Source organism: Streptomyces sp. NPDC007095 (assembly GCF_040634475.1).
Lineage (GTDB): Bacteria > Actinomycetota > Actinomycetes > Streptomycetales > Streptomycetaceae > Streptomyces.
Genome location: NZ_JBEYFS010000042.1, coordinates 1 through 57,235 on the forward strand (window position 1 = coordinate 1; position 57,235 = coordinate 57,235).

The following is a 57,235-nucleotide window of genomic DNA, read 5'->3' on the forward strand; positions in this document are numbered from 1 at the left end:
CCATCCGAAGCCGCCGCCCCCCCCCCCCAGGCCTCCGGCCGCCCGCCACGCTTCTACGTTTCTTTGGCGTCACGCCGCCGTCGCGTCCCCCGTCACCGCGATCTGGTCGAGCAGGGTCTCGTACGCCAGGTGGTCGAACTCGCCCGCCACCGGCGCCAGTACGGTCGCCGCGGACAGGGCGACGGCCCGGGCGAGGCGCTCCGGCCATGGCAGGTGCTCCACCAGTCCCGACAGCAGGCCCGCGACCGCGGAGTCGCCCGCGCCGGTCGGATTGCCGTGGACGCGGCGCGGTGGGGTGGCGCGCCAGAGGCCGTCCGGAGTGTGGGCGAGCAGGCCCTGGGCGCCCAGTGAGGCCACGACGGCGTGTGCGCCGCGTCTGCGGGCGTCCCGGGTCGCCTGCAACGGCTCGTGGGAGCCGGTGAGTTCGGCCAGTTCGTCGGCGTTCGGCTTGACGATGTCGGGACGGGCGGCGACGCCCCGGCGCAGGGGTTCGCCGCTGGTGTCCAGGAGGACCGGGACGGCCGCCGCGCGGGCCGCGCGGATCAGGCCGGCGTACGCGCCCACCGGCACCCCCGGCGGCAGGCTGCCGCACAGGGCCACCGCCGACGCGGAGCGCAGCAGCACCTCGTAGGCCTCCTGGAAGGCCGCCCACTCGGCAGGGGTGATCTCCGGTCCTGGCTCGTTGAGTTGAGTGGTGTCACCCGTCGTCGTGTCGACCACGGCTATCGTGCGGCGCGTCGGCCCCTCGACCGGGATCAGCGCGTCCACCACCCCGGGTGTGTCCGCGAGTTGGTCCCGCAGGGCGCGGCCTGTCACGCCGCCCGTGAAGCCCGTGACGGTCACCTCGTGGCCGAGGGCGGCGAGCACTCGCGCCACGTTCAGGCCCTTGCCGCCGGGGCGTTCGGTCACCTCGGTCACCCGGTGCGCGGTGTGCGGACGCAGGGACCGTACGCGATAGGTGATGTCGAGAGCGGTGTTCAGTGTGACCGTGAGGATCATCCGGACCGGCCTCCCTCGATGCATGCGCTGGCCGACAGTTTCGAGTTCCGGAGAATCCGGAGGCTTGATCATGCCAAAGACAACGGCGGTCGGCCCAGTCCCGGGACGACCGCCGTACGTCACATCGCGCTCCAACCGGAGCGCGAATCACCCCAGTTGTGGGTCAACCACCCATTCGCCCCGGCGCATCACGCCCTTGAGGGCGAACTCCGCGTCCAGGACCACCAGGTCGGCGTCCTTGCCCGGTTCCAGCGAGCCCACCGTGTCGTACAGGCCGAGCAGACGGGCCGGGTTGGCCGACAGGGCCGCGACGATGTCCTCGACCGGCAGCCGGTCGACGGACACCGCCCGCTGGAAGGCGCGGTCGAGGGTGAGCGTGGAGCCTGCGATCGAGCCGCCCTCCACCAGTCGGGCGACCCCTTCGCTGACCTCGACCTCCAGCGGGCCGAGCCGATAGCGGCCGTCGCCGAAGCCCGCCGCGTCCATGGCGTCCGTGATGAACGCCACCCGGTCCGCGCCCGCGTGATGGAACGCCAGCTGGAGCGCGGCGGGGTGGAGGTGGGTGCCGTCGTTGATCAGCTCGACGGTGATCCGCTCGTCCTCGAGGAGGGCGGCGATCGGGCCGGGCGTGCGGTGTCCGAGCGCGGGCATGGCGTTGAACAGGTGCGTGGCGACGGTCGCGCCCGCGTCGATGGCCTCCACCGTCTGCTCGTACGTCGCGTCCGTGTGCCCGATCGCCGCGATCACCCCGTGCTCGGCCAGCAGGCGTACGGAGTCGATGCCGCCCGGCAGTTCGGTGGCGAGTGTGACCATGCTGGCCCGGCCGCGCGCGGCGTCGATCAGCTTGCGGACCTCGGCAGGGTCCGGGTCGCGCAGCAGTTCCTCGGAGTGCGCGCCCTTGCGGCACGGCGAGATGAACGGGCCCTCGAAGTGGATGCCCGCGATGTCGCCCTGCTCGGCCAGCTCGGAGAGCAGCCCGGCGCGCTGGGCGAGGCCGTCCATGTCACCGGTCACGGTCGAGGCGACGAGGGTGGTGGTGCCGTGCAGCCGGTGGGTGTGGACGCCCTGGAGGACCTCCTCGACGGTCCCGGAGGTGAAGGATGCACCGCCGCCGCCGTGGTTGTGGAGGTCCACGAAGCCGGGGACGAGCCAGTGGCCCGACAGGTCCAGTGTCCGCGTCGGCGAGGGCGCGCTGCCGGCGATGCGTGTGCCGTCGACGATCACACGACCGTCGTCGACGACTCCGGTGGGCAGTACCACCCTGGCACCGGCGAGAACCGTTCTATGGGCCATCAGGTGGTTACCTCCGAAGTCGGTTGGGAAGTGGTCGGCTGATTCAGCAGGTCCCAGGCCAGCAGGCCCGCGCCCAGGCAGCCGGCCGTGTCCCCGAGGGCCGCGGGGACGAGGGACGGCAGTTTCTGGAAGGTGACGCGCCGCTCGACGGCGGCCCGTAGCGGTGCGAACAAGGTTTCCCCGGCCTCGGCGAGACCGCCACCGATGATCAGAGTGCGCGGGTCCAGCAGGGTGAGCGCGGTGACGAGCCCGTCGGCGAGAGCGTCGATGGCGTCCTGCCAGACCTCCCGCGCCCGCGCGTCCCCGGACTCGACGGCCTTCGCGCAGTCGGCGGCGTCCGCCTCCGGGTCCCCGCAGGCCTCGGCCCAGGCCTGGCTGACGGCGGCGGCGGACGCGTACCGCTCCAGACAGCCGTGTTGCCCGCACGGACACGGGGTCCCGCCGGGGCGTACGACGACATGGCCGATCTCGCCCGCGAAACCGTGCGCGCCCGCCTCGACGCCGCCGTCGATACCGATCGCGCCCGCGATGCCGGTGCCGAGGGGGACGAACAGGAAACGGTCGGCCCCCTGCCCCGCGCCGATCCGGCCCTCCGCGAGCCCGCCGGTGCGCACGTCGTGTCCGAGCGCCACCGGCACCCCGCCCAGCCGGTCGCCGAGCAGCCGGCGCATCGGGACGTCGCGCCAGCCCAGGTTGGCCGAGTACACCGCCACGCCCCGGTCGGCGTCGACGATGCCGGGGACGGCGACTCCGGCCGCCGCCGCCGGCTCGCCGAGGTGGTGCTCGCCGTACGCGCGCAGTTCGGCCGCGAAGTCGAGGATCGCGTCGACCACGGCGTCCGGACCGCGCTCGCGGCCGGTGGGCCGGCGGGCCTGGTGGAGGAGCTCGCCCTCCGACCCGACCAGGGCGGCCTTCATCCCGGTGCCGCCCACATCGAGGGCGATGACATGTCTCACGGGGACAGTGTCGCCCCTTACCCCAGGAGAGGTCTAGTCCACTCACGTGGTGTAGACCTTGTATCCGCATTCCGAGACGGATGCAACGGACGCGGAAGCAAAGACGGACGGCCTCCGGACAGGGGCGGCCGGGGGTTGGGAGAAGTGCGGTGCAGCGGCGTAGGGCAGGACGTAGGACAGTACTGATCGCGGCGGCGTCCGCGCTGGGCATGACGGCCACCCTCGCGGGCTGCGGCGGCTCGGCCGGTTCCGGGGACGTGACCCTCAGGCTCGTGGCCGCCGACTACGGGGACTCCAAGGCCAACAGCTCCCAGAAGTACTGGGACAAGCTCGTCAAGGCGTACGAGGCCGAACACCCCGGGACCAAGGTCGAGGTCAGCGTCTACCCGTGGACGGACGTCGACCGCAAGGTCAAGGAGATGGTCGCGCGGGGCGACGCTCCCGACATGGCGCAGATCGGCGCGTACGCCGACTACGCCGACAAGGGCGAGCTGTACAAGGCCGAAGAGGTGCTCTCCATACCCGTCCAGGCCGACTTCGTCGCGCAGCTCACCGATGCGGGGAAGATGAACCGGGTGCAGTACGGCATGCCGTTCGCCGCCTCCACCCGGCTGCTCTTCTACAACAAGAAGCTGTTCTCCGCCGCGGGTCTCAGCGCGCCGACGACCTGGAGCGAACTGGCCGCCGACGCGCAGGCGCTGAAGGCCCGGGGCGTGAAGATCCCGTACGCGCTGCCCCTCGGTCCCGAGGAGGCGCAGGCCGAGACCATGCAGTGGCTGCTGAGCGGCGGCGACGGCTACACCGACGACGTCGGCACCTACAGCCTCGACTCCGCCCGGAACGTCGCCACCCTCACCTGGCTCAAGGACGACCTGGTCGGCAAGGGGCTGACCGGACCGGTCGCGCCCGCGAAGCTCAATCGCGCGGACGCCTTCGCGGCGTTCGCGCGCGGCGAGGTCGGGATGCTCAACGGGCACCCCACGCTGATGAAGATGGCCGCCGACAAGGGCGTGAAGTTCGGGATGGTGCCGATGCCCGGCGTCAGCGGGAAGAGCCGGGCCACGATGGGTGTCGCCGACTGGATGATGGCCTTCAAGAAGAACGGCCACCGGGATCAGATCGGTACGTTCCTCGACTACGTCTACAGCGAGAAGAACGTGCTCGCCTTCTCGCACGAGTACGACCTGCTGCCGGTCACGACGTCCGCGTCCGAGGCGATGGCGGCGGACAGCGACGACGCGGACCTCACCCCGTTCCTGGACGAGCTCCCCTCCTCCCAGCTCTATCCGGTCGGCAAGACGTCCTGGGCCGCCGTCAGCGCCGACATCAAGAAGCAGATCGGCAAGGCGGTCTCCCCGGACGGCAGCCCGGCCGGGATCCTCGGCTCGCTCCAGCAGGCGGCGACCACGACGGACTCCGCGGGGTAGCCCCGCTGTCGGTGGCGGGAGCTACGGTGCGGTCATGGACGAACTGAGCGGGAGGGAGCGGGGGATCCTCGCCATGGAGCGCCGTTCCTTCGCGGGACCCGGCGCGAAGGAACGAGCGATACGCGAGCAACTCGGCCTCGCTCCCGTCCGCTACTACCAACTCCTCAACGCACTCCTCGACGACCCCCGCGCCCTCGCGCACGACCCGATCACGGTGAACCGCCTTCGCCGCATCCGGGACAGCCGCCGCGCGGACCGCTGACACCGGCACAGGCCGGGGGTGGCCGTCCGGCGTTCGAGGACTGTGACCCGGTGAGCCGTGGGTGCGCCCGGGGGTGCGCGGATAGGGTCGGAGCATGGGCAGCCACTCGGAAATCCCGGAATCCCCGGACGTCATGGAACCCTTGCCGACCCCCGTGACCCCCGCCGGACGCGACGGCCTCGACGCCATCCTCACCCGGCCCGACCGGGCCGTCATCGCGCTCGACTTCGACGGAACACTCGCCCCCATCGTCGCCGACCCGGAGCAGGCCCGCGCCCACCCCGACGCGGTCCCCGCCCTCGCGGCCCTCGCCCCGAAGGTCGCCTCCGTGGCCGTCGTCACCGGCCGCCCGGCCGGCGTAGCGGTCCGCCACGGCGGCTTCGCGGGCGTCCCGGGCCTCGACCACCTCGTCGTCCTCGGCCACTACGGCGCCGAACGCTGGGACGCCCGCACCGGCACCGTCAACGCCCCCGCCCCGCACCCCGGCGTCGCCGCCGTCCGTGCCGAACTGCCCGGGGTCCTCGACAGGATCGGCGCCTGGCACGGCACCTGGATCGAGGAGAAGGGCCGCGCGGTCGCCGTCCACACCCGCCGCGCCGAGGACCCCCAGGCCGCGTTCGAGGCACTGCGCGAACCCCTCACCGACCTCGCCACCCGCCATGGCCTGATCGTCGAACCCGGTCGGATGGTCCTCGAACTCCGTCCCCCGGGCACGGACAAGGGCGTCGCCCTCCTGGAGTACGTCCGTGAGGTCCGCGCCGAAGCCGTCATGTACGCCGGCGACGACCTGGGGGACCTCCCCGCCTTCGCCGCCGTCGACAAACTCCGCTCGGACGGCGTCCCGGGCCTGCTGGTGTGCAGCGGCAGTACGGAAGTCACCGAACTGGCCGAACGCGCGGACCTCGTCGTCGACGGCCCGGCGGGAGTCGTACGCCTGCTGAGGGGACTGGCGGCGCACTGCAGCGCCCCGTAAGGGGCGCGGGGCCGTGACATGTGCGGCTCCGCCGCGTGGGCGCGACCAGCCACAGCGCACCCGCAGCCGACAGACTCCCGACTCAGCCCTCCAACTCCCGCAACTGCTCAAGAAACCACTGCGCCGGAGGCAACGCCGTCCCGGCGGCAGCCAACCGCTTCGTACGTTCCGCCCGCTCGCCCGGCGGCATGGTCAGCGCCGCGTCCAGCGCCCGCGCGGTGCCGACCACGTCGTACGGATTCACCACCACCGCGTCCTCGCCCAGTTCCTCGTACGCCCCCGCCTCCCGTGAGAGCACCAGCACGCATCCCTCGTCGGAGACGACCGGCACCTCCTTGGCGACGAGGTTCATGCCGTCGCGGATGGGGTTGACGAGGGCGACGTCGGCGAGCCGGTACGCGGCCAGGGAGCGGGCGAAGTCGTCCTTGACATGGAGGACGACCGGGGTCCATCCCGGTGTGCCGTAGCGGGCGTTGATCTCGGTCGCCACGCGCTGCACCTCGGCCGTGTATTCCCGGTAGACGGCCAGGTCCTGGCGGGAGGGGTAGGCGAAGGCCACGTGGACGACGCGCTCGCGCCACTCCGGGTGGTCCTCCAGCAGCTGCCGGTACGCCAGCAGGCCCCGCACGATGTTCTTCGACAGCTCGGTCCGGTCGACCCGCACGATCGTCCTGCGGCCCTCGCCGATCTCTTCGCGCAGCGCGGCCATGCGGTCCGCGACGTCCGCCTCGTGCGAGCGCCTGCGCAGGAAGTCCGCGTCCGCGCCGAGCCCGTGCACACCGATCCGGGTGTCGCCGAGCCCGCCGACGAGCGCGTCGCAGCAGGCGGTGAACGCGTCCGCCCAGCGCTGGGTGAGGAAGCCGAGCCGGTCCGCGCCGAGCATGCCGCGCAGCACCTGTTCGGCGATGTCGTCGGGCAGCATCCGGAAGTAGTCGACCGGCGCCCAGGGGGTGTGCGAGAAGTGGCCGATCCGCAGGTCGGGGCGGAGCTCGCGCAGCATCCCGGGGACGAGGGTCAGGTGGTAGTCCTGGACGTTCACCACCGCGCCCTGCGCCGCCTCCGCGGCCAGAGCTTCGGCGAAAGCGCGGTTGTACGCCTCGTACGACGCCCACTGGCGCCGGAACTCCGCGTCGAAGACCGGCTCCAGCGGGGTCTGGTACAGCATGTGGTGGACGAACCACAGCACGGAGTTCGCGATGCCGTTGTACGCGTCCGCGTGCACGTCGGCGTCGATGTCCAGCATCCGTACGCCGTCCTCGGCGACCCCGCGCCGGACCGCCTCGCGGTCGCCGTCGCCGAGCGCCGAGCACACCCACAGGGCCCCCGCGTCCGGCCCGATCGCGGAGAGGCCCGAGACCAGCCCGCCGCCACCGCGCCTGGCGCGCAGCGAGCCGTCCTCCTGGACCTCGTAGGTGACCGGGCCGCGGTTGGATGCGACGAGGATGTTGTGGGCGCCTTGCGTTGAAGCCATGCCTCGAAACTTAGCCCCGCGTGGAAACGCTCAAACGTTCCCGTTGGCCATATGAGGGGTCGTATGTGATCTTCCGGCCGGTGGGGGCTGAGCGCGCAGTTCCCGCGCCCCTCGCAGGGGCGCTGCTACGCCGCCCTTCGTTTCTGGTACTCGGAGATTTCGACCATCGGCGGACGTTCCTCCGTGTCCACCGAGTACGTCCGCGGCTCGAAACCGTCCCTGCTCCGTTCGAACTGGGTGAGGGCCGGGCGGATCAGGTGGCCGCGGGCCAGCCGGAGCTGGGCCGTGCGGTAGATCGCGGCGGACATCCGGCCCAGCGCCTGCCCGTCCTGGTGGCGGTGCTTGCGCACGCCCACGTCGACCTGGGCGAGCGCGTCCAGGCCCACCAGGTGCAGGGCGTCGACCAGCATGCCCAGCTCGATCCCGTACCCGACGGGGAAGGGGAGCTGTTCGAGCAGCGAACGGCGGGCCGCGTACTCCCCGCCGAGCGGCTGCACGAAGCCGGCCAGCTGCGGCCAGTGCATGTTGAGGAGGGGGCGGGCCATGAGTTCGGTGACCCGGCCGCCCTGCCCCGCCGCACCGCCGAGCGGACGGTCGTACATCGCCTTGACGAGGTCCACACCGGGCTCGGTGAGCAGCGGCCCCACGATCCCGGAGACGAAGTCCGAGGAGAACTCCTTCAGATCCGCGTCGATGAAACAGATGATGTCCCCGCTCGTCACGAGGAGGGAACGCCACAGCACCTCGCCCTTGCCGGGCACGGTCGGGATGCGCGGCAGGATCTCGTCCCGGTGCACCACGCGCGCGCCCGCCGCGGCGGCCACCTCCGAGGTGCGGTCGGTCGAACCCGAGTCGATGACGACGATCTCGTCGACGAGGGGGACCTGCTGCATCAGGTCGTGGCGGATGATGGCGACGATCTCGCCGACCGTCTCCTCCTCGTTCAGCGCCGGCAGGACGACGCTCACCGAGGAGCCCGTGGCCCGTTTGGCGGACATGAGTCTGTGGAGCGGGCGATCGGTCACGGACCAGGAGCGATTGCTCAGCCAGCGCTCAGTTTCCTTCAGCACAGTCTGCGGCTCCTCACTGTCTGATCACCCGGTGTCTCACGGTGTGATCCATCTCGCGGTTCGGACGACTATCTCAACTGTCCTGGCCTTCGGTTACAGTCTTGAACAACGCGGATGACCATCGCATGTCGTAGATCATTTGCGGACCACCGCACCACCCGCACGACACAACCGAATACCGCTCATCCAGAGGGGCAGAGGGATACGGCCCGATGAAGCCCCGGCAACCCTCCAGCTGGTTCCTGTCACATTGATGTGGCGAGGCTCCCGGCTAGGGAAGGTGCCAAATCCGTCTCACGGCGAAGTGCGTCGTGAGGAAGATGAGGAGAAAGGGCCTCGCCTCCATGGCTGCGCAGACTGTTGCAAGCACCACGAACCCTGTCGCGGGCGACACCACCACCGTAGTCGGTGTGGATCTCGGACCCGCCGCCGCGCTTTCCTGCCGCGAGTGCGGGCACCGCGTGCCGCTCGGCCCGGTCTTCGCCTGCGAGGAGTGTTTCGGCCCGCTGGAGATCGCGTACGACTTCTCGGCCTACGAAACCGAAGAGCTCCGGGCGCGCATCGAAGCGGGCCCCGCGAACATCTGGCGCTACGCGCCGCTGCTGCCCGTCCCGGCCGACGTCGCCGACAAGCCGAACATCAACCCCGGCTGGACCAAGCTCGTCAAGGCCGACAACCTCGCCCGCGAGCTGGGTGTCGAGGCCGGCAAGCTCTTCGTCAAGGACGACTCCGGCAACCCGACGCACTCCTTCAAGGACCGCGTCGTGGCGCAGGCCATCGAGGCGGCGCGTGCCTTCAACTTCACCACTCTCTCCTGCTCCTCCACCGGCAACCTCGCCGGCGCCGTGGGTGCCGCCGCCGCCCGCGCCGGCTTCCGCTCCTGCGTGTTCATCCCGCACGACCTGGAGCAGGGCAAGGTCGTCATGGCCGCGATCTACGGCGGCGAGCTCGTCGGCATCGAGGGCAACTACGACGACGTGAACCGCTTCTGCTCCGAGCTGATCGGCGACCCGGCCGGCGAGGGCTGGGGCTTCGTCAACGTCAACCTGCGGCCGTACTACGCGGAGGGTTCCAAGACCCTGGCGTACGAGATCTGCGAGCAGCTGGGGTGGAAGCTCCCCGACCAGCTCGTGGTGCCCATCGCCTCCGGCTCCCAGCTCACGAAGATCGACAAGGGTCTTCAGGAGCTGATCAAGCTCGGGCTGGTCGAGGACAAGCCGTACAAGATCTTCGGCGCCCAGGCCGAGGGCTGCTCGCCGGTGTCCGTCGCCTACAAGGCCGGCCACGACGTCGTACGGCCCCAGAAGCCGAACACCATCGCCAAGTCGCTGGCGATCGGCAACCCGGCGGACGGGCCGTACGTGCTGGACATCGCGCGGCGCACGGGCGGGGCCGTGGAGGACGTGAACGACGAGCAGGTCGTGGACGCGATCAAGCTGCTCGCTCGCACGGAGGGCATCTTCGCGGAGACCGCCGGCGGTGTGACGGTGGGCGTGACGAAGAAGCTGATCGAGAACGGGCTGCTGGACCCGACGCTGACCACCGTCGTTCTGAACACCGGTGATGGTCTGAAGACGCTGGATGCGGTGGCCGGTACCGGGCTCACCGCGACGATTCGCCCCAGCCTCGAGTCCTTCCGGGAAGCCGGGCTCGCGTAAGCGTCGTTGTTCGTCTGCGGGCCGGCGGGGGCTGGTCGCGCCCATGTGGCGGAGCAGCGTATTCAGCAACGCCCCGCGCCCCTGAAAGCCCTTACCCGACCGGAGGTCACAAGAATGAGCGTTTCCGTCCGCATCCCCACCATCCTGCGCACCTACACCGGTGGTCAGGCCGAGGTGACGGCCGAGGGTGGGACCCTCGGCGAGGTCATCGCCGATCTGGAGAAGAACCACGCCGGCATCTCCGCCCGCGTTCTCGACGACCAGGGCAAGCTGCGCCGGTTCGTCAACGTCTACGTGAACGATGACGACGTCCGCTTCGAGCAGGGGCTGGAGACGGCGACGCCGGACGGCGCGGGCGTCTCGATCATTCCTGCCGTCGCCGGTGGCTGACCACCTCGAAGGCCGTTACCCAGGGTGAGATTGTTACCCTTGGTAATGCCAATTACCGAGAGTTCATCGAATTGCCCCCTCCGTGAGAGAAGCGGAGGGGGCAATTCTGTATGGTTGAGCGCGGTACAGTTGGGGAAGCCGCTCCACTTTGCATGCCGGGTGCATATGAGTTCGCGCCCGAAGTCCGGCAAGAAGTAGCCAAAGTGTCCCGCACTTTTGAGCCTTATACGGCATTTATGGGGCCCGACTTGCCCTGAATCTTCGCAAATTCTCCCCATATTCCCGATCGGTCATGCCCGGAATTCTCGTCCGATTGACCTGTTGCAGACGGCAGTTGGACAGATACATTCAGCCGCGGTCGACGCGTTCCGGCGCACACCCCCAACCGTTGGGGGGTGAGGTCTGACCCGGGTCCGCGAAGTGCGGTCCTGTGCAAGGGCCAGTAATAGGGGAGTTAGGCATGGCTCAGGGCACCGTCAAGTGGTTCAACGCGGAGAAGGGGTACGGCTTCATCGCGGTCGACGGTGGTGCGGATGTATTCGTCCACTACAGCGCGATTCAGATGGACGGCTACCGCACCCTGGAAGAGGGGCAGCGGGTCGATTTCGAGATCTCGCAGGGCCAGAAAGGGCCGCAGGCGGACATGGTCCGGCTCGCGACCGGCTGAAGCACGCGCCGACTGACTGTTCGACGTGACGAAGGGCTCGTATCCCATGGGGTGCGAGCCCTTCGGTCTGTCTGTCCGTAGATGTGACTGTCTGTCCGCCGGCGTGGCTGTCCGTCCGTCGCCGCGGGCCCGCTCGCGCACCGGCGCGACGCGCGGGTTGCGCGCCCCTTCTCACCTGCGGATCAAGGGAAGTCGCTTGCACTCGGCAGGGGCGAGTGCTAATCATTGGCGTTAGCACTCTGAAGGTGAGAGTGATAACGAAGGACCGGGTCGGTGAGGCCCGCAGGCCAGGTGGTGCAAGGAACCACGGGGCAGGCAGGCCGTCCGTCGCGGGCGCCAGCGCGGTCCGGAGCAATCCACCCCAGTCCGGGAGGACCACTTCACATGGCCAAGATCATCGCGTTCGACGAGGAGGCACGGCGCGGTCTCGAGCGCGGGATGAACCAGCTCGCCGACGCCGTCAAGGTCACCCTTGGCCCCAAGGGCCGCAACGTCGTCCTCGAGAAGAAGTGGGGCGCCCCCACGATCACCAACGATGGTGTTTCCATCGCCAAGGAGATCGAGCTCGAGGACCCGTACGAGAAGATCGGCGCCGAGCTGGTCAAGGAAGTCGCCAAGAAGACGGACGACGTCGCCGGTGACGGTACGACCACCGCGACCGTTCTCGCCCAGGCTCTCGTCCGTGAGGGCCTGCGCAACGTAGCCGCCGGCGCCAACCCGATGGCTCTCAAGCGCGGTATCGAGAAGGCCGTCGAGGCCGTCTCCGGTGCCCTCCTTGAGCAGGCCAAGGATGTCGAGACCAAGGAGCAGATCGCCTCCACGGCCTCCATCTCCGCCGCCGACACCCAGATCGGCGAGCTCATCGCCGAGGCGATGGACAAGGTCGGCAAGGAAGGCGTCATCACCGTCGAGGAGTCCCAGACCTTCGGTCTGGAGCTTGAGCTCACCGAGGGTATGCGCTTCGACAAGGGCTACATCTCGGCGTACTTCGCCACCGACATGGAGCGTATGGAGGCCGTCCTCGACGACCCGTACATCCTGATCGCCAACTCGAAGATCAGCAACGTCAAGGACCTGCTGCCGCTCCTCGAGAAGGTCATGCAGTCCGGCAAGCCGCTGCTGATCATCGCCGAGGACGTCGAGGGCGAGGCCCTGTCGACCCTGGTCGTCAACAAGATCCGTGGCACCTTCAAGTCCGTCGCCGTCAAGGCTCCGGGCTTCGGTGACCGCCGCAAGGCCATGCTCGGCGACATCGCCATCCTCACGGGCGGCGAGGTCATCTCCGAGGAGGTCGGCCTCAAGCTGGAGAACGCGGGTCTGGACCTGCTGGGCCGTGCCCGCAAGGTCGTCATCACCAAGGACGAGACCACGATCGTGGACGGCTCCGGCTCCGCCGACCAGGTCCAGGGCCGGGTCAACCAGATCCGTGCCGAGATCGAGAACTCCGACTCGGACTACGACCGCGAGAAGCTCCAGGAGCGCCTGGCGAAGCTGGCCGGCGGCGTGGCCGTCATCAAGGCCGGTGCCGCCACCGAGGTCGAGCTCAAGGAGCGCAAGCACCGCATCGAGGACGCCGTTCGCAACGCGAAGGCGGCCGTCGAGGAGGGCATCGTCGCCGGTGGCGGCGTGGCCCTCATCCAGGCCTCCTCGGTCTTCGAGAAGCTCGAGCTCTCGGGTGACGAGGCGACCGGCGCCAACGCCGTGCGACTCGCCCTGGAGGCCCCGCTCAAGCAGATCGCCGTCAACGGTGGTCTCGAGGGTGGCGTCATCGTCGAGAAGGTGCGCAACCTGCCCGTCGGCCACGGCCTGAACGCCGCGACCGGTGAGTACGTCGACATGATCGCCGAAGGCATCATCGACCCGGCGAAGGTGACCCGCTCTGCTCTGCAGAACGCCGCCTCCATCGCCGCGCTGTTCCTGACCACCGAGGCCGTCATCGCCGACAAGCCGGAGAAGGCCGCCGCGCCGGCCGGCGGCGGCATGCCGGGCGGTGACATGGACTTCTGATCCCTTCGAGGATCGGTTTTCCTGCCGAGGGCGGTACTCCCTGGAAACAGGGGGTGCCGCCCTCGGGCGTGTCCGGGGTCACAGGGCGAGGTGCCGGGCGGCCGGAATGACACGACCGACCGGGGAGTTGTGGTTGACGCACCATCAATGCATACGCACATACCATCCGGTACCCGAGGAGCCCCCACACGTGTCTACGACTGCCCCCGCCTCCCGCGCGGCCGAGATCCTGTCCCGCCCCGTCTCGCTGAACGGCCTGACCGTCCCGAACCGGATCGCGATGGCACCGATGACCCGGCAGTTCTCCCCGGGCGGCGTCCCCGGTGAGGACGTGGCCGAGTACTACGCCCGCCGCGCCGCCGCGGGCGTGGGCCTCATCGTCACCGAGGGCACGTACGTCGGCCACGACTCGGCAGGCGAGAGCGACCGTGTCCCGCGCTTCCACGGCACGGAGCAGCTCGCGGGCTGGACGAAGGTCGCCGACGCGGTGCACGCGGCGGGCGGCACGATCGTTCCGCAGCTGTGGCACATCGGCATGGTGCGCAAGGCAGGACGGCCGCCGTACGCCGACGCCCCTGCGGTCGGCCCCTCCGGCATCCGTCTCGACGGCACCGAGGGCACCGGCAAGGCCATGACCCAGGCCGACCTGGACGAGGTCATCGCCGCGTTCGCCGAGGCCGCCGCCACCGCCGAACGCATCGGCTTCGACGGCGTCGAACTGCACGGCGCGCACGGCTATCTGCTCGACCAGTTCCTGTGGGCGGGCACCAACCGCCGTACGGACGCGTACGGCGGTGACCCCGTCGCCCGTACGAAGTTCGCGGCGGAGATCGTCGCCGCGGTCCGTGACTCGGTCTCGGCCGACTTCCCCGTCCTCTTCCGCTACTCGCAGTGGAAGTCGGACAACTACGACGCCCGGCTCGCCGAGACCCCGGAGGAGCTGGAGGCCATCCTGACCCCGCTCGCCGCCGCCGGCGTCGACGCCTTCCACGCCTCCACCCGCCGCTACTGGCTCCCCGAGTTCGACGGTTCCGACCTGAACCTCGCGGGCTGGACCAAGAAGCTCACGGGCAGGCCCACCATCACCGTCGGCTCGGTCGGCCTCGACGGCGACTTCATCAAGGCCTTCATGGGCGAGGGCTCCAAGGTGGCCTCCCTCGACAACCTCCTCGACCGTCTGGAGCGTGACGAGTTCGACCTCGTCGCCGTGGGCCGCGCCCTCCTCCAGGACCCGGAGTGGGCGGCGAAGGTACTGGACGGACGGCTCGGGGAGCTGGCGTCGTACGACCCGAAGGCGCTGAGCACGCTCAGCTGAACCTCGGGCCGGTCGGACCGGACGTGACCCGACCTGTCCGAAATCGCATCCAGGCGATCACCTCCCCATCCCCGGGGGGTGATCGCCTGGCTGTTTCGTAGCACGCTGTTCCCTCAAGGACCCGTTCCGTTCCACCCGTACCGAGGGAGCCGTCGTGACGTCAGCAGGAGCGAGCGTGGTGCGCACCCGTGCCGGTGCGGTGCGTGGCCGTCGGGAGGACGGGCTGGTGGTCTTCCGGGGCATTCCGTTCGCCCAACCGCCGGTGGGGGACGCGCGGTTCGCCGCCCCGCGTCCGGTGGCCGCCTGGGACGGCACCCGGGACGCCTTCGCCTTCGGTCCGCCGCCCCCGCAGGAGTCGGGATTCCAGGGCCGTACGGGGGTGATCGACGCCCCCACGGGCGACGACTGGCTGACCGTCAACGTCTGGACGCCCGATCCGGACCCGGCCGCCCGCCGTCCGGTGATGGTCTGGATCTACGGCGGCGCCTACAAGCTCGGCCACTCCGGCAGTCCCGGATACGACGCCCGCCGTATCGCCCGCGACGGCGACCTGGTCGTCGTCACCCTCAACTACCGCCTCGGCGTGGAGGGTTTCGCCCGGATCGACGGAGCCCCCGCCAACCGGGGGCTGCTCGACCAGGTCGCGGCCCTGGAATGGGTACGCGAGAACATCGCGGCCTTCGGCGGCGACCCCGGCCGGGTCACCGTCTTCGGCGAGTCCGCGGGCGCCGGGTCCGTCGCCTCGCTGCTGGCCATGCCGAGCGCGGCCGGGCTGTTCGGCCGGGCGATCGCGCAGAGCGTGCCCGGTCCCTTCTTCTCCGACGACCTGGCCCGTGACATCGCCGCCGCCATCGCCGCCGAGGCGGGCCTGCGCCCGACGGCCGCCGACCTGTCCTCGGTGGATCCCCGCCGGCTGACCGCCGTGGGCGAGGCGTTGGGGCCCAAGATGCGGGAGTTCGAGGACAGGTGGGGCATGGTCGCCCACACGCTGATGGCCTTCGCGCCCGTCGTCGACGGAGAGGTACTGCCGACCGCCCCCTGGCAGGCGCTGGCGGCCGGCTCGGCACGGGACGTGGAACTGATCGTCGGGCACACACGGAACGAGTACCGGCTGTTCACCGCGCTGGGCGGCCGACTCGGGACGATCACGGACGAGCAGGCGACGGAGGCACTGCGCACCTTCGGACCGGGACCGGGACCGGGACCGGGACTGGTACTGGTACTGGGACTGGGAGTTGGACCGGGACCGGACTCCGGGGCCGACGGCGAGCGGGCCTACCGCGCCGCCTTTCCCGACGCCTCTCCCGAGGAGCTCTACGAGTGGGTGCACTCCGACGCGGTGTTCCGTATGCCCTCGCTGCGCCTGGCCGAGGCGCAGCTCGCGGGCGGCGGCCGCGCGCACGTCTACGAGCTGGCCTGGCCCGCGCCCGCCTACGGAGGCGCGCTGGGTGCCTGTCACGGCCTCGACATACCGCTGCTGTTCGGAACCTTCGGAGCCGACCTCGGTCTGATGCTGTTCGCCGGGGTCGGGTCGTCCCCGGAGGCCGAGGCCCTGTCGTCCCGCTTCCGCACGGCCTGGACGGCGTTCGCCACGACCGGAGACCCGGGCTGGCCCGCGTACGACACCGAGCGGCGGCCGACCCAGGTCTTTGACACGGACTCCGCGGTCACCCCGTACCCGCACGAGACCTCGCGCCGCCTCTGGGAGCACCATGACTTCGGGGCGCTGCCGTTGATCGGCTGAGGAGGGGCGCCAGGTTCTTTCCTGTCGACTCGCCAGGGCGGGAGGGCGGGTTGAGGCCCTCCCACCCGTTCCCTACAAAGAGGTCTCGGGGCTTGGGGCTTGAGTTCCGTGGGGCTTCCCGGTGCGCAGGACGGTGGCCAGGCGTGGGAGTCCGTCCGGTCCGTGGCCGGCGGCGACGGCTCGGTCGGCGGCGCCCTTCGCCGCGGTCAGCGCGCCCACCTCCAGGCCGTGGGCGCCGGCCGCGTCGATCAGGTGGGCGATCGTCGTAGCCGCGGAGGCGATCGTGGAGCGCTCGCCGGGGTAGTCGCCGGTCCGGAGCTGACCGGCGAATCGCGGGATCATCTCGGACAGCAGACCGCTGATCCCGATGGCGAACGGGGCGAGGTCGTCGGGTGCGATGCCCTCGGCCGAGGCGAGGGCGAAGGAGTGCGCGACGCCGTACACCGACGTGGTGAACAGGTCGAGGAGCGCAACCTCGTACGCCGACGCCCGGCCGGGGTCGGCACCGAGATACGTACCGGTGCCGCCCACGGCGGCCAGTGTGTCCCGTACCGCCTCGTGCACCTCGCGCGACCCGCTGTAGAGGACGGCGGCGGCCGCCGTGCCGACGACCTGGGTCGGGGTGAGGATCGCGCCGTCCAGGTAGCGGATGCCGTGCGCGGTTGCCCAGTCCGCCATCGCGCGGGCTCGTGCCGGCTCCCCGCTGGTGAGGTTGGCGAGCAGGCGTCCCTCCCAGCGCGCCGGCGCGACCGGCTCCAGCACCGCTCGCACGGCGTCGTGGTCCCGCAGACAGGCGACGATCACCCGCCCGGCACCCGTTCGTGTTGAGGATCTCGTCTATCTGGCGGGCGTATTCGAGGTGCATGCGCCGCGTACCGGCCTCCAACTGGCCGATGAACGAGCCGCTGACGAACAAGGGCCGGCCCAGGTCGTCCTGGCTGAGGCCCGCGTTCTCGCGCGCGTGGCGCAACTCGGCGCCGAGCAGCGCACGCGGTGATGTGGACGGGTCGAGGTCCTTCGGTCCTGGCACGGCAACTCCCTGTTACACGGGCGGGGTTGTCGGGCTCCGTCTCTGGCCAGGTTAAAGCCGGGTCGGCCACTGTGTGTGGTGGACGCGAACACTCAGAGTGGAGGAAGCGGAACGATGGACGTGACGTCGACGGAGGAAGTGGTGGCACAACTCAAGGCGGCCCTGGAAGGCGTCGGCATCGTTCTGCCCTCGCTGCGGGTCGATCCGGTGACCGGTGCGAGCGAGGAGCCGTTCGCGCTGGTCGCGCTCGGGCGGTGCAACGTGCGTACGGCGGTGCGGCTGGCGGACGTGTTGCGTGCGTGCGCACCGGAGGAGGTGCTGCGGGCGCGGGTCAGGGAGGTCAACCGGGAGTCCGCGCGTACGAGATCGCGCCAAAATCGCTGACAATTTTGTGGGCGATTGCTTCGGTTTGGAGGCCGCCCCGGCAGGGCGACCGTGGTTGTGGCTGGTCAGGGGGGTGGCCGGATCCCGGTGCCGTCACTGGAGACACAAAGGAAGGGTTAAGGAACGGCTGTTGCCCTGGGGCCTCGTTGTTCGAACGAGCCGCGAAGACAGGAGACGGTAGTGAAGTCAGTGAAGCGCAGGACAGTGGTCATGGGGCTCACCGCGGGTGCCGCGGTGCCGGCGGTCGGGTTCGCCTCCGGTGCGCGGGCGGCGAGCCGAACGTCCGCGGCGTCGTCCGCCGCGTCCACGGACTCCTCCCTGGTCTTCGACCCGGACAGCTACACGGAGTTGACCACCAGCATCACGGACACCACCGGCACCGCCCACGAGGTCGTCTACCACTTCTACAAAGTCGCCTCGTACGTGGCCGACCCGGTGGACGCCACCTACCAGTCCCTCAACGTCAGCGTGCCGGTGAAGATCGACGGAAGCGTCGTGGACGCGTCCGGCGCCCCCATCCTCTTCGCCAACCAGATCGGCGGCTACATGCCCTCGTCCGTCGCGAACGCCACGGGTGTCGGCGCAGGCGGCGGGATGGGCCCCGGCGGCCCGGGCGGGCCCGCTGCCGCTGCCGCCTCCGCCGCGAGCCGCCAGCAGCTGGCGCTCGCCGCCGGGTACGTCGTCGTGGAGCCGGGCGCGCGCGGGCGGTCGCTGGTGGACTCCAGCGGGATCTACTACGGCACCGCGCCCGCCGCCATCGTCGACCTCAAGGCCGCGGTGCGGTACGTGAAGTTCAACAGGGGGCGTATCCCGGGCAACGTGAACCGGATCGTCTCCGCCGGAGTCAGCGCCGGCGGCGCGCTGTCCTCGCTGCTCGGCGCGTCCGGTGACAGTCCGGCCTACGACTCCTACCTGAAGGAGCTGGGCGCGGCCGACGCGAGCGACGCCATCTTCGCCACCGGTGCCTGGTGCCCGATCACCGACCTCGAACACGCCGACATGGCGTACGAGTGGAACTGGGGCGCCAACCTGCTCAGCAGCGGCTCGGTCGTCGACCAGACCGTCTCCAAGGCGCTGAGCGGCGCGTACGGCGAATATCTCGCCTCCCTCAGGCTGACGGCGAAGGGCTTCGGCACCCTCACGGCGCGCAACCTCGACGAGTACCTGGTCAAGACCCACCTGGAGCCGTCGGCCACCCAGTACCTCGCGGCGCTCTCGGACGCGGACCGCTCGGCCTACCTGGCCGCGAACTCGTTCATCACGTGGTCCGGCGGCAGGGCGACCTTCTCCTGGGTCGACTTCCTCACCCACGTGGGCGCCCGCAAGAAGGACACCCCGGCGTTCGACGCCTTCGACCTGTCCGCCGGTGAGAACAACGAGTTCGGTACGGGGACCACCGCCAACCGGCACTTCACCCTCTACAGCCTGCGCCACGAAGAGGGTGCCAGTGCGCGCCTCGACAGTGACATCCCCGCGAAGCTCCACCTGATGAACCCGATGCACCACCTCGTGGACAAGGTCGACGGGAACCGGTCGAAGCACTGGTGGATCCGCCTCGGCACCAAGGACAGCGACACCGCGCTCACCGTCGCGAGCAACCTCGCCGCCCGCCTGAAGAACCTCGGCGACGACGTCGACACCTCGTACTACTGGGACGCCGGCCACGGTGCGGACAACGACCCGGGCGACTTCATCAAGTGGATCGCCACGGTGTCGGGCTACAGGTTCTAGCCTGGAGGAATGGGCGGTGACCTTGTCACGCTGTTCCTGGCCGGCGATGTGATGCTCGGCCGGGGAGTCGACCAGATCCTTCCGCACCCCGGCGATCCGAAGCTGCGGGAGTCGTACGTCAAGGATGCCCGCGCCTATGTGGAGCTGGCCGAGGCGGCGAACGGCGTGATTCCCCGGCCGGCCGGCTTCTCCTGGCCCTGGGGCGACGCGCTGGAGGTGCTCGCCGCGGCGGCACCCGACGCCCGGATCCTCAACCTGGAGACCGCCGTCACGCGCAACGACGAGGCGGCGCCGGGCAAAGAGATCCACTACCGGATGCACCCGGCCAATCTGCCCGCCCTGGCCGCCGCCCGTCCGCACGTCTGCGTCCTGGCCAACAACCATGTGCTGGACTACGGCCGCCGCGGGCTGGAGGAGACCCTCGACGCCCTGGCGGACGCGGGTCTTCGCGCGCCGGGAGCGGGGCGGGACGCCGACGAGGCCCGGCGTCCCGCGACCGTCCCCGTCACAGGCGGCCGGCGCGTCCTGGTCTTCTCCGTGGGGATGGCCTCCAGCGGCATACCCCGCGGCTGGGCCGCCACGGCTCGGCGCGGCGGGGTCGACTTCGTCGCCGAGCCGTCGGACGCCGCCGCGGCCGGAATCGCGACCCGGCTGCGTCCGGCCAAGTGCCCGGGCGACATCGCGGTCGTCTCGGTCCACTGGGGATCCAACTGGGGCTACGTCGTCCCGCGTGACCAGGTCCGCTTTCGGCCATGCGCTCATCGACGGCGGCGCGGACGTCGTGCACGGGCACTCCTCGCACCACCCGCGGCCGTTGGAGTCGTACCGGGGAAAGCTCATCACCCACGGCTGCGGCGATCTGATCAACGACTACGAGGGCATCAGCGGCTACGAGGAGTACCGGGACGATCTCCGGTTGCTGTACTTCGTGACCGTGGACCCGGACGACGGCAGGTTCCACGACGTGCGCATCGTCCCGATGCGGTCCCGGCGGATGCGGCTGGAGCGCGCGACGATGGAGGACTCGCGGTGGACGCGGGACGTTCTGAGCCGGATCAGCCGCGCCTACGGCTCACGCGTCGAACTCAATCCGGACGGCATCCTCACCGTCCGGCCGGCTCCGGACCGTTCTGGACCGGACTTCAGTCGGGATTCGAGGACCTCACCTCACCCCGGGAGGCGACCATGATTTTCGCCGACAGAACCGACGCGGGCCGGCGGCTCGCCGCCCGACTGCACCACCTCAAGGGCCAGGATCTCGTGGTCGTGGGACTTCCCCGCGGCGGCGTCCCGGTCGCCGCGCAGGTCGCCGAGGCCCTCGGTGCCCCGCTCGACGTCTGCCTCGTGCGCAAACTGGGGGTGCCCTTCCAGCCGGAGCTGGCCATGGGCGCCATCGGCGAGGAAGGCGTCCGCGTCATCAATGAAGAGGTGCTGCGTGCGACGGGGGTGACGGACCGTGCTCTGGCGGCGGTGGAGGAACACGAGCGCGGCGTCCTGGAGCAGCGGGCCCGCCACTACCGGGGCGAGCGGCCGCCCGCCCGGTACGAGGGACGGACGGTCCTGGTGGTGGACGACGGTCTGGCGACCGGCTCCACGGCCCTCGCGGCCTGCCGGATCGCGCGCGCCCGCGGTGCGTCGCGGATCGTGCTGGCCGTTCCCGTGGCCCCGCAGGACTGGTCGGCCCGCCTCGGAGGCGCGGCGGACGAAGGAGTCTGTCTGCACACCCCCCGGCTGTTCCACGCGATCGGTCAGTTCTACGCCGACTTCGGGCAGACGAGCGACGAGGAGGTCATCGCCTGCCTGGAACGGGGCCGCGCGGCGCACGCCACGTCCGACGCACCGCCGACTGAGGGCAGCGCCTCCCCGGAGCACGCTCCCCCGCCCCATGACAGGGAGGTCCGGATACCGGCCGCAGGTGCCGCGCTCGACGGGCGGCTGACGCTGCCCCGCGGTGCCCCCGGGATCGTCCTCTTCGCCCACGGCAGCGGCAGCAGCAGGAAGAGCCCACGCAACCGCTTCGTCGCCACCGGGCTGAACCGCGCCGGTCTCGGCACCCTTCTGTTCGATCTGCTCACCGAGGCCGAGGCGGTGAACCGGGACAACGTGTTCGACACGGCGCTGCTCGCCCGTCGCCTGATCCAGGCGACCGAATGGCTGCGTGAGCAGCCCGGCACCCAGGACATGGAGTTCGGTTACTTCGGTGCCAGCACAGGCGCCGCCGCCGCGCTGTGGGCGGCGGCGGAGCCCACGGCGGACGTCGCGGCAGTCGTCTCCCGCGGGGGCAGGCCGGACCTGGCCGGCGCCAGGCTGCCGGAGGTGAAGGCTCCGACGCTGCTCATCGTCGGGGGCCGTGACCACGTCGTACTGGATCTCAACCGGCAGGCCGCGGCGCGCCTGAGCTGCGAGCATCAGCTGGCCGTCGTCCCCGGCGCCACCCATCTCTTCGAGGAACCCGGCACCCTGGAATCGGCCGCCGAGCTGGCCACGGACTGGTTCAGCAGGCATCTCGCCTCCGCCGTCCCGAGCGCGGGAGCCCACAGGCGACCTGGGCGCTCGTGATCATCGCGTCGATCACCAACGCGATGATCGACGCACCTGGACCGGCTACAGGTTGCCCATCGGTTCGATGTCCACCTTCACCGGTGTGCCCCAGATGCGCAGCACCTCGTAGTCCGTGAACTCGTGGACCAGGCGGTAGGCCATGCCGGGGCGCGGGGTGCGGCGCTCCGCGGCGAGATACCGCTCCGCCTCGACGCGGTCGCGGCGCGGGGTGCCGCACAGCTGCCACGCCTGGCCGGTCCACACCTCCGGCAGCCAGCGCTGCTGGGGCTGGGGGCGGTCGGCCCGCACGCCGTACCGGGACATCGTGCGCTCGGGTGCCTCGTCGGCGCCGCTGGGGCGGCCCTGCGGGAAGGCGTCGTTGACCTCGGTGCGGCGGGCGGTGCGCCGCCGCGTCTCGCAGAGCAGACAGAGGTCGACGGCGCCCTCGTCCACCGGGCCATTGGGGTGCTCGGCGCAGCGCGTCGTGGGCACCGCCGTCGTCACCGTCTCCTCCAGCAGGTCCAGCGCCCGCTTCAGATCGGCCTTCACCTCGTGCAGCTTCGCGTCGGGCGTGTCGGCGTTCAGTGCGTCGCCGTGCTCGCCGAGCACGCGCAGGGCGCGGCCGAGGGCGGTCAGCTGTGCGTGGTTCACGGTGGTGGATCCCCTCCCGGGTCGGTGTCCTGCCCCACCTTCGAAGAATCGCACACGCCACTGACAGCGCCTCCGCCCCCGACGGCCCCCACACCTCCGGCCGTCCTCCCGAGGCCGAAGAAGTACGTCGCCGCGAACCCCACCACATACCCGGTGAGCAGCCCGCCCGCGTAGATCGCCGCCGTCAGGGCCAGTCCGCCCGTGCCCTTGAGCAGGGGGAACAGCGCCCAGCCCGAGGGGCCGATCGCCGTGGAGCCGATCTTGTCGCCGAGCATCGAGAAGAAGCCGACGAAGGCGCCGCCCGCCGCCCCGCCCGCGCAGGCGGTGACGAAGGGGCGGCCGAGGGGGAGCGAGACGCCGTAGATCAGGGGTTCGCCGACGCCCAGGAGGCCCGCGGGCAGCGCCGACCTGATCGTCGTACGGAGGGACTGGTCGTGGTGGAGGCGGACGTAGACCGCGAGTGCCGCGCCGACCTGCCCGGCGCCCGCCATCGCCAGGACGGGGAGCAGGACCGTGTAGCCCTGCTGCTGGATGAGGGTGGTGTGGAGCGGGATCAGGGCCTGGTGCAGGCCCAGCATCACCACGGGGAGGAACAGGCCGCCCAGGACCAGGCCCGCGAAGACGCCCGTGTGGTCGAGGAGCCAGTTCGCGCCCGTCCCGATGGCCGTCGACAGCTCGCCGGCCGTGTACATCAGGACGTAGAGCGTCACCAGGCCGGTGAGCAGGACGGTGAGGGTGGGGGTGACGAGGACGTCGAGGGCTTCGGGGACCCAGCGGCGGCACCACTTCTCCACGTACGTTCCCAGGAGCGCGGCGGCCAGTGCGCCGAGTACCCCGCCCTGGCCCGGTGCCAGGGTCATGCCGAAGGCCGTCACCTTCGCGACCCCCGCGTACACGACGATCGCCGCCACCGCCCCGCCCAGGACCGGGGTGCCGCCGAACTCCTCAGCCGTGTTGTGGCCGACGAACACCGCGATCAGGGCCATGAAGCCGGAGGCGATCGCGGCGAGGGCGGGGGTGAGGGAGGGGAGCCATCCCAGATTGACCAGCAGGCCGCCCAGGCCCGCGATGACTCCGCAGCCGATCAGGGCGGGGATCAGAGGGACGAAGATGTTCGCGATCCGGCGGAGGAGGAGTTTGAGAGGAGTGGCGTTGCGCTGTTGCCGGGCCGCCTTCCACTGGGCGCCACGTGCGGCCAGCACGTCGGCCGTGCTGGTGACGAGCGCCTCGAACTCGGGGGTCACCCGCGCGACCGTGCCCGGCCCCAGGACGATCTGGTAGCTGTCGTCGTCCGCGACCACGCCGAGTACGGCGGGCAGGGACCTGAGAGCGTCCTCGCGTACGAGCGTCCGGTCCCGCAGGCCCAGGCGCAGGCGGGTCATGCAGTGGGCGACGGAGGTGATGTTCGCGGCGCCGCCGACCAGGGGGAGGATCGCGGCGGCCGTGGCGGCATGGGGGGTGAGGTCGTTGGTTGTGCGCACTCCACGAGGGTGCTGGTCAGCCCGTCGATGCCGTGAGCGCCGCGCGCAGATGGCCGTCGCTCTCCTCCAGAAGGCGGGCCGCGGTGGGCCCGTCCACGCCGCCGAGGATGGTGAGGATGGCGTTCTTCACCTCGCCGTCGGTGGCCGCGAGGGCCTGTTCGATCTCCTCGTCCGAGGCGCCGGTCGCGAGGGCGACGATACGGCGGGAGCGGGCCCGCAGCTTCTCGTTCGAGGCGCGGACGTCGACCATCAGGTTCCCGTACGTCTTGCCGAGACGGATCATCGTGATCGTCGAGAGCATGTTCAGGACGAGTTTCTGTGCCGTGCCCGCCTTGAGACGGGTGGAGCCGGTCAGCAGCTCGGGCCCGACGACGATCTCGATGCCGTGCTCGGACGCGGCGGCCAGCGCGCTGTGCGCGTTGCAGGACAGGCCGATCGTCAACGCGCCGCGCGCGCGGGCGTGTTCGACCGCGCCGACGGCGTACGGGGTGCGGCCGGAGGCGGAGACGCCGACCACCGTGTCGTCGGCGGTCAGGGAGAGCTCCTTCAGGTCCGCCTCGGCCAGCTCCTTGGAGTCCTCGGCGCCCTCGACCGAGGTGACCATGGCGCTCGGGCCGCCCGCGATCAGGCCCACGACCTCGGACGGGTCGGTGTTGAAGGTGGGCGGGCACTCGGAGGCGTCCAGCACCCCGAGGCGGCCCGCGGTGCCCGCGCCCGCGTAGATCAGCCGGCCGCCGCGGGACATGCGCTCGGCGACGGCGTCGATCGCGGCGGCGATGCGGGGCAGCTGGGTCGCGACGGCCGCCGGCACGGTCGCGTCCTCGGCATTCATGATCTTCGCGATCTCCAGCGTCGACAGCCGGTCGATCTCGGACAGCTCGGGACGGAACGCCTCAGTGGTCAACGTCTCCAACTCGGCACGCAGGGAGCCGTAGTTGGAGGAGGCGTCGGCGGTGGAGGAGGTCATGACGAACGGCTCTTTTCAACGCGGGTTGGTAAAGCGCCCCTTCAGGGGCGCGAGGAACTGCGCGACCAGCCACACGCGGCCCGCAGCGTGACGACGGCATCCAGTTTTTCCAGGCTCCCGGCGGAGCGTCAGCGCATACGGCCGCGAGGGCTGTGGCGGTGCGCCAGCGCCTCGTACGACGCGGACAACGCCGGCGCCGCCGTCTCGTACGTCCGCTGGGCGACCCCCACGAACAGACAGTCGACCACCAGCAACTGGCTGGTGCGCGACGACATCGCCGCGGGACGCAGCTCGCTCTCGCGGGCCGTGGACGTGGTGAGTATGTGGTCGGCGTACTGCGTGACGGGCCCGTCCGGGCGGCCGGTGATCGCGACCGTCGTCGCCCCGCGTTCGAAGGCGACCCGCAGCGGCTCGATGACGTCGCCCGTGGAGCCGGAGTGGGTGATCGCTATCGCCACGTCCTTGGCCCGCAGCTGCACCGCGTTGGTGACGGCGAGGTGCGGATCGCTGTGCGGGTGGGCTATGAGTCCGATGCGCAGCAGCTTCTGGGCCAGGTCCTGGGCGACAAGCCCGGACGCGCCGACGCCGTAGATGTCGATCCGGCGGGCGGTGGCGAGCGCGGTGACGGCCGCGCCCAGCTGGACCGTGTCGAGTCCCGCCGCGGTGTCGGCGAGGGTCTGCTGCTCGTCGTACGCGAGTTTCGCGACGACGTCCGCGATGGGGTCGTCGACCGCGATGTCCGCGGTGACGGCGGGGGCGCGGCCCGACTGCTGCTGGGCGGCGAGGCCGGCGAGCGCGAGGCGCAGGTCGCGATAGCCGGGGTAGCCCAGCAGGCGGGCGGTGCGCACGACCGTGGCCTCGCTGGTGCCGGTGAGCTCGGCGAGGCCGGTGACCGTGAGTGCCGCGCAGCCGGCCGGGTCGCCGGCGACGGCCTCGGCGACCCGTTGCATGGAGCGGGTCATCGACGGGGCGAGCGTCCGCACCTTGGCCGCGAGGGCGGCGGGAGCGGGCGGAGCCTCACCGGCGAAAATTTCCTTCACGTCTTGGGTCACTTGTGAAAGATATTTTCTGCTGGGGTATGCGGTCAAGGGTGCGCACAATGGGTGCATGGACCCCACCAGCCGTCCCGTCAGCCCCTTGGAGCAGGCGTTGCACGCGGCCCGCGCCCTCGTTCTCGCCGATCTCGTCGCGGGCGAGGTCGCCGAGGCGGATGTCGTCTCGCTCGTCGAGGACTCGGTGGTGCAGCGCCGATGGTGGGTCGAACAGTGGCCGGAGGGCGTCGGCTATGTGGCCGGGCTCGTCGCCCAGGACGTACAGGACGCGTTGCTGGAGCGGTACGGGCGGTGGCCGCTGTGTCCGGTCTGCGGCTCCGGCGACCCGCACGCCCTCGACGTCGAGCCCGAGCTCGGGCCCGACCCGCACTGGGTCTGCCACAAGGCGGGCGTGAAGGTCGCGTCCGTGGGGCGCCTGGGGTCGGCGACCGGCGAGACGCCGTCCTCGTGACCGTCTACATCGACCCGCCCACCTGGCCGGGCCACGGGCGGCTCTGGTCCCACCTGGTCAGCGACGTCTCGTACGACGAACTGCACCTGTTCGCCGCGGACTTGGGCATACCCCCGCGCGCCTTCGAGCGCGATCACTACGACCTTCCCTCCCACCGGTACGCGGACGCCGTGCGTGCCGGGGCGGTGGAGGTCAGCAGCCGCGAGGTGGTGCGGCTGCTGTACGGGGCGGGGCTGCGCCGGCGCAAGTACGCCGGCCGATAGGAGGACCGGCCGGTCCACCCCGGTGGGCGGAGGTCAGTCCGTACGGGCGTACACCCGCAGCGACGGATCCAGCGCGCGCAACTCGTACGCGTACTGCTCCTCGTCCTCGCTCACCCGAGTGAACCCGGCGCGTGCGATGACCCGCTGGGAGGGAGCGTTGGTCCGCTCTATGGCGGCGAAGAGGATGTCGAGTTCGTCGCGGGCGAGGGCCCAGGCGGAGAGGGTGCGCAGGGCCTCGGTCGCATAGCCGTTGCCGCGGGCGTTCTCGGCGAGGTCGTAGCCGACTTCCGCGCGGCCGTCCTCGCCGGGGGCGCCGTGGAAGCCCATCGCGCCGACCGCCCGGCCGTCCTCGCTCCGTACGAGCACGAACATGCCCCACTCCGGGCGGTGCATCCCGCTCTCGTACGCCTTCATGACCATCCCGGCGGCGTCCCGCGTGCCGTCGAAGGGGCCGCCCTCGATCCACTCGAAGCCGCCGGTGCCACCCGCGCGCAGATCGGCGGCGGCCGCCGGGGTGACTCCTTGGAGCGTGAGCCGTTCCGCCTCGATCACCAGGTTGTTGCTCCAGTGCCACTCGGTGAGCGGGGCGCGGCCGGGCAGTTCGCCGCGGCCGGTCGCCCACAGGAGGGTGGGCCACGGGGCGGACCCCGGCCTGACGTGCGGAAAGATCCGGGAGAGTACGTCCGCGCAGAGCTCGGCCGGCGGCTCGTAGGCGATCCCGAGACCCTGCGCGATGTCATGCGTGTGCAGCAGCACCTCGGTGACACCCATCGCGGCGAAGCCCTCGCGGTTCGCGCTGCGGAACGGATACGGGTGGAAGGCGCGCACCTCGCGCGGCGTGGTGCGCACGGCGGCGGCGAGCAGGGCGCCCGTCGTCTCGATCACGTCGACGACGCCCGCGTTGTCGGTGCCGTCGTCCAGGACGATCCCGAAAGGCACGTACGCCGTGGTGGCCCGCCCCGCCAACTGCCCCGCGTACGCGAGGAGATCGTCCGCGACGTGCTCGGCGGTCTTTCGGCAACTCCACTCGAGGCGGCCCGCCCCGACCGCGTCCCAGTCCCGCCCGGCCACCGCCCGCAACAGCGCGACGGCGCCCGCGACGGCTTCCTCCACCTGGTCCCCACCCATGGATCGCATGCGGCTGAGGATAGGCGCGGTCAGACGTCGTTACGTACTGGATTGTTGGTCCTGTCGGCCTTCTCGGCCTTCTTGTTCATGGACACCACCACACGGGAGGCCCGGGTACGGCGCTGGAGCCGCAGCGAGACCGCGGCCACCCCCATGCCCGTCACCGTCATGGCCGCGCCCGCCCAGGCCGTCGCCGCGTAGCCGAGACCCGCGTCGATGACCGTGCCGCCGACCCAGGGGCCCCCGGTGTTGCCGAGGTTGAAGGCGGCCGTGGTGGTGGCACCGGCCAGGGTGGGGGCGGCCCCGGCGACGTTGAAGAGCCGGGCGTTGAGCGCCGGGGCGGTGAAGAAGCAGGTGACGCCGAGAAGGAAGGAGAGAGCCACGGCCGCGATCGCGTACTGCCCGAGGAGTGCGAGCGCCACGAGGACGGTGGTCGAGGCCGCGGTACCGGAGAGGAGCACCCCGAAGAGGTGCGCGTCGGCGACCCGCCCGCCGATCGTCGTACCGATCAGCGCCCCGACCCCGAAGAGCGCGAGCACGCTCGGCACCCAGCCGTCGTCGAGCCCCGCGACATCCGTGAGCAGCGGCGAGAGATAGCTGAACGTGCAGAAGACCCCGCCCGCGGCGAGCATCACGACAGCGACGGTGAGCCGGACCTGCGGGTCACCGTAGATGGTGACTTCCCGCCTGAGCTGCGGCTTCTCGTCGGGGAGCGGGATGGGCGGGATGAGGGTGACGACCCCGGCCAGGGCGATCGCGGAGGCCGCGCCGACGGCCCAGAACGCGGACCGCCAGCCGAGATGCTCGCCGAGGCAGGCACCGGCCGGGACCCCGAGCACGTTCGCGATCGACAGTCCGCCGATCATCACCGCGAGCGCGCGGGCCCGGGACGTCACCGGGACCATCGCGATCGCCACCGCCGCGCCCACCGCCCAGAAGCCCGCACAGGCGAGGGCGCTGACGATCCTGGAGGCGAAGAGCACGGCGTACGTCGGCGCGAGCGCGCCGGCGATCTGGCCGAACCCGAAGACGGCGATGAGCGAGACGAGGGTGGTACGGCGGGGGAGGCGGAGGGTGGCCACGGCGAGCAGCGGCGCTCCGACGACCATGCCTATGGCGAACGCCGATATGAGCAGACCCGCCTGCGGAATCGTGACACCCATGTCGTCCGCTATCGGCGGCAGGAGCCCCGAGAGCATGAACTCGCTGGTCCCGAGGGCGAAGACGGAGAGGGCGAGGATGTAGACGGCGAGGGGCATGCGGGGGCCGGACGGCGGACTGGAGCGGGTCACTTGGCGGCCTTCCGGGGTGGGTTGGGTGAGTCCGGGGTGGCTTCGGTGAGGTGGGCGAGCTCGCGCCGGATGTTCTCCCGGGCCCGCTCCTCCCACTCCTGTGTTCCGTACGGAGTTCTGAACAGCCTCGGCAGGTCGAGGAGTTGACGCAGTGCGGCAGCCCGGCCCGCCCGGAACGCCTCGTCCGGGACGAAGGCGTACTCCTCGCGGACGGCGGCGGTGTAGGCGGCGTAGGTGTCCGGGGGCGAGGCGAGGATCGCCAGGTCGGCGTCGCAGAGGACCTGGCCGTTGCGGTCGTCGTCGCTCGGGGCGTGGGTGACGGTGAGCCGGACGAGACGCCCGACCTCGGCCGTCTTCTTCTCCCTCACCCCGGCCTCGGGGAGGGCGCGTTCGGCGAGGCGGGCGGAGCGTTCCTCGTTCTCGGAGCGGTCGGGGAGGTAGACGGCGTCGTGGAACCAGGCGGCGAGGCGGACGAGGGCGGGGTCGTCCGCGTGCTCCTCCAGCACGTCGATGTGGTCGAGGACCGCGGTGAGGTGCGCGACCGTGTGGTAGCGGCGCTGTGGCTCCTGCCAGCGGATGAGGAGGTTGTCCGCGTACGGGGCCGGGTCGGGGCCACCGGGGGAGCGGGCACCGTCGAGGGCATGGGACCAGCGGGTGCGCAGCGCGTCGAGGTCGGGCATGCGTCGATTCTCCCGCTTGCGTTCCATGACTCCTAGCGCGGAGGGCAGCCTTCCCTCGCCCCCGCCGCCCCCCTGCCCGTCCCATCCCCGGGGGCTCCGCCCCCGGACCCCCTCATCGGCCTGAACGGCCTCGTCCTCAAACGCCGGACGGGCTGGAGGATGCGGACCCGGGGCTTTCAGGGGCGCGGGGAACTGCGCGATCAGCCCCCGCCGTCCCGCAGCCAAAGCGCACCCCCCCCGGGCGGGACATCGGGGCGGAGCCCCGTCCTGGGGGGCGTGGGGAACTGCGCGATCAGCCCCCGCCCGCCCGCAGGCGAACGAATCCGGGGGGACGGGGATTCGGGGCGGAGCCCCGATGGTGTGCCCCGGTAAAGGGCGAGGCCTTCTCGCGGTGGCCGGTGGGCGCGGCGTAGGCTGGGATTGGACTAGACCTGTAGCCGCCCCGGAGGAAGAGGTCCCATGAGCGAGCGCAAGCGTGCAGTTCTGGAGGTGATCGCCCTCGGCGTGGAGGACGCGGTCGCCGCCCAGGCCGGAGGCGCCGACCGGCTGGAGTTGGTCACCGACATGGCCGCCGACGGGCTCACCCCGGCGGTGGAGACCTTCGCCGGGATCCGCGCCGCCGTCGACATCTCGCTGCGCGTGATGCTGAGGCGGGCGGACGGCTTCGCGGCGGGCGGCGCCGAGGGCGTCGACGCGCTCGTACGTCTCGCGGGGGAGATGCGGGCCGCCGGAGCGGACGAGTTCGTGCTCGGGTTCCTCGACGAGCACGGCGGCCCCGACCTGTCCGCCGTGGAGCGGATCGTCGCCGAACTGGGCGGCTGCCCGTGGACGTTCCACCGTGCGATCGACCGCGCCGCCGACCGCGACTCCCTGCGCAAGCAGCTCGCGGACCTGCCGGGCCTGGACGCGTACCTCACGGCGGGTTCCCCGGACGGCGTGGACGACGGGTTCCCGACCCTCCTCGCCGAGGCCACCCGCCGCACCGAACCCGGTTACGAGCCCCGGATCATGGTGGGCGGCGGGCTGCGTCTCGATCACGTTCCTCGGCTGAGGGCCGCGGGGATCGACGCCTTCCACATCGGCGGGGCCGCTCGGCCCGGAGGGTGGAGCGGCCCGGTGGCGGTGGCGGCCGTACGGGAGTGGCGGCAGGCCCTGGACGCGTAGCGGCGCCCGCGGCGGTAGGCCCTGGACGCGTAGCGGCGCCCGCGGCGGCATGAACAACCCGGCCGCATGCGTGCGGCGCCGCCGCCGACGGGCCCGCCCGGCTGGGCCAGGTCCTACCCCAGTTGCTGCGGCAGTGGAGCCGCGTGGGTGACGGTCAGGCCCGAGACCGCTCGGGTCAGGGCCACGTACAGGCGGCGCAGGCCGGTCCGCTCGTCCGGTTCGCCGTCGACCACGGCCTGCGGTTCGTCCAGGACCACGTAGTCGTACTCCAGGCCCTTGGCGAGGGAGGCGGGGACGAGGGTGAGACGGGTCTGTGCCGTCGTCTCCTCGCCGGGGCCCAGGTACGTCAGGCCCGCCGCCGTCAGCGCCTCGGTCAGCGCCGGGATCCGGGCGTCGGCGGCGATGAGGCCGATCGAGCCCTCGTTGCGCAGCAACTCCTCGCAGGCGCCGATGACCTGCTCGTCTGCGGTCGTCGGCCGCACCTCGAAGAAACCGGGGTTCTCACGGACCGACGCCACCGGGGTCAGGCCCGGCGCGATGTGCGGCAGCAGTCGGGAGGCGTAGGTGATGACGTCGGTGGGGACGCGGAAACCGGCGGTCAGCTCCTCGATCACCGCTTCCCCCTTGCCGAGGTGGGCGAGCGCCTCGTCCCAACTCCGCGTCGCCCAGGGGGTCGTGCCCTGTGCGAGATCGCCGAGCACGGTCGCCGAACCCGTCGTGCAGCGCCGCCCCACCGCCCGGTACTGCATCGGCGACAGATCCTGCGCCTCGTCGAGCACGACATGGCCGAGGGAGTGGGTGCGCTGGACGAGATCGGTGGCCTCGTCGATCAGCACGGCGTCGGCGGGGGACCACTTGGCCGACTTCACCGACCGCACCGGCTTCGGCCAGAGGATCTCCTTCTGCTCGTCCTCGTCGAGGAGCCCCTCCGCGTGGACGGCGAGGAAGTCGGCGTCGGTGAGCAGCCGCAGGACCAGTTTGGCGGGGTCGACCGGCGGCCAGATCGCCTTGACGGCCGCCTTCACCGCGGTGTTGCGGGCCACGGCGTCCTGCACCCGGTCGTCCGGTGCCTCGCCCGAGCGCTCCATCTGGACCAGCACGGCGTGCGCGATCCGCTGCGGAAGGGCCTCGCGGGCGGCGCCGTAGCGGATGTCGCGGTCCAGCAACTCCCCGACGATCGTCTCGAGTTCGTACGCCGGGACGCGCCAGCGCCGCGAGCCGCGCACGACCACCACGCCCTCGGTCGGGAGCGTCACATGCGAGCGGACGGCCCGGCGCAGCACCTCGGCCATCCGGGCGTCGCCCTTGACGACGGCGGCGGGCGCGTCGTCCGTCCCGCGTACCTCCACATGCGCGACGAGGTCGTCGACCGTCGCCTGCTTGACCTCGAGCTCGCCCAGCGCGGGCAGCACCTGCTCGATGTAGTGCAGGAAGGACTTGTTCGGCCCGATGACCAGGGTGCCGGTGCGGGCGAGGCGCTCCCGGTGGGCGTAGAGGAGGTAGGCGACGCGGTGCAGGCCGACGGCCGTCTTCCCGGTGCCGGGGCCGCCCTGCACACACACGGAGCCCGCGAGACCCGACCGTACGATCTCGTCCTGCTCCGGCTGGATGGTCGCCACGATGTCGCGCATCGGGCCGACGCGCGGGCGCTCGATCTCCTGCTGGAGCAGCTTGCTGGTCGCCGCGGCCTCGGAGGGGTCGGACAGGTGCTCGTCCTCGTACGCCGTGAGGTCGCCGCCGGTGTACCCGAAGCGGCGGCGCAGCCCGACGTCCATCGGGTCCTTCTTCGAGGCCCGGTAGAACGGCTGCGACACCGGAGCACGCCAGTCGATGACCATCGGGTCGCCATCGGCGTCGTGCACATGCCGGCGCCCGATGTAGAAACGCCCGCCCGTCTCCCGCCGCCGCCCTTGCAAGGAATGCGCTTCGCGCTTTGCTGATTCCTCCGCGCCCTCCGCCTTGTCGGCGCCGGGTGCGTGCAGATAGTCGAGGCGGCCGAAGAACAGCGGGGTGTGGCTGAGGTCGGCGAGGGACTTGATCCGCTCGTCGATCTGGCGGGCGAGGATCTGGGCGTTCACCCAGTTCGCGGCGACGTCGCTGATGTCGAGGTTCTCCACGTCCTCGCGCATCGCGCGCAGTGCCGCGCGGGACTCGCCGAGGTGGGCGCGCTCGCGGGAGAGGGGGTCCTGGGCGGGTGGGGTGGACAACGTGGTGCCTCCGGAAGACCTGCTGCGTGTGAGTGGGTACGGCGGTCGAGCCGTTGGATGCCGTCCGGTTTCCGTCCGGGCAGCGGCACTCCGTCGAGGGAGGCGGGCAAGAGCGGAGATTCTAGGTCAGGGGAGGAGGTCCGGGCCAACTCTTTTTCGCGGATGGCTCGCGGCATCGTTCGCGGCATCGTTCGCGGTGTCATACGCGGCATCAGGGATGCGACCCCCATATCCCTAGGGGTCGCCGTCCGTCGTGAGGCGTACACGCAGAGGCCCGCAGGTGTACGAGGGGCCCGCCGAGGTTCGGTCCATAGGCCGACGCCATCAGAGGTCACGGATTCCATGATGGATACATGAGCGCAGCAACCTTCACCCCAGGCCCTTCCCGACGCGGTCCCGCCGCTCGTGGCGCGACCGCCTTCTCCCCCGTTCACCACCACCACCGTGTCGGCGACGCCCTGCGCGCCGTCAAGGTCTTCGTGGGCGCGGCGTTCGGCGTGGTGCTCCTCGGTGAGTACGAGGAGGAGGCGGGCGTACGACGCCGGTGAGCCGTTCGCCGGGGTGAACCGTCCCGGCACTAGGGTCACTCCGTGTTTCATCGGAACGTGACCGATCGCTCACCCGACGAAGTCCCCCCGTTCTCCGTCCCCCGTTTCTCCGCCTCCCCCCGTTCCCCCGCCTCCCTTTTTCCCGTCCTTCTGCTTACGACGTCCCTCGCCGCGTTCGTCGCTCTGTGTCTCCTCCGGCGCACCCCGATGGCCGACGCGCTCGTCTACCGGGCCGAGGGTGCGGCCGTCGTCCACGGCACGGATCTCTACGGGTTCACCGTCACCGAGTGGCATCTGCCCGCCACGTACCCGCCCTTCGCGGCGCTCGTCTTCGTCCCGCTGGCCTGGCTCCCGCCGGCCGTCCTCAAGGCGGCCTGCGTCGCCGGGAACGTGGCTCTGCTGGCCGTACTGGTCCGGCTCTCCTGCCGTCTCGCGGGCCTGCCGACACGGCTGCCCGCGCTCTGCGCCGCCACCGCGCTCGCCCTGTGGCTCGAACCCGTCTTCCAGACCGTGCTCTTCGGCCAGATCAACCTCGCCGTCGCCTGCCTCATCCTCTGGGACCTGACCCGGCCGCCCGGCGCCCCGGGCAAGGGCATCGCCCTGGGCATCGCGGCCGGGGTGAAACTGACCCCGGCCGTCTTCGTGGCGTATCTGCTGCTCAGGGGCCGGCGACGGGAGGCGGCGACCGCCCTGGCGGCCTTCGCCGGGACCGTACTGCTGGGCGCGCTCGTCCTTCCCGCCGCGAGCGTCGACTTCTGGACCCGGCGGCTCTACGAGACCGGCCGCGTCGGCAAGGTGTGGATCGTCGACAACCAGTCGCTCCAGGGGCTGATCGCCCGCGCGCTGGGGGACCCGGCACCGGGTCCGCTGTGGGCCGTGCCCGCGCTGGCCGTCGCGGCGGCGGGACTCTGGCTGGCCCGCCGCGCGCGCACCGACCGCCAGGGCGTTCTCGTCACCGCCCTCACGGCCCTGCTGATCTCGCCCATCAGCTGGTCGCACCACTGGGTGTGGTGCGTCCCGCTGATCGCCGTGCTGTACGCCGGACACGGCCCGCGCCCGGCCGCCGCCACCGCCGCGGTGTTCGCGGCCCGCACCCTCTGGCTGGTCCCGCACCAGGGTGATCTGGACCTCCGTCTACCCTGGTGGCAGCAGCCGTTCGCCTCGCCGTACCCCCTGCTGGGGTTGGTACTGCTGGCTCAGTTGTCGGCCAGGAGTTCGTCGGCGTCGACGATCCGGTAGGCGTACCCCTGCTCCGCCAGGAACCGCTGCCGATGCGCGGCGAAGTCCTGGTCGATGGTGTCGCGGGCGACGACGGAGTAGAAGTGCGCCTGGTGACCGTCGGCCTTCGGGCGCAGCACGCGGCCAAGGCGCTGGGCCTCCTCCTGGCGCGAGCCGAAGGTGCCCGACACCTGGATGGCGACGGTCGCCTCCGGCAGGTCGATGGAGAAGTTGGCGACCTTCGACACGACGAGCACGCTGATCTCGCCCTCCCGGAAGGCGTCGAACAGCTTCTCCCGCTGCGCGTTGCTGGTCTCGCCCTTGATGACGGGCGCGTTCAAGTGCTCGCCCAGCTCGTCGAGTTGGTCGATGTACTGGCCGATCACGAGGATCTGCTGCCCCGCGAACTTACGTACCAGCGCCTCGGTCACCTTCCGCTTGGTCGCGGTCGTCGCGCAGAAGCGGTACTTCTCCTCGGTCTCGGCGGTCGCGTACGCGAGCCGCTCGGAGTCGGTGAGGTTGACGCGGACCTCGACACAGTCGGCGGGCGCGATGTACCCCTGCGCCTCGATCTCCTTCCAGGGCGCGTCGAACCGCTTGGGCCCGATGAGCGAGAAGACGTCCGACTCGCGCCCGTCCTCGCGGACCAGGGTCGCGGTCAGGCCCAGCCGCCGCCGCGCCTGGAGATCGGCCGTGAACTTGAAGACGGGCGCGGGCAGCAGGTGCACCTCGTCGTAGACGATGAGTCCCCAGTCCCGGGAGTCGAAGAGCTCCAGGTGGGGATAGACGCCCTTCCGCTTGGTCGTCAGCACCTGGTAGGTGGCGATGGTGACCGGGCGGATCTCCTTCCTCGTCCCGCTGTACTCGCCGATCTCGTCCTCGGTCAGCGAGGTCCGCTTCACCAGCTCGTGCTTCCACTGCCGGGCGGAGACGGTGTTGGTGACGAGGATGAGGGTGGTGGCCTTGGCCTGCGCCATGGACCCGGCGCCGACGAGCGTCTTCCCTGCTCCACAGGGCAGGACGACAACGCCCGACCCGCCGTGCCAGAAGTTCTCCACGGCCTGCTTCTGGTACGGCCGCAACGCCCAGCCGTCCTCGGCGAGCTCGATCGGGTGCGCCTCCCCGTCGACGTATCCGGCGAGGTCCTCGGCCGGCCAGCCCAGCCTCAGCAGGGTCTGCTTGATCTGCCCGCGCTCGGAGGGGTGCACGGCCACGGTGTCCGGGTCGATCCGGTTGCCGACGAGCGGGATGATCCGCTTCGACCGCAGGATCTCCTCCAGGACGGGCCGGTCGGTGGTGGTCAGGACCAGCCCGTGGGCCGGGTGCTTGCTGAGGGTGAGACGTCCGTAGCGGTCCATCGTCTCGGCGATGTCGACGAGCAGGGCGTGCGGTACGGGGTAGCGGCTGAACTCGACGAGCGCGTCGACGACCTGCTCGGCGTCGTGGCCCGCGGCGCGCGCGTTCCACAGGCCGAGCGGTGTCACCCGGTAGGTGTGGATGTGCTCGGGCGCCCGCTCCAGCTCCGCGAACGGCGCGATGGCCCGACGGCAGGCGTCGGCCTGCTCGTGGTCGACTTCCAGGAGCAGGGTCTTGTCGCTCTGGACGATGAGGGGTCCGTTCACACCCGTCCCTTTCTGCGTGCCGTCACCCCGCGCGGATGACCGGCCAAACGTCCAGTGTGCCTCAAGGGGCGGTGATCACGGCTGGTCGTCGGCGAGCTCGGCGACCCCCGTCACGCGGTGCAACGGATAGGTGCGGACCTCGTCCGCGGTGTGGTCGTACGCCGTCACGAAGCCGCCCTCCACCCGGATGGGGGCGATCACGCGCTGGCTGGCGGCGCCCTCGGCGTTCACGTATCCGATCCACACCGCCTCGCCGGTCATGACGGCGGCCTGCATGGTGGCGAGGGTCTCGGCGGAGCTGGTGCGCGGCAGCTCGCCGTTGTCCGGCGCCTGTGCCTGCGTGTCCTTGCGCGGGGTCGTGGAGGCCAGGTCACCGGCGCGGATGGCGCGGACCGCGGCACCGAGGAGCGTGGCGTCGGGCACCGGCGGGCCCTCCGGGACCGGCACGGGGGCGGAGCGCGGCGGGGTGCGGTGGGCGTGGGCGCGGGTGATCAGCACATCACCCTCGGCGGACTCCGCGGCGGGCGCGAAGCCCATGGAGCGCAGGCCCTCCAGCAGGGCCGCCGGGTCGGCCTGGGCGGCGAGCACGGTGGGCGCGAGGCGGCGCAGCCGCAGTCCCTGCGAGCGCTTGTCGGCGAGGATCTCGCTCAGCAGTGCGTCGTCGTCGCAGCGGACGTACGCCGAGGCCGCCCCGATCCGCAGATGGCCGTGCCTGCGTGCCACGTCGTCGATCAGATAGGCGAGCGGCTGCGGGACGGGCGTGCGGGAGTGGGCCGCGAGGAACGCGTGCAGGTCCGAGGCCGACCGGCCCGCGTCCAGGGCCCGCCGTACCGACCCCGGGGTGAAGCGGTAGACCGTTGCCCCGCCCTTCGACTCGACGTCCGCGAGCACGCCGAGCGTGTCGGCGAGGGGACGCTCCAGCGGGCCGGGGGCGACGGCGGTCAGGTCCGCCTGGAGGAGGACGTGGTCCAGGGGCTCGGGCAGCAGCGGGGCGAGGAGCCGGGCGGCGTGGGCGGCGGCAGCGGCCTGCTCGGCGGGGGAGTGCGGGGTTTCGGAGAGGGAGGCATCGACGGCGGGGCGGTGGTGCTTGTGGGCGGGGAGCTTGTCGCCGGGACCGGACGGGACGCGCGCCGCGGTCTCCCGCACGCTCGCCGCCGGCAGCCCCAGCAGCGCCCGCCCCTGCGCCGAGAGGGCGCCCCGGCCGGTGACTCCCAGCAGCTCCGACTCGGACAGCGTCCACCGGGTGAGCCGGGCCCGCAGATCATCGGCCGTGCTCCGGTCCCCGCGCAGCGGACGCTCCCACTGGAGGTGGGCGAGGACCGACTCCGGGGTGGGGGCGGCGCCCTCGGGCAGGGTGGCGAGGAGGGTCAGGACGCGGTGGCGGACCTCGGGGGCCGCCGAGCGGTCGAGGCCGGGGCCCAGCGCCGACAACGTACGCTCCTTCGTGTCCCGCCCGCCGATCAGGCCCGCCGTACGGGTCGCGGCCAGCCATGCCGAGGCGAGCATGGCCCACCGTTCGGCGGCGGGCCTCTCCAGCCACTCGTCATAGGCGGGAGTGGCCGCGTACCGCTCGTCGGCCTCCCCGTCCGAGGCCAGCAGCCCCGCCGCGTAGGCGAGCTCGACCCAGAACGCCGCGACCGGCTCCGCGACGTCCAGCGCCACCGCCGTCCGCTTCAGGTCCCGGACGCTGAGCCCGCCGGCGCGCAGTACGGCGGGCCCGCCCTCGTGCCAGTCCTTCAGCAGCTCCTCGACGGTGGCGAGCGCCGTGTACGCCTGGCCCGCCGCCGCACTGTCCACAACCTGTGGACGGTGCGTCCGCGCGGCCTCGACCGCCGGGGCCACCGGTTCCGTCGCCCGGTGCGCGCGGCCCGCCCGCAGATGCAGGGCGACCTCCCGGGGCAGTACGACCGTGCCGGGCGCCGTCGGCAGCAGCAGCCCGCGGTCGATCAGCCAGCGCAGATGGCGTGCCGGGTCGGCGGTCACCTGGCCGTACGGCGGCCCCCACACCAGCCGGGACAGCACGTCCACCGCCTCGGCGGGGGCGGTGTCGAGGAGCGCCGACATCCGCGCCCGGTCGGTGAACAGTCCGGTGAGCGAGGCGACGGCGGAGACGGAGTCGTGGGTGGTCGGCAGCCCGGCCTCGGCCACGATCTCCTGAATACGTCCAGGGGACATCCCTGCCGTGGCCTCGGCGACGGTCGGTCCAAGGCCCGTGGGGGACGGGTGCTGGGGGGACGGCGCGAGCAGCTCGCGCGCCGTCCGTACGAGGCGCAGGCGGTCGTCGGGGCCCCACACCAGGGCCTGCTCGCGCAGCGTCCCCACAGCGCGCGGGAACGCCGCCGTGACCGCCGGGTCGTTGTCGTCGCCCGCCAGCAGCGCGAGCAGTTCGTCGTACGTCGCCGGGTCCGACGCGACGGCGAGGGCCTCCGCGGCCTGGAGCGCGAACCGGTCCAGGCGCTCCAGGGCGCGGACCACCGAGGCGCGGGTGCCGGCGCGGGTGGCGAGCTGGGTGAGGTCCGTGGGGACGGGGGTGATGAGGTCGGGGCGGGTGCGGAGGAGGGCCGACAGGGAAGCGTCGTCCCGGGCGCGGAGGGCTTCCGCGAGGGAGCGCGGAGCGGTGCCCTGCGGGGCGCGGTCCGGCGTGGGGTGCTCCTCTGTGCTCATCCGTTCAACGGTAGTGGTTTCTCGCCCCCGCCGCCCCTACCCTCCCCCAAGCTCTCGGCTTCGCTCGAGCAGGGGGACCCCCATCATCCCCGGGGCTACGCCCCGGACCCCGGGTGTGTTGTCCGGCTGACGGCCGGTGGGGGTCGGCCGCGCAGTTCCCCGCACCCCTGAAGGGGCGCTGGGCGCGTCTTCGGCCCGTCCGGGATGGGGTGGGCAGGGGCGGCGGGGGCGGAGAACTCGGGGTGTACGCGGTACCGTCGTGGCCGCGGGGTTTACAACGTGCGCGCCCCGGAGGGGACTTCGTGGGGATTGAGAGCGACCAGCTCGTATTCGACTATCTGAGCCGCGTCGGAGACCTGGCCCAGCAGCGCCAGCTGCCCTCGGCCACCCGCATGCGACTCGTCTCGGAGCTGCGCAACGAGATCGACCGACGCCGGGCGAAGGCCCCCGTCGACAGCCCGTCCGCCGTCCGCCGCATCCTCTCCCGCCTCGGCACCCCGGACGACATCGTCGCCGCCGCCCGCGAAGGCGCCCCCGAGGCCGGTACGGACACCTGGGCCGCCGTCCCCACCCAGCGCGCCGGCGAGGACGGCGACCGCCCCAAGGGTCTGCGCCGAGTCGTCCCGAGGCCGCGCCCGGCGGAACCGAAACCCACGCCCCGCCCCACCGAGGCCGACGACGCCCCCTCCCCGCCGCACCTCGCGAGCACGCACGAACTGGGCGACAGCTCCGCGGATCCGGACTGGTGGCGCAAGGACACCAGCCCGTTCGGGCTGGGGGACAGCGTGCCGGGATTCGTCGGGGGCGTGGAGATCCCCGAACTGCTCAAGCCGCCACCGAGGCACGAGGACGGAGACGAGGACGAATCCGGCACCGTGGAGGAAGCGGGGTCGAAGCCGGCCAAGTCCTCCAAGTCCTCCAAGTCCTCCAAGGCGCCCAAGGCCGAGGAGGCCGCCGCCGTCGAAGAGGCCGACGTCGCCGTCGCGCCCCGTCGCCGGCTCCCCCGCCCCGGCAACTGGAGCAACCCCCTCCTTCTGCTCGCCGCCGTCCTCCTCGTCGTCGGCGCCGCCCTCGGCAACTGGTTCGCCCTCGGCCTCGGCTGGCTCATCGCCTGGGCCTCCCGCCGGCTGAGCCCCGTCGAGTCGAAGTGGGCCGTGCTCGGCATGCCGGGGCTGGCCGTGACGGCGGGCGTCGTCTGGCTGTGGGGCCGTACGGACGGCCGCTGGGGCGACCCCATCGTCAAGGGGCACATGAACGAGGCGGTCGCGCAGACCTGGCCGTGGGTGGTCAGGGGCGCGGCCGTGGCCTCGGCGCTGTACCTGGTGTGGCGCTCACAGCGACGCCGCTGACCCGCGCGACCGACCGCCACCGGCCACCACATGGGCACGTGGGCACGTGGGCACAATGGTCCATATGCCTATCGCATCGACGACCCCCCGGACTCCTCGCCTGCTGACCGTCGGCTTCGACCTCGACATGACCCTGATCGACTCCCGCCCAGGCATCCACGCCTGCTACCGGGCACTTTCGGAGCGCACGGGGACGTACATCGACTGCGACCTGGCCGTCACGCGGCTCGGACCGCCGCTGGCGGAGGAGCTGGTCAACTGGTTCCCGTCGGACCAGGTGCCCGCGATCGCCGACCTCTACCGCGAGATGTACCCCGTGCACGCCATCACCGGCACACTCGCGATGCCCGGTGCCCGCGAGGCCGTCGCGGCGGTCCGCGCGGCGGGCGGGCGCGCGGTCGTCGTCACCGCGAAGTGGGAGCCCAACGCCAAGCTGCACCTGGACCACCTGGGCATCGACGCCGACGCGGTCGTCGGCAACCTGTGGGCCGAGCAGAAGGCGCAGGCGCTGCGGGAGCACGGCGCGCGTGTGTACGTCGGCGACCACACCGGCGACGTCCGCGGCGCGCGCACCGCGGACGCGTACTCCGTCGCGGTCGCCACCGGCCCGTGCGACGCGGCGGAGCTGCGCGCGGCGGGCGCGGATGTCGTGCTGGCCGACCTGACGGAGTTCCCGGCGTGGTTGAGCGACTACCGCGGGGACTACCGGGAGGCCGTACGGGCCTGAATCGCGCGGGCCTGACGGCGCCCCGCGGCGACGGACCGGAGCACCCCCGCCGCGGCGATCAGGAACCCGACGCCCATGAGCATGCTCAAGCCGAACATGTACGCAGGAAAAGGCGTCGTATGGAGGAGTAGCGGGGCCACGGTGACGAGTGTGGCCACGGCTCCGACGAAGAACACGATGGCACCGGCACGGATCAGCCGGTCACCGGGCTCGGCGGAATTCGGTTGGGTTTTGTCACGCACCGGACCAGGGTAGTTCCCAGCGCGAAGGAACAATCCGGCGACGTCTTGTCACCGGCCCCGGGACCATTAGCCTTGGTACCGGCGGGTCCGACGACCCGCTGTAGTGCTATCCGGGGCAGTTTCCGACCGTTGCCCGTGCAACGGTTCCGAGTGTGCGCCCGTGCAGTTTTCAGAGCAGTTTCCGACGAGTACGAGGACGAGGACAGACGTGCCTACCGGCAAGGTCAAGTGGTTCAACAGCGAGAAGGGCTTCGGCTTTCTCTCCCGCGACGACGGCGGCGACGTCTTCGTTCATTCCTCGGTCCTGCCCGCCGGAGTAGATGTGCTCAAGCCCGGCCAGCGCGTGGAGTTCGGCGTTGTCGCCGGCCAGCGCGGTGACCAGGCGCTTTCGGTGACCATCCTGGACCCGACCCCCTCCGTCGCGGCCGCCCAGCGCCGTAAGCCGGACGAACTGGCCTCCATCGTGCAGGATCTGACGACCCTTCTCGAAAACATCACGCCGATGCTGGAGAAGGGCCGCTACCCCGACAAGGCCTCCGGCAAGAAGATCGCGGGCCTCCTGCGAGCGGTCGCCGACCAACTCGACGTATAGCCCTCGGGCGGGCGGACGGACGGACGGAAGCGCCGGAAGCGCAGGCGGGCCGAGGGGCGTGATCAGTCCCTCGGCCCCGTCCGTGCCGTCGGCCGGGGATCAGGGGAACGACAGGGCGTCGGGTCCGAGTGCCGGGACCAGTCCTTCGGCGGCGGCGCGGGTGAGCAGGCCCCGGATCGCGGCGTAGCCGTCTTCTCCGAGGTCGGCGGTGAACTCGTTGACGTACAGGCCGATGTGCTGGTCGGCGACGGCCGGGTCCATCTCCTGGGCGTGTTCGAGGACGTAGGCGCGTGAGGCCTCCGGGTCGTCCCAGGCGGCGCGGACCGAGGCACGGGCGGCGTCGGCGAGGCCCTTCAGACGCTCCTCGCCCAGCGCACGCTTGGCGATGATCGCGCCGAGGGGGATGGGCAGTCCGGTCGTGCGCTCCCAGTGCTCGCCCATGTCGGCGAGCTTGTGCAGCCCGTAGTTCTGGTAGGTGAAACGGGCCTCGTGGATGACGAGTCCGGCGTCGACCTTCCCGTCCCGTACCGCCGGCATGATCTCGTGGAAGGGCATGACGACGATCTCGCCGACCCCGCCGGGAACGGTGTCCGCGGCCCAGAGGCGGAAGAGCAGGTAGGCGGTCGACCGCTCGCTCGGCACGGCGACCGTGCGCCCGGTCAGGTCCGCGTCCGGCTCACGGGTGAGGACCAGCGGCCCGCACCCCCGGCCCAGCGCGCCCCCGCACGGCAGCAGCGCGTACTCGTCGAGGACGTACGGAAGGACGGCGTACGACACCTTCAGCACGTCGAATTCGCCGCGCTCGGCCATGCCGTTGGTGATGTCGATGTCCGCGAAGGTCACGTCGAGCGCGGGCGCGCCCGGGACGCGGCCGTGGGCCCAGGCGTCGAAGACGAAGGTGTCGTTCGGGCAGGGCGAGTACGCGATCTGCAGCGTCTTCTCAGGGCTGGTGGTCTGGGTCATGTGGGTTCCAACTCTCCAGGACGGGCGCGAGCTTCCCGAACGCCTCGGTGAGGGCCGCGAGAGCCTCGGCGACGCGCCAGGCGGCGCGGTCGCGCGGGCCGACGGGGTTGGAGACCGCGCGCATCTCCAGCACGGGCACACCGTGCGCGGCGGCCGCCTCGGCCACCCCGAAGCCCTCCATGGCCTCGGCGAGGGCGCGCGGGTGGCGGGCCCGCAGCTCGGCGGCGCGCTCGGCGCTGCCCGTCACGGTGGACACGGTCAGTACGGTTCCGGCGCGTCCACCCGTGGCCGACACGACTTCTCGTACGAGTGATTGCGGCGGACGGTGGCTGACGGTGCCGAAGCCGAGCTCGGTGACCGGCAGGAACCCGTCCGCGGTCTCGGCGCCCAGGTCCGCCACGGTGATCTCGTCGGCGACGACGAGGGATCCCACCGGGGCCTGAGGCTGAAAACCGCCCCCGATACCGGTGGAGACGACGAGGTCGTAGGGGGAGCCGTCCAGGGCGGCCGCGGTGAGCACGCCCGCGGTGGACGACGCGGCCGGAGCAGGCCCCACCCCGGCGGCCAGCAGATCGAGGGTCACGCGGGCGTCCGTGCTGTCGCGGGAGGCCGGGGACAGCCGCTCCAGGGTCGCCCCGGGCAGCCGCAGCGAACGGCCGGTGGCAGTGAACGCCCCGGCCACCGCGTCCCTCTCCACGGGAACGGCGGTGGCCACCAGCACCTTCAGCCCAGCGGCAGCGATCAGGCGTCCTTCTTGAACTTGAAGGTCCACAGTCCGGTCACCGTCTTGTCACCCTCCTTGATGGAGACGCGCGTGGAGTTGCCGCTCGCGCCGTACTGCGCGTTGAAGAACACGCTGCCCGGGATCGTGCGGTACGTCTTCTTGCTGGAGTCGGTCAGCGGCTGACCGTTCATCAGGATCGTCCAGCCGTTGTCGGCGATCTTCGGGTCCACACCGAACCGGACGGTCTCGTCGGGGTCGACCTTGATGGACTTGATGTCCGAGCTCGTGAGGCACTTGGCCAGGTCCGCGGCCTTCACCTCCTTGCCGTCGTTGTAGCAGTCGGTCTCGGAGCTCACGGAGTTCTTGCCGACCGTGATGGTGGCCAGCGGCGTCGGCTTGTCACAGGCGGACAGGACGAGAAGTCCGGCGGAAACGGCGCCGAGAGCGGCAACGGCGCGACGGCGATGTCCATTGGCGGCTCTGCCGCGGGGCAGGGAGGTCATGGCCGAAGGCTATCGGGCACCTCCACCGCTCTCCCCACGTGGGGTACGGCGTGCCGCCGTCAGGCCACGCGTGGCCGCGCCGGGCCCCCGCGCCGCGCCGCGCCGAGCAGCCCCCGCACGGTGGTCAGCCATCCGACGGCGACGATCGCGGCGGCCACGGACAGGCCGAGCGTGCCGTTGAGGGGCAGCACGATGCCGATCGCGCCGCCGAACACCCAGGCCACCTGCAACAGCGTCTCCGAGCGTGCGAACGCCGACGTACGGACGAGTTCCGGCACGTCCCGCTGGATCAGCGCGTCCAGGGAGAGCTTGGCGAGCGCCTGCGAGAACCCCGCGACCGCCGTCAGACAGGCCACCAGGAAGGCCCCGAAGAATATGGCGGCGGTGATCGCGGCCCCCAGCACACACGCGACGACCGTCACGATGATGATCTCCGGGGCGCGCGATTTCAGCCAGGCCCCGACCGCCGTGCCGAGCGCGTTGCCCGCGCCCGCCGAGACGCCCACTATCCCGAGCGAGACGGCCGCGCTCTCGCCGGTGAGCGGGTGCTCGCGGAGCAGGAAGGCGAGGAAGAAGATCAGGAAGCCGGAGAGACAGCGCAGGGCGGCGTTGGCGCCGAGGGCGTGGGTGACGGCCGTACCGACGGTGCGCAGTCCCGGCCGCCGCAGCTTGTCCTTGATGAGGTGCGGTCCGTGCAGATGCTCCTCGTCCGCGACCAGCAGCGCCCGGTCCTCGCCCTTGGCGGAGTCGACCTTGGGCGGCAGCGTGAACGAAAGGAAGGTGCCCGCGATGAAGATGACGAAGGCGCCGTAGAGCGGATAGCGCGGTCCGAGGGCCTGCAACCCCGCCCCGATCGGCGCGGCGACACCGGTGGCCAGGAGCCCGCCCAGGGTGACCCGGGAGTTCGCCTCCACCAGGGAGAACCGGGGTGGCAGCAGCCGTGGCACCACGGCGCTTCGTACGACCCCGTACGACCTGGACGCGACCAGCACGCCCAGCGCGGCGGGATACAGCTCCAGGCTGCCGGTCACGACCGCGCCCGACAGCAGCAGCGCGAGCATGGCCCGCGCGAACATCGCGCCCGCCATCGCGGCCCGGCGGCCGTGCGGCAGACGGTCCAGAAGCGGGCCGATCACCGGGGCGAGGACGGTGAAGGGTGCCATGGTGATGGCGAGGTAGAGGGCGACGCGCCCGCGCGCCTCGTCGGTGGGCACCGAGAAGAAGACGGTGGAGGCGAGCGCGACGGTGATCATGACATCGCCGGCGCCGTTCACCGCGTGCAGCTCGATCAGTTTCCCGAGCCCGGATTCGCCCGCCCCGTGCGCGTGCGTCGCCTTGCGGATCCCGCGCGCCGTTCCGGTCACCGGGAAGTGCAGGGCACGCCCCACCGCGCGGACGGAACCGGTCATCCGGCCCGATCCGCCATTTCTGGTGCCCCCCTTGGCAGCGCCGACACCGGCGGCTCCTTGGGGCGACCTCGCGGCTGCCACTCCGCAATAGTGCCCCGAGAAGTGCGTACGTAGTGCGGTTACGGCGCGTATGGCGGCCGAGTGGGCCGGTGACGGGCCGCACGCGGGTCGCGTGTCGGGGTGCCGAACCGGACCGGGGCGGGGGCGAGGAGCGTTTTCCGGCCGACCGCGACGGTTGTGCGAGGTTCTTTTCGATCCGTACGAGAGGGGGTTTGGGGTGGGAAAACACAGCCTCGGAGCGGTCCGGAAACCCGGCGCGGAGTGCGGAAGAGCCCCGCCGGTGTGGGCCCAGGGCTCAGGAGAAGGTAGCGTGCGTAGCGCGCCTGCGGCGGTTGTTCTCGGCCGCGCGCCTCTCGGTCATCCCGCAGAATGGATGACGTAGGTGCGCCCGAGTGCGATCGGGCGTGGACGTCGACGCGGCCCACCGGTCCGCTCCGTCCGCACTCCCGCCGAGGAATGGCGCACCCGTGAGACGGCGTAGGAGAGAAGCGATACCTGTGAGCGCAGCGACAACGCGAAGCCGCACCCCCGACCGCCTGTGCGCCGAGGCCGTCGACCTCGCGCGCACCGCCGCCGAGGAGGCCGCCGCCCCCGGCGTCGTCGGCGAGCATGTGGGACTGGTCTCCGAGGGGGACCGCGTTGTCACGCACTACTTCGAGTGCAAGGAATTCGGGTACCGCGGCTGGCGCTGGGCCGTGACCGTCGCCCGTGCCTCCCGCGCGAAGGTCGTCACCCTCGACGAGACGGTGCTGCTGCCCGGCCCCGACTCCCTGCTCGCCCCCGAGTGGGTGCCGTGGAGCGAGCGGCTGCGCCCCGGGGACATGGGTCCCGGCGACCTGCTGCCCACCGATGCCGAGGATCTCCGTCTTGAGCCCGGTTTCTCCGGGGAGGACGAGCCCGCGCCGAACTCCGCGGTCTCCGAGGACATGGCGGAGCTGGTCGAGGCGGAGGACGCCGAGGTCACCGCCGGCACGCCCGCGCACCTGCCGGTCGCCCCGCGCCGCGGCTCGATCGCGGCCGTCGCGGAGGAACTCGGCCTGCGCCGGGCCCGTGTCCTCTCCCGGTACGGCCTGCATGTCGCGGCCGACCGCTGGGAGGAGTCGTACGGCTCCAAGACGGCGATGGCCCAGGCCGCCCCCGCGTCCTGCGTCAGCTGCGGCTTCCTGAACCCCATCGGGGGCTCGCTCGGGCAGGCGTTCGGTGTCTGCGCGAACGAGTTCTCTCCGGCGGACGGGCGTGTCGTCTCCCTCTCGTACGGCTGTGGCGGTCACTCCGAGGCCGCGGTCATGCCCAAACCTCCCCGCCCGGCCCCTCCGGTCATCGACGAGACCCAGGTCGACCCCTTCCCCCTCCGGCCCTCCCCGGACTCCGGTTCGGTCTCCCTCACTCCCGACGAAACCACAGCGGAACTGGGCCACTCGTAAGTTCCCTCGCCCCCGCCGCCCCTGCCCGTCCCCTCCCCAGGGGCTCCGCCCCTTCGACCCCGCATCGGCCTGAAAGGCCTCGTGCCCAAACGCCGGAAGGGCCGAAGATGCGCGCAGCGCCTCCTAGGGGTGCGGGGAACTGCGCGACCAGCCCCCACCGGCCCGCAGGCAAGGGGGATCTGTGGGTGGGTGGGGATCCGGGGCGTAGCCCAGGTTCAGGGGGTCCCGGCAGCCCGCGGCCGGGCGGATCCGGGCAGGCCGGAATCCGGGGCCCCGGCCGCGGTGCAAGAGGGCCGCAGGCCGAGATACACCCCGGGCCGGGCCGGAACCCCTCCCGCCGCGCGGTACCTTCGTGCCGCGGCCGAGCCCAGCGCTCGCGATCGCGTGAAGCGAGAGGGAGAGTGAACCGTGAGCAAGTTCGTGCGGCCGGCAGCCGAGGGCGCGGACCCGTTCGGCACGGCCCGCCTGCGCCGCGGCGTGCAGGACGCCTGGGCCACCAGCCCGGCCCGGTTCCGTGAGGACGCCAACGCCGAGGAGGACCTCGTCCTCGGCGGCTACCGGGACCGGCTCGTCGTCGAGCTCGCGCAGAACGCCGCCGACGCGGCAGCCCGCGCCGGCGTCCCCGGCCGTCTCCGCCTCACCCTCCGCGACGGAGTACTCCTCGCGGCCAACACCGGCGCCCCCCTCGACGCGGCCGGCGTCGAATCGCTCGCCACCCTCCGCGCCTCCGCGAAGCGGGACGCGCACGACACCGCCGTCGGCCGCTTCGGCGTCGGCTTCGCGGCCGTCCTCGCGGTGACCGACGAGCCCGCCGTGGTCGGCCGGCACGGCGGCGTGCGCTGGTCCCTCGCCGAGGCCCGCGAACTGGCGGCGGACACCGCCCGCCACAGCCCGGGCCTCGGGGACGAGATCCGTCGGCGCGACGGCCACGTGCCGCTGCTCCGGCTGCCGTTCGCGGCCGAGGGCACCGCCCCGGACCCGTACGACACCGTCGTGATCCTCCCGCTGCGCGACCCCGCCGCCGAGGGCCTCGCCGAGCGCCTCCTGCAGAACATCGACGATGCCCTCCTGCTCGCCCTCCCGGGCCTGGAGGAAGTGATCGTCGAGGTCGGGGAGGGCGGCGAGGACGTACGCACGCTGCGACGCCGCGACGACGAGCACGGTGTCACCATCGAGGACTCCCGCCACGGCACCACGCCCTACCGCACCGTCTCCCACCACGGCCCCCTCGACCCCGCGCTCCTCGCCGACCGCCCGGTCGAGGAGCGCCTGCGCCCGCACTGGTCGGTGACCTGGGCCGTACCGGTGGACGCGGACGGCACGCCCGCGCGGCCCCGTACCAGCCCCGTCGTGCACGCGCCCACGCCCAGCGACGAACCCCTGGGCGTGCCGGCCCTCCTCATCGCCTCCCTCCCGCTCGACACCACCCGGCGCCACGCCGCACCCGGCCCGCTCACCGAGTTCCTGGTGGAGCGCGCCGCGGACGCCTACGCCGAACTCCTCGCCGCCTGGCGCCCGGTGGACACCGGGATCATCGACCTCGTGCCCGGCCCGCTCGGCAAGGGCGAGCTGGACGGCACCCTGCGCCAGGCGATCCTGGACCGGCTGCCGCGTACCGCCTTCCTGCCGCCCGCCGTCCCTCGGGCCAAGGACCAGGACACCCTGGCGGACTGGCCCGAGGGCGAGAGCGACGGCGGAACCGCGTCCGCGGGCGGGATCGGTCTCGCGGAGATCGCGGAGATCGCGGAGAACCCGGACGCCCTCCGGCCGCGCGACGCCGAGGTCGTCGAGGGCGCCGGTGCCGACACCGTCCGCGTCCTCGCCGAGGTGATCCCCAGCCTGCTGCCCGCCGGACTGGAACGCCGGGTGGAGCTGCGGACGCTGGGTGTCGCCCGCGTCCCGCTCACCGAGGCCGTGGACCGGCTGGCCGGCCTCGAGAAGGACCCGGGCTGGTGGTGGCGGCTGTACGACAGCCTCGCCGGCGTCGATCCGGACCGGCTCTCCGGCCTGCCCGTACCGCTCGCCGACGGCCGTACGACCATCGGCCCCCGCCAGATTCTGCTGCCGCTCCCCGAAGGGCCTACTCCCGACGACACCTGGGCCGCCACCTCCGACGCCCTCGCCCGTCTCGGCCTCAAGGTCGCCCACCCGGACGCCGCCCACCCCCTCCTGGAGAAGCTGGGTGCCCTCCCGGCCACACCCCGCGCCGTCCTCACCACCCCGCAGGTGCGTGCCGCTGTCGCCGCCTCGCTCGACGACGGGGGCGGGGCGTGGGACGAGGACGCCCCGGACGCGGAGGAACTGGCGGACACCGTCCTCGCGCTTGTCCGTGACGCCGGCCTCGAACCTGGTGACGAGCCCTGGCTCGGCGCCCTCGCCCTCCCGGACGAGGAGGGGGAGCCGACGCCCGCGGGCGAACTCGTGCTGCCCGGCAGCCCCTTCGCGCAGGTCATGAGCGAGGACGAACTCGCCTTCGTCGACGGCGAGCTGGCCGACCGCTGGGGCGAACAGCCGCTCGCGGCCTGTGGTGTGCTCGCCAACTTCACCCTCGTCCGCGCCACCGACGTCGTCCTCGACCCGGACGAACTGGAGCCCCGAGACTCGGACTTCGCGGAACCCGACGACGCGGGTCTGCTGGACGCCGTCGACGTGTGGTGCGAGGACGTCCTCGACCGGCTGCCCGACACGCCGGTGCCGCCGGTCGCGACGGAGATCGTCGCTGTACGGGACCTGGACCTGGTCGACGACGACCGCTGGCCGCAGGCACTCACCCTGCTCTCCCAGCCACCCCTGCGGGACGCGCTCACCCAGCCGGTGCGGATCCTCCTCCCGGACGGCACGCACGAGATCGTCCGGCCGTACACGGCCTGGTGGCTTCGCGGCCACCCCGTCCTCGACGGCCGCCGCCCGGCCGGTCTGCGGGCGGAGGGCAGCGACCCCCTCCTGCACGGCCTGTACGACGCCGCCGACGCCACCGGTTTCGACGACGAGCAGGTCCTGCGGGCCCTGGGCGTACGCACCTCAGTGGCCGCCCTCCTGGACGAGCCCGGTGGCGCCGCCGAGCTCCTCGACCGGCTCGCCGACCCCGACCGCGAGGTGTCCGGAGCACAACTCCACGCCCTCTACGGGGCCTTGGCCGACCTCGAACCCGAACAGGTGACCCTGCCGGACGAGTTGCGGGCCGTGGTGGACGGCGAGGTGGTCGTCGTGGACGCCGCCGACGCCGTGGTCGTCGACTCGCCCGACCTGCTGCCCTTCACCGGTGGCATGCCGCTGCTCCCCGTACGGCCCACGCGCGCCGCCGATCTCGCCGAGCTGTTCCAGGTGCGGCGGCTCAGCGAATCGGTGACCGGAGAGGTGACCTCGGAGGGCACCGAGCACGACGTACCGGATTCCGTGCGGGTCCTGCTGGGTCCCTCGACCCCCACCTCGTACGTCGAACACGAGGAACTCGTCGTCGACGGCACCGAATTGGACTGGCGCCGCACGCGGGACGGGGTGCTGCACGCCGCGACCGTGGAGGGCGTGGCGGCCGGCCTCGCCTGGGCGGCCGGACAGTGGCCGCGCCGCTTCGAGGTCGCGGCCCTGCTGGAGGACCCGTCCCGCACGGAGGAACTGGCCCGGGACCGCTGGTTCGACTGAGGTCGGATACGGGCCGTCAGAGGGCGCTGGACACAGGCCCGTCGGAGGGCGTGCGCGGTCGTCCGCGTCCCCTCCGGCGGGCTCGTGCTGTGACCTTCGCCATACCCGCACAAAGGTTCCACCACCCGTACAACCATTCGCTCCCCTCGCGAATCTGATCACCCGAGTCAACAGACTCCATGATCACTTGGGCCCCAAGGGAAGACGAGCCGTGAGGAACGACCACTCACCACCGGGGCCCCTTTCTCCACTTGGGGATCGCATGCGCATTCGCGCCACTGTGGCCGCCGTCTCCGGCGCCCTGGCCCTCTCCGCTTTCGTCGTCCCGGCCGCTCACGCTGCCGACGCCCCGGGCGTCGCCGCGCTCGTCGGCAGCGTCCAGTCGAACACGGCGAAGTCGCCCACCGACGTCACCCAAGGTGACACCAAGATCTCCAACGTCGTCGTCAACGGCGGCAAGGGGGTCGTCTTCGGCACGACCACGAAGAAGACCTTCACGGTCACCTTCACGGCCTCCGACAACTCCGGCATCAACATGGCGCTCGCGGTCCTGTACCACGGCGCGAACATCGACGACTCCGACAACGGCGCCGTGCCGAACGAGAACGGGGGCGAGAAGGCCTCCTGCACCGCGGTCAGCAGCACGACCTCGAACTGCAAGGAGACCTTCACGATCCAGGCCAACCAGCAGCTGCTCAACGCGCACGCGGGCACCTGGAAGGTCTGGGCGATCGCGCAGGGCAAGGACGCCGACTACGTCCAGAAGGACAACGCCAAGAGCTTCTACGTCCAGCGCGCCTCCAAGCTGACGGTCAACGCGGCCCCGGAGCCGGTCAAGAAGGGCAAGACCATCACGGTCACCGGTGCCCTGACCCGCGCCGACTGGCAGACCGGCAAGTACACGGGCTACGTGGGCCAGCCGGTGAAGCTGCAGTTCAAGAAGAAGGGCGCCAGCGCCTACACCACGGTCAAGACGATCAAGACGACCACGGGTGGCGCGCTGAAGACGACGGTCACGGCGTCCGTCGACGGCACCTTCCGTTACTCCTTCGCGGGCACCACGACGACCCCGGCCGTCAACGCCACGGGTGACTACGTCGACGTGCAGTAAGACGGCCCATCACCGTCCCGCGGCGCAGCTGGAATCACCCGGCGCGCCGCGGGACGTGATCTCGGCCGCGCGCGCACAAATTTTTCATTACCCGTACAACCATTCGCTCCCGTCACGGATCTGATCATCCGAGTCAAGAGACTCCACATCACTTGGGCCCCGAGTGACGACGAGCCGTGAGGAACGACCACTGTCGGGGCCCCTTTCTCCACTTGGGGATCGCATGCGCATTCGCGCCACTGTGGCTGCCGTTACCGGCGCCCTGGCCCTCTCCGCGTTCGTCGTGCCGGCCGCGCACGCCGCCGACTCCGCCGCCTCTTACCGCGCGGACGTCGCCAAGGTCCTGGAAGCCGCGCACTCCGCGTCCGGCAAGACCGCGTTCACCGCCACCACCACCGCCGACGACGCGCCGTACGCCCTCAACGTCACCTTCTCCAACCTCAAGGTGAACAGCGGCAAGGCCATCGCGGTCGGTACCACCAACCACGTCGCCGTTCCGGTCACTTACACCCTGACCCACGGCGCCGACGTCGACATCACCGCCGCCGACTTCCAGACCGGCCCCTACATCTACAAGGGCACCTTCGGCAACGCGGACAACGAGCTCTTCGGCGTCAACGCCGCGACGTGCACCAGCACCTCGTCGACCGCCGCCTCCTGCAAGGGCAACATCGACATCTACCCGGCCGAGGGCGACCTCATCAACTCGGACGCCGGTGCCTGGAAGGCCGCCGGTCTGGCCATCGCGCTCAACGGCCAGGACCCGAGCAGCTCCAGCTTCGACGTCACCAAGGTCGGAGTCGCCGACTTGGGCGGCTTCACCTCCCCGAACGTGCAGCGCTACTCCAAGCTGACGGTCAACGCCTCCCCGGAGCCGGTGAAGAAGGGCAAGACCATCACGGTCACGGGCAAGCTGACCCGCGCCAACTGGGAGACCAGCAAGTACGCGGGCTACACCGGCCAGTCCGTGAAGCTGCAGTTCCGCAAGAAGGGCAGCACCACCTACACCACCATCAAGACGATCAAGACGGACGGCTACGGCAACCTGAAGACGACCACCACGGCGTCCGTCGACGGTTACTACCGCTACAGCTTCGCGGGCACCTCGACCACCCCGGCCGTCAGCGCCGCGGGTGACTACATCGACGTGCAGTAGTCGTGCAGTAGTCGACCCGCAGTGGTCGACGCGCAGTAATCACCGTGCGGTCCCCGCGCTCCCGCCAGGGGCGCGGGGACCGCACGCGTTCCAGCCGTACACATTCCATGGGGGGGAATCCATGCGCAAGCGCACCACCACCGTCGCCCTGCTCGCGTCCTTCGCCGCCGCCGGAGCCGCTCTGGCGCCCGCGGCCTTCGCGGACGGCAGCCAGGGGGACACGAAGATCACCAAGGTCGTCGTGAACGGCGGCAAGGACGTCGTCATCGGCGCGACGACCGTCAAGAAGTTCACGGTCTCCGTCACCGCCACCGACGACCATGGCATCAAGAGCGCCGACATCACCCTCAACGGCCCCGGCTACGGCATCCTCACCACGTCCTCGGTGAAGTGCGTCGCCGCGAGCGCCACGACGTCGACCTGCTCCACCAGCTTCACCGTCGACCCGCGGGTGTACGACGTCACGAGTGACCAGGCGGGCACCTGGTACGTGGACGCCTGGGTCGACGCCAACGGCGACGACTCCAACTTCATCTGGAAGGAGAAGGCGGGCAGCTTCAAGCTCCAGCGCCTGTCCAGGCTGACGGTCAACGCGGCCCCGGAGCCGGTGAAGAAGGGCAAGACCATCACGGTCACCGGCGCCCTGACGCGCGCGAGCTGGGAGTACGGGAAGTACGTGGGTTACACGGGCCAGCCGGTGAAGCTGCAGTTCAAGAAGAAGGGCGCCGGCGCCTACACCACGGTCAAGACGATCAAGACGACCAGCGGCGGCGCCCTGAAGACGACGGTCACGGCGTCCGTCGACGGCACCTTCCGTTACTCCTTCGCCGGCACCACGACGACCCCGGCGGTCAACGCCACCGGTGACTACATCGACGTGCGCTGACCCGCGCGCGCCGCAACACGAAGGCCGGGTGCCGCCCCGTTGACGGCCGGCACCCGGCCCTTTCGTCTTCTCGGTGGGCGCCGACGCTCAGTCGGCCAGGACCTCGATGAAGTACGCCGATACGGCGTTCACGTCGACGGTGGACAGATCCGTGACCGAATCCGGAGAGTCCGCGTCTTTCTCGTAGCGGGCGACAACGAACCTCATGGCGTCGCTTTCCGTGTGGTGGACGGCAGGGCTACGCCGGGAACCGGCGGTCCACCCATTTCCACAGGAACTCCAGGGTGGCCGCCGCCACCACCGAGATGCCCACCGCGATCCACGGCATCTCCACGCCCACCAGCTTCAGGGCGAAGAAATGCTGGAGCCACGGCACGATCAGTACGACGAGGAACGCCAGGCCCATCGAGGCCACCAGGGCGACGCGCCACCAGGTGTACGGGCGGGCGACGATCGCCAGTACCCACATCGAGATCAGGAACAGCGTCAGCGTGGCGGCGCTGGTCTCCGCGTCCAACTCGCCGGGCCCGGTGTAGTGGTGACGGGCCACCAGGTATGTGATGAAGGTGGCGACGGCGGCGACGACTCCCCCGGGGATCGAGTACCGCATGACCCGCTGGACGAAGTGCGGTTTCGCCCGCTCCGTGTTGGGGGCGAGCGCGAGGAAGAACGCCGGGATGCCGATGGTCAGGGTGGACAGCAGGGTCAGGTGCCGGGGCAGGAAGGGGTACTCGACCCGCCAGCACACCACCAGGATGGCCAGCAGCACCGAGTAGACCGTCTTCACGAGGAAGAGGGTCGCGACGCGGGTGATGTTGCCGATGACCCGGCGGCCCTCCGCGACCACCGAGGGCAGCGTCGAGAAGCTGTTGTTGAGCAGCACGATCTGGGCCACCGCCCGGGTCGCCTCCGAGCCCGAGCCCATGGACACGCCGATGTCGGCGTCCTTCAGGGCGAGCACGTCGTTCACGCCGTCGCCGGTCATCGCGACCGTGTGGCCGCGTGACTGGAGCGCGCCCACCATGTCCCGCTTCTGCTGCGGGGTGACCCGTCCGAACACCGTGCCCTTGTCCAGCGACTTCGCCATCTCCTCCTTCTCGTCGGGAAGGCGGCGCGCGTCCACGACAGTGCCGCTCAGGCCGAGCTTCCCGGCCACCGCGCCGACCGAGACCGCGTTGTCGCCGGAGATGACCTTCGCCTTGACGTCCTGTTCGGCGAAGTAACGCAGGGTGTCCGCCGCGTCCGGGCGCAGCCGCTGCTCCAGGACCACCAGGGCGGTGGGCCGGGCGCCCTCCGTCACCCCGGGATCGTCGAGGTCCTTCGAGGCCTTGGCGAGCAGCAGCACCCGCAGCCCGTCCTCGTTCAGCCGCGCGGTCTCGGCGAGCGCCGGGTCCCCGTCGGGCAGCAGCACGTCGGGGGCGCCGAGCAGCCACGTACTCGACTCTCCGTTGCCCTCGCTGAAGGACGCCCCGCTGTACTTGCGGGCCGAGGAGAACGGCAGCGACTCGGTGCAGCGCCAGTCCTCGCTGTCCGGGTAGGAGTTGATGATCGCCTGGAGGGAGGCGTTCGGGCGCGGGTCGGACTCGCCGAGCGCCCCGAGGGCCTTGCGTATGTACGTCTCGTCGGCGCCCTGGATGGGCCGCAGCTCGGTGACGTCCATGCCGCCCTCGGTGAGGGTGCCGGTCTTGTCGAGGCAGACGGTGTCGATGCGGGCGAGGCCCTCGATGGCGGGAAGTTCCTGCACGAGGCACTGTTTCCGGCCAAGCCGGATGACGCCGATCGCGAAGGCCACGGAGGTGAGCAGGACCAGGCCCTCGGGGACCATCGGGACGATCCCGCCGACCGTACGGGCGATGGAGTCCTTGAAGCCGTGCTGCTTGACCACGAGCTGGCTGATGACCAGACCGATGGCGGTCGGGATCATCATCCACGTCACGTACTTGAGGATCGTGGAGATACCGCTGCGCAGCTCGGAGTGGACCAGCGTGAAGCGGGACGCCTCCTCGGCGAGCTGTGCCGCGTACGCCTCCCGTCCCACCTTCGTCGCGGTGAACGCGCCGCCGCCCGCGACCACGAAACTGCCCGACATCACCTCGTCGCCGGGGTGCTTGACCACCGGGTCCGCCTCACCGGTGAGCAGTGACTCGTCGATCTCCAGACCGTCGGCCTCGACGCACGAGCCGTCCACGACGATCTTGTCCCCGGGCCCGATCTCGATCACGTCGTCCAGCACGATCTCCGACGTACGGACCTCGCCCGCGATCCCGTCCCTGCGGACCGTCGGTTTCGCCTCGCCGATCACCGCGAGCGAGTCGAGGGTCTTCTTGGCCCGCCACTCCTGGATGATGCCGATCCCGGTGTTGGCGATGATCACGTACCCGAACAGGCTGTCCTGGAACGGTGCCACGAACAGCATGATCAGCCAGAGCACACCGATGATCGCGTTGAACCGGGTGAAGACGTTGGCGCGGACGATCTCGCCCATGGAGCGGCTGCTGCGTACGGGGACGTCGTTCACCTCGCCGCGGGCGACCCGTTCGGCCACTTCGGCGGCGGACAGCCCCGGGGCCCGCTTGGGGGCGGGCAGGGGCACGGGGTGAACAGGGTCGAGTTCGGCGCCCGCGTCGATGTGCGTCATGCATTCGACGGTACGTGCGGAAATACGGCTTCACCCGCCGAGTGCCCCAAAGATCCGACCAGGGGAGGACCGGGGCGGCGGTGAGTGATGCCGTGGTTGTAGGGGGAGCCGGTTACTCCGCAGCAGCGGACGAGGGTCGCTCCGCTTCGGCTGCCGCCCTCTTGAGGGCGGCGTCGCGCCCGCGGACGTACCAGATGCCGATCAGGCCGAGGCCCGCGCCGGCCAGGCAGGTCCACACCCACCACAGGTGCCCGTGGTCGTCGAACCAGCCGTAGAACGGCAGCTGCACCAGGAAGAGGACGAACCAGAGGATCGTGCCGCCCGTGATGGTGGCGACGACGGGGCCCTCCAGGGGCTCCGGCGCCTCGTGCTTGGGGGTCCACTTCGCCATGGACACAGCTTACGAGGCCGTCCACCCCGGCCCCGCCGGACCCGTGCGGCCCTTGTATACCAACGGTCTACGCGCGGAGATAGCGATTTCGGACTCATATGTTCATACTGAA

48 protein-coding genes, 2 pseudogenes and 1 riboswitch are annotated in these 57,235 nt (G+C 71.4%); of the genes and pseudogenes, 26 read left to right on the plus strand and 24 right to left on the minus strand.

Annotated elements, in window-relative coordinates:
- Window positions 1-69 precede the first annotated feature (69 nt).
- From ABZ656_RS16725 to ABZ656_RS16735, 3 genes are all read right to left on the minus strand, one after another.
- Entirely contained in the window at window positions 70-999 is a 930-nt protein-coding gene (locus tag ABZ656_RS16725) for a 1-phosphofructokinase family hexose kinase (RefSeq protein ID WP_360268656.1), read from the minus strand.
- A 147-nt stretch (window positions 1,000-1,146) separates the two neighbouring features.
- Window positions 1,147-2,292 (minus strand): N-acetylglucosamine-6-phosphate deacetylase, encoded by a 1,146-nt coding sequence (nagA, locus tag ABZ656_RS16730; RefSeq protein WP_101404339.1) that lies wholly within the window; start codon window positions 2,290-2,292, stop codon window positions 1,147-1,149.
- The gene (locus ABZ656_RS16735) at window positions 2,292-3,248 is read right to left on the minus strand and encodes an ROK family protein (protein WP_101404340.1); all 957 of its coding nucleotides are present in this window, start codon (window positions 3,246-3,248) and stop codon (window positions 2,292-2,294) included. Before ABZ656_RS16735 ends, nagA begins: the two co-directional genes overlap by 1 nt.
- Before the next feature lie 209 nt (window positions 3,249-3,457).
- Between ABZ656_RS16735 and ABZ656_RS16740 the strand changes: the two genes are divergently transcribed.
- The 3 genes from ABZ656_RS16740 to otsB all read left to right on the plus strand — a co-directional run bounded on the left by ABZ656_RS16740 (window position 3,458) and on the right by otsB (window position 5,910).
- Window positions 3,458-4,675 (plus strand): extracellular solute-binding protein, encoded by a 1,218-nt coding sequence (locus ABZ656_RS16740; protein ID WP_360268660.1) that lies wholly within the window; start codon window positions 3,458-3,460, stop codon window positions 4,673-4,675.
- Window positions 4,676-4,709: 34 nt separating this feature from the next.
- A complete protein-coding gene (locus ABZ656_RS16745; protein WP_101404342.1) occupies window positions 4,710-4,937 on the plus strand; it encodes a DUF3263 domain-containing protein in 228 nt (75 codons plus the stop codon).
- Between the two features lie 94 nt (window positions 4,938-5,031).
- Window positions 5,032-5,910, plus strand: coding sequence for a trehalose-phosphatase (gene otsB / locus ABZ656_RS16750; protein WP_360268663.1), 879 nt, complete (start codon window positions 5,032-5,034; stop codon window positions 5,908-5,910).
- An 82-nt stretch (window positions 5,911-5,992) separates the two neighbouring features.
- Here the strand turns inward: otsB and ABZ656_RS16755 are convergent, their stop codons facing one another.
- A complete protein-coding gene (locus tag ABZ656_RS16755) occupies window positions 5,993-7,381 on the minus strand; it encodes a trehalose-6-phosphate synthase (RefSeq protein WP_101404344.1) in 1,389 nt (462 codons plus the stop codon).
- 125 nt (window positions 7,382-7,506) lie between these two features.
- Window positions 7,507-8,451 carry a glucosyl-3-phosphoglycerate synthase gene (locus ABZ656_RS16760; RefSeq protein WP_101404345.1) on the minus strand — a complete coding sequence of 315 codons (945 nt, stop codon included), beginning with the start codon at window positions 8,449-8,451 and terminating at the stop codon, window positions 7,507-7,509.
- Window positions 8,452-8,630: 179 nt separating this feature from the next.
- A riboswitch (SAM riboswitch) is annotated at window positions 8,631-8,778 on the plus strand.
- Window positions 8,779-8,795: 17 nt separating this feature from the next.
- Here ABZ656_RS16760 and thrC point away from each other — a divergent pair.
- From thrC to ABZ656_RS16790, 6 genes are all read left to right on the plus strand, one after another.
- The gene (gene thrC, locus ABZ656_RS16765) at window positions 8,796-10,109 is read left to right on the plus strand and encodes a threonine synthase (RefSeq protein ID WP_101404346.1); all 1,314 of its coding nucleotides are present in this window, start codon (window positions 8,796-8,798) and stop codon (window positions 10,107-10,109) included.
- Window positions 10,110-10,223: 114 nt separating this feature from the next.
- Entirely contained in the window at window positions 10,224-10,499 is a 276-nt protein-coding gene (locus tag ABZ656_RS16770) for a MoaD/ThiS family protein (RefSeq protein WP_101404347.1), read from the plus strand.
- A gap of 460 nt (window positions 10,500-10,959) precedes the next feature.
- Complete coding sequence (locus ABZ656_RS16775; RefSeq protein ID WP_007493268.1) at window positions 10,960-11,166, plus strand: cold-shock protein; 207 nt, start codon at window positions 10,960-10,962, stop codon at window positions 11,164-11,166.
- Between the two features lie 384 nt (window positions 11,167-11,550).
- The gene (gene groL / locus ABZ656_RS16780; RefSeq protein WP_101404348.1) at window positions 11,551-13,173 is read left to right on the plus strand and encodes a chaperonin GroEL; all 1,623 of its coding nucleotides are present in this window, start codon (window positions 11,551-11,553) and stop codon (window positions 13,171-13,173) included.
- Window positions 13,174-13,363: 190 nt separating this feature from the next.
- On the plus strand, window positions 13,364-14,488 hold the full coding sequence (locus ABZ656_RS16785; protein WP_360268670.1) for an NADH:flavin oxidoreductase: 1,125 nt from the start codon (window positions 13,364-13,366) through the stop codon (window positions 14,486-14,488).
- Between the two features lie 154 nt (window positions 14,489-14,642).
- Entirely contained in the window at window positions 14,643-16,232 is a 1,590-nt protein-coding gene (locus tag ABZ656_RS16790) for a carboxylesterase family protein (RefSeq protein ID WP_360268673.1), read from the plus strand.
- A 72-nt stretch (window positions 16,233-16,304) separates the two neighbouring features.
- On the opposite strand, the gene ABZ656_RS16795 is transcribed toward ABZ656_RS16790, so the two are convergent.
- Together ABZ656_RS16795 and ABZ656_RS16800 are read right to left on the minus strand one after the other, a co-directional pair.
- On the minus strand, window positions 16,305-17,036 hold the full coding sequence (locus tag ABZ656_RS16795; RefSeq protein WP_101404351.1) for an NAD(P)-binding domain-containing protein: 732 nt from the start codon (window positions 17,034-17,036) through the stop codon (window positions 16,305-16,307).
- Between the two features lie 16 nt (window positions 17,037-17,052).
- A pseudogene (locus ABZ656_RS16800) lies at window positions 17,053-17,262 on the minus strand (helix-turn-helix transcriptional regulator); the annotation flags it as partial.
- A 114-nt stretch (window positions 17,263-17,376) separates the two neighbouring features.
- Here ABZ656_RS16800 and ABZ656_RS16805 point away from each other — a divergent pair.
- From ABZ656_RS16805 to ABZ656_RS16820, 4 genes and pseudogenes are all read left to right on the plus strand, one after another.
- Window positions 17,377-17,646, plus strand: a complete 270-nt coding sequence (locus ABZ656_RS16805) for a hypothetical protein (RefSeq protein WP_101404352.1) — start codon at window positions 17,377-17,379, stop codon at window positions 17,644-17,646.
- Between the two features lie 210 nt (window positions 17,647-17,856).
- Complete coding sequence (locus ABZ656_RS16810; RefSeq protein ID WP_360268728.1) at window positions 17,857-19,377, plus strand: subtype B tannase; 1,521 nt, start codon at window positions 17,857-17,859, stop codon at window positions 19,375-19,377.
- A gap of 9 nt (window positions 19,378-19,386) precedes the next feature.
- A pseudogene (locus tag ABZ656_RS16815) lies at window positions 19,387-20,566 on the plus strand (CapA family protein).
- A complete protein-coding gene (locus ABZ656_RS16820; protein ID WP_101404354.1) occupies window positions 20,563-21,936 on the plus strand; it encodes a phosphoribosyltransferase family protein in 1,374 nt (457 codons plus the stop codon). Before ABZ656_RS16815 ends, ABZ656_RS16820 begins: the two are co-directional and overlap by 4 nt.
- Before the next feature lie 45 nt (window positions 21,937-21,981).
- Here ABZ656_RS16820 and ABZ656_RS16825 read toward each other — a convergent pair whose 3' ends face one another.
- The 4 genes from ABZ656_RS16825 to ABZ656_RS16840 form a co-directional block, all read right to left on the minus strand.
- Entirely contained in the window at window positions 21,982-22,569 is a 588-nt protein-coding gene (locus ABZ656_RS16825) for a hypothetical protein (RefSeq protein WP_168492901.1), read from the minus strand.
- Window positions 22,566-24,050 (minus strand): PTS transporter subunit EIIC, encoded by a 1,485-nt coding sequence (locus ABZ656_RS16830; protein WP_101404356.1) that lies wholly within the window; start codon window positions 24,048-24,050, stop codon window positions 22,566-22,568. Before ABZ656_RS16830 ends, ABZ656_RS16825 begins: the two co-directional genes overlap by 4 nt.
- 16 nt (window positions 24,051-24,066) lie before the next feature.
- Window positions 24,067-25,017, minus strand: a complete 951-nt coding sequence (gene murQ / locus ABZ656_RS16835) for an N-acetylmuramic acid 6-phosphate etherase (protein WP_360268680.1) — start codon at window positions 25,015-25,017, stop codon at window positions 24,067-24,069.
- 128 nt (window positions 25,018-25,145) lie between these two features.
- Window positions 25,146-26,069 (minus strand): MurR/RpiR family transcriptional regulator, encoded by a 924-nt coding sequence (locus ABZ656_RS16840; RefSeq protein ID WP_101404358.1) that lies wholly within the window; start codon window positions 26,067-26,069, stop codon window positions 25,146-25,148.
- A 55-nt stretch (window positions 26,070-26,124) separates the two neighbouring features.
- Here ABZ656_RS16840 and ABZ656_RS16845 point away from each other — a divergent pair, with 55 nt between their 5' ends.
- On the plus strand, window positions 26,125-26,520 hold the full coding sequence (locus ABZ656_RS16845) for a hypothetical protein (protein ID WP_101404359.1): 396 nt from the start codon (window positions 26,125-26,127) through the stop codon (window positions 26,518-26,520).
- Window positions 26,517-26,783: a DUF4031 domain-containing protein gene (locus ABZ656_RS16850; RefSeq protein WP_101404360.1), complete on the plus strand. Its 267-nt coding sequence runs from the start codon at window positions 26,517-26,519 to the stop codon at window positions 26,781-26,783. The genes ABZ656_RS16845 and ABZ656_RS16850 overlap by 4 nt, the downstream gene beginning before the upstream one ends.
- 33 nt (window positions 26,784-26,816) lie before the next feature.
- On the opposite strand, the gene ABZ656_RS16855 is transcribed toward ABZ656_RS16850, so the two are convergent.
- From ABZ656_RS16855 to ABZ656_RS16865, 3 genes are read right to left on the minus strand one after another with little or no spacing between them, the layout of a single operon-like run.
- Window positions 26,817-27,920, minus strand: coding sequence for a GNAT family N-acetyltransferase (locus tag ABZ656_RS16855; protein ID WP_360268685.1), 1,104 nt, complete (start codon window positions 27,918-27,920; stop codon window positions 26,817-26,819).
- A 20-nt stretch (window positions 27,921-27,940) separates the two neighbouring features.
- On the minus strand, window positions 27,941-29,170 hold the full coding sequence (locus ABZ656_RS16860; protein ID WP_360268731.1) for a Cmx/CmrA family chloramphenicol efflux MFS transporter: 1,230 nt from the start codon (window positions 29,168-29,170) through the stop codon (window positions 27,941-27,943).
- Window positions 29,171-29,199: 29 nt separating this feature from the next.
- Window positions 29,200-29,883: a hypothetical protein gene (locus ABZ656_RS16865; protein ID WP_360268688.1), complete on the minus strand. Its 684-nt coding sequence runs from the start codon at window positions 29,881-29,883 to the stop codon at window positions 29,200-29,202.
- A gap of 459 nt (window positions 29,884-30,342) precedes the next feature.
- Here ABZ656_RS16865 and ABZ656_RS16870 point away from each other — a divergent pair, with 459 nt between their 5' ends.
- Window positions 30,343-31,047, plus strand: coding sequence for a copper homeostasis protein CutC (locus ABZ656_RS16870; RefSeq protein WP_101404362.1), 705 nt, complete (start codon window positions 30,343-30,345; stop codon window positions 31,045-31,047).
- A 113-nt stretch (window positions 31,048-31,160) separates the two neighbouring features.
- Here the strand turns inward: ABZ656_RS16870 and ABZ656_RS16875 are convergent, their stop codons facing one another.
- Window positions 31,161-33,254 carry an ATP-binding domain-containing protein gene (locus ABZ656_RS16875; RefSeq protein WP_101404363.1) on the minus strand — a complete coding sequence of 698 codons (2,094 nt, stop codon included), beginning with the start codon at window positions 33,252-33,254 and terminating at the stop codon, window positions 31,161-31,163.
- Window positions 33,255-33,607: 353 nt separating this feature from the next.
- Here ABZ656_RS16875 and ABZ656_RS16880 point away from each other — a divergent pair, with 353 nt between their 5' ends.
- Entirely contained in the window at window positions 33,608-33,802 is a 195-nt protein-coding gene (locus tag ABZ656_RS16880) for a hypothetical protein (protein ID WP_101404364.1), read from the plus strand.
- 207 nt (window positions 33,803-34,009) lie between these two features.
- Window positions 34,010-35,041, plus strand: a complete 1,032-nt coding sequence (locus ABZ656_RS16885; RefSeq protein ID WP_101408010.1) for a glycosyltransferase 87 family protein — start codon at window positions 34,010-34,012, stop codon at window positions 35,039-35,041.
- Here ABZ656_RS16885 and ABZ656_RS16890 read toward each other — a convergent pair.
- A complete protein-coding gene (locus ABZ656_RS16890; protein ID WP_101404365.1) occupies window positions 34,999-36,642 on the minus strand; it encodes a DNA repair helicase XPB in 1,644 nt (547 codons plus the stop codon). The genes ABZ656_RS16885 and ABZ656_RS16890 overlap by 43 nt on opposite strands.
- A 75-nt stretch (window positions 36,643-36,717) precedes the next feature.
- The gene (locus ABZ656_RS16895; RefSeq protein ID WP_360268693.1) at window positions 36,718-39,306 is read right to left on the minus strand and encodes a helicase C-terminal domain-containing protein; all 2,589 of its coding nucleotides are present in this window, start codon (window positions 39,304-39,306) and stop codon (window positions 36,718-36,720) included.
- A 302-nt stretch (window positions 39,307-39,608) separates the two neighbouring features.
- On the opposite strand from ABZ656_RS16895, the gene ABZ656_RS16900 reads away from it, so the two are divergent.
- Window positions 39,609-40,655: a hypothetical protein gene (locus ABZ656_RS16900; RefSeq protein WP_360268696.1), complete on the plus strand. Its 1,047-nt coding sequence runs from the start codon at window positions 39,609-39,611 to the stop codon at window positions 40,653-40,655.
- A gap of 55 nt (window positions 40,656-40,710) precedes the next feature.
- Window positions 40,711-41,382, plus strand: coding sequence for a haloacid dehalogenase-like hydrolase (locus tag ABZ656_RS16905; RefSeq protein WP_180362444.1), 672 nt, complete (start codon window positions 40,711-40,713; stop codon window positions 41,380-41,382).
- Here ABZ656_RS16905 and ABZ656_RS16910 read toward each other — a convergent pair.
- Window positions 41,358-41,624 carry a hypothetical protein gene (locus ABZ656_RS16910; RefSeq protein WP_101404368.1) on the minus strand — a complete coding sequence of 89 codons (267 nt, stop codon included), beginning with the start codon at window positions 41,622-41,624 and terminating at the stop codon, window positions 41,358-41,360. The two genes, ABZ656_RS16905 and ABZ656_RS16910, sit on opposite strands and share 25 nt — an antisense overlap.
- Before the next feature lie 208 nt (window positions 41,625-41,832).
- Between ABZ656_RS16910 and ABZ656_RS16915 the strand changes: the two genes are divergently transcribed.
- A complete protein-coding gene (locus ABZ656_RS16915; protein ID WP_067371847.1) occupies window positions 41,833-42,216 on the plus strand; it encodes a cold-shock protein in 384 nt (127 codons plus the stop codon).
- Between the two features lie 99 nt (window positions 42,217-42,315).
- On the opposite strand, the gene ABZ656_RS16920 is transcribed toward ABZ656_RS16915, so the two are convergent.
- From ABZ656_RS16920 to ABZ656_RS16935, 4 genes are read right to left on the minus strand one after another with little or no spacing between them, the layout of a single operon-like run.
- The gene (locus tag ABZ656_RS16920) at window positions 42,316-43,179 is read right to left on the minus strand and encodes a 1,4-dihydroxy-6-naphthoate synthase (RefSeq protein WP_217567486.1); all 864 of its coding nucleotides are present in this window, start codon (window positions 43,177-43,179) and stop codon (window positions 42,316-42,318) included.
- Window positions 43,157-43,894 carry a futalosine hydrolase gene (locus tag ABZ656_RS16925; RefSeq protein ID WP_360268701.1) on the minus strand — a complete coding sequence of 246 codons (738 nt, stop codon included), beginning with the start codon at window positions 43,892-43,894 and terminating at the stop codon, window positions 43,157-43,159. The genes ABZ656_RS16920 and ABZ656_RS16925 overlap by 23 nt, the downstream gene beginning before the upstream one ends.
- A gap of 26 nt (window positions 43,895-43,920) precedes the next feature.
- On the minus strand, window positions 43,921-44,406 hold the full coding sequence (locus ABZ656_RS16930) for a DUF2771 domain-containing protein (RefSeq protein WP_101404370.1): 486 nt from the start codon (window positions 44,404-44,406) through the stop codon (window positions 43,921-43,923).
- Window positions 44,407-44,465: 59 nt separating this feature from the next.
- Window positions 44,466-45,896, minus strand: coding sequence for an MFS transporter (locus ABZ656_RS16935; protein WP_180362445.1), 1,431 nt, complete (start codon window positions 45,894-45,896; stop codon window positions 44,466-44,468).
- 476 nt (window positions 45,897-46,372) lie between these two features.
- Here ABZ656_RS16935 and ABZ656_RS16940 point away from each other — a divergent pair, with 476 nt between their 5' ends.
- The 5 genes from ABZ656_RS16940 (at window position 46,373) to ABZ656_RS16960 (ending at window position 54,094) form a co-directional block, all read left to right on the plus strand.
- Complete coding sequence (locus ABZ656_RS16940) at window positions 46,373-47,299, plus strand: DUF3027 domain-containing protein (RefSeq protein WP_360268705.1); 927 nt, start codon at window positions 46,373-46,375, stop codon at window positions 47,297-47,299.
- Between the two features lie 408 nt (window positions 47,300-47,707).
- Window positions 47,708-50,941 carry a molecular chaperone Hsp90 gene (locus tag ABZ656_RS16945; RefSeq protein ID WP_101404373.1) on the plus strand — a complete coding sequence of 1,078 codons (3,234 nt, stop codon included), beginning with the start codon at window positions 47,708-47,710 and terminating at the stop codon, window positions 50,939-50,941.
- Window positions 50,942-51,203: 262 nt separating this feature from the next.
- Complete coding sequence (locus ABZ656_RS16950; protein WP_101404374.1) at window positions 51,204-52,052, plus strand: DUF5707 domain-containing protein; 849 nt, start codon at window positions 51,204-51,206, stop codon at window positions 52,050-52,052.
- Between the two features lie 223 nt (window positions 52,053-52,275).
- Complete coding sequence (locus ABZ656_RS16955) at window positions 52,276-53,208, plus strand: hypothetical protein (protein WP_360268710.1); 933 nt, start codon at window positions 52,276-52,278, stop codon at window positions 53,206-53,208.
- A gap of 121 nt (window positions 53,209-53,329) precedes the next feature.
- Window positions 53,330-54,094 carry a calcium-binding protein gene (locus ABZ656_RS16960; protein WP_360268713.1) on the plus strand — a complete coding sequence of 255 codons (765 nt, stop codon included), beginning with the start codon at window positions 53,330-53,332 and terminating at the stop codon, window positions 54,092-54,094.
- Between the two features lie 238 nt (window positions 54,095-54,332).
- Here ABZ656_RS16960 and ABZ656_RS16965 read toward each other — a convergent pair whose 3' ends face one another.
- Entirely contained in the window at window positions 54,333-56,732 is a 2,400-nt protein-coding gene (locus tag ABZ656_RS16965) for a cation-translocating P-type ATPase (RefSeq protein ID WP_101404377.1), read from the minus strand.
- A gap of 112 nt (window positions 56,733-56,844) precedes the next feature.
- Complete coding sequence (locus ABZ656_RS16970) at window positions 56,845-57,123, minus strand: DUF2530 domain-containing protein (RefSeq protein WP_101404378.1); 279 nt, start codon at window positions 57,121-57,123, stop codon at window positions 56,845-56,847.
- Window positions 57,124-57,235 lie beyond the last annotated feature (112 nt).

Excerpts from the sequence above, each read along its gene's own strand:
- otsB (WP_360268663.1), top strand. The coding sequence starts at position 5,032 with ATGGGCAGCCACTCGGAAATCCCGGAATCCCCGGACGTCATGGAACCC.
- thrC (WP_101404346.1), top strand. The coding sequence starts at position 8,796 with ATGGCTGCGCAGACTGTTGCAAGCACCACGAACCCTGTCGCGGGCGAC.
- murQ (WP_360268680.1), bottom strand. The coding sequence starts at position 25,017 with ATGACCTCCTCCACCGCCGACGCCTCCTCCAACTACGGCTCCCTGCGT.
- ABZ656_RS16860 (WP_360268731.1), bottom strand. The coding sequence starts at position 29,170 with ATGCCCCTCGCCGTCTACATCCTCGCCCTCTCCGTCTTCGCCCTCGGG.
- ABZ656_RS16895 (WP_360268693.1), bottom strand. The coding sequence starts at position 39,306 with ATGAGCACAGAGGAGCACCCCACGCCGGACCGCGCCCCGCAGGGCACC.
- ABZ656_RS16755 (WP_101404344.1), bottom strand. The coding sequence starts at position 7,381 with ATGGCTTCAACGCAAGGCGCCCACAACATCCTCGTCGCATCCAACCGC.
- ABZ656_RS16880 (WP_101404364.1), top strand. The coding sequence starts at position 33,608 with ATGAGCGCAGCAACCTTCACCCCAGGCCCTTCCCGACGCGGTCCCGCC.
- ABZ656_RS16955 (WP_360268710.1), top strand. The coding sequence starts at position 52,276 with ATGCGCATTCGCGCCACTGTGGCTGCCGTTACCGGCGCCCTGGCCCTC.
- ABZ656_RS16965 (WP_101404377.1), bottom strand. The coding sequence starts at position 56,732 with ATGACGCACATCGACGCGGGCGCCGAACTCGACCCTGTTCACCCCGTG.
- groL (WP_101404348.1), top strand. The coding sequence starts at position 11,551 with ATGGCCAAGATCATCGCGTTCGACGAGGAGGCACGGCGCGGTCTCGAG.
- ABZ656_RS16870 (WP_101404362.1), top strand. The coding sequence starts at position 30,343 with ATGAGCGAGCGCAAGCGTGCAGTTCTGGAGGTGATCGCCCTCGGCGTG.
- ABZ656_RS16865 (WP_360268688.1), bottom strand. The coding sequence starts at position 29,883 with ATGCCCGACCTCGACGCGCTGCGCACCCGCTGGTCCCATGCCCTCGAC.
- ABZ656_RS16855 (WP_360268685.1), bottom strand. The coding sequence starts at position 27,920 with ATGCGATCCATGGGTGGGGACCAGGTGGAGGAAGCCGTCGCGGGCGCC.
- ABZ656_RS16845 (WP_101404359.1), top strand. The coding sequence starts at position 26,125 with ATGGACCCCACCAGCCGTCCCGTCAGCCCCTTGGAGCAGGCGTTGCAC.
- nagA (WP_101404339.1), bottom strand. The coding sequence starts at position 2,292 with ATGGCCCATAGAACGGTTCTCGCCGGTGCCAGGGTGGTACTGCCCACC.
- ABZ656_RS16920 (WP_217567486.1), bottom strand. The coding sequence starts at position 43,179 with ATGACCCAGACCACCAGCCCTGAGAAGACGCTGCAGATCGCGTACTCG.
- ABZ656_RS16950 (WP_101404374.1), top strand. The coding sequence starts at position 51,204 with ATGCGCATTCGCGCCACTGTGGCCGCCGTCTCCGGCGCCCTGGCCCTC.
- ABZ656_RS16775 (WP_007493268.1), top strand. The coding sequence starts at position 10,960 with ATGGCTCAGGGCACCGTCAAGTGGTTCAACGCGGAGAAGGGGTACGGC.
- ABZ656_RS16805 (WP_101404352.1), top strand. The coding sequence starts at position 17,377 with ATGGACGTGACGTCGACGGAGGAAGTGGTGGCACAACTCAAGGCGGCC.
- ABZ656_RS16905 (WP_180362444.1), top strand. The coding sequence starts at position 40,711 with ATGGTCCATATGCCTATCGCATCGACGACCCCCCGGACTCCTCGCCTG.
- ABZ656_RS16885 (WP_101408010.1), top strand. The coding sequence starts at position 34,010 with ATGGCCGACGCGCTCGTCTACCGGGCCGAGGGTGCGGCCGTCGTCCAC.
- ABZ656_RS16745 (WP_101404342.1), top strand. The coding sequence starts at position 4,710 with ATGGACGAACTGAGCGGGAGGGAGCGGGGGATCCTCGCCATGGAGCGC.
- ABZ656_RS16960 (WP_360268713.1), top strand. The coding sequence starts at position 53,330 with ATGCGCAAGCGCACCACCACCGTCGCCCTGCTCGCGTCCTTCGCCGCC.
- ABZ656_RS16810 (WP_360268728.1), top strand. The coding sequence starts at position 17,857 with ATGGGGCTCACCGCGGGTGCCGCGGTGCCGGCGGTCGGGTTCGCCTCC.
- ABZ656_RS16725 (WP_360268656.1), bottom strand. The coding sequence starts at position 999 with ATGATCCTCACGGTCACACTGAACACCGCTCTCGACATCACCTATCGC.
- ABZ656_RS16970 (WP_101404378.1), bottom strand. The coding sequence starts at position 57,123 with ATGGCGAAGTGGACCCCCAAGCACGAGGCGCCGGAGCCCCTGGAGGGC.
- ABZ656_RS16820 (WP_101404354.1), top strand. The coding sequence starts at position 20,563 with ATGATTTTCGCCGACAGAACCGACGCGGGCCGGCGGCTCGCCGCCCGA.
- ABZ656_RS16740 (WP_360268660.1), top strand. The coding sequence starts at position 3,458 with ATGACGGCCACCCTCGCGGGCTGCGGCGGCTCGGCCGGTTCCGGGGAC.
- ABZ656_RS16770 (WP_101404347.1), top strand. The coding sequence starts at position 10,224 with ATGAGCGTTTCCGTCCGCATCCCCACCATCCTGCGCACCTACACCGGT.
- ABZ656_RS16930 (WP_101404370.1), bottom strand. The coding sequence starts at position 44,406 with ATGACCTCCCTGCCCCGCGGCAGAGCCGCCAATGGACATCGCCGTCGC.